46 protein-coding genes, 1 other RNA gene, 1 pseudogene and 1 riboswitch (1 of these 49 running past the window's edge) are annotated in these 57,671 nt (G+C 60.0%); of the genes and pseudogenes, 37 read left to right on the top strand and 11 right to left on the bottom strand.

Going from position 1 to position 57,671, the window contains the following annotated elements:
* The 3 genes from FQ192_RS26135 to FQ192_RS26125 form a co-directional block, all read right to left on the bottom strand.
* Positions 1-582: the 5' portion of a TMEM165/GDT1 family protein gene (locus FQ192_RS26135; RefSeq protein WP_149661115.1), read on the bottom strand. The gene continues 3 nt to the left of window position 1, outside the view; only the first 582 of its 585 coding nucleotides appear in the window; its start codon is at positions 580-582; its stop codon lies off the left edge, out of view.
* An 89-nt stretch (positions 583-671) separates the two neighbouring features.
* A riboswitch (yybP-ykoY riboswitch) is annotated at positions 672-793 on the bottom strand.
* Between the two features lie 41 nt (positions 794-834).
* Complete coding sequence (locus FQ192_RS26130; RefSeq protein WP_149661114.1) at positions 835-1,833, bottom strand: class I SAM-dependent methyltransferase; 999 nt, start codon at positions 1,831-1,833, stop codon at positions 835-837.
* A 33-nt stretch (positions 1,834-1,866) separates the two neighbouring features.
* Positions 1,867-2,832, bottom strand: a complete 966-nt coding sequence (locus tag FQ192_RS26125; RefSeq protein WP_149661113.1) for a 2-hydroxyacid dehydrogenase — start codon at positions 2,830-2,832, stop codon at positions 1,867-1,869.
* 311 nt (positions 2,833-3,143) lie between these two features.
* On the opposite strand from FQ192_RS26125, the gene FQ192_RS26120 reads away from it, so the two are divergent.
* From FQ192_RS26120 to FQ192_RS26100, 5 genes are all read left to right on the top strand, one after another.
* The gene (locus FQ192_RS26120; protein WP_149661112.1) at positions 3,144-3,773 is read left to right on the top strand and encodes a LysE family translocator; all 630 of its coding nucleotides are present in this window, start codon (positions 3,144-3,146) and stop codon (positions 3,771-3,773) included.
* Positions 3,774-3,917: 144 nt separating this feature from the next.
* Positions 3,918-5,600, top strand: a complete 1,683-nt coding sequence (locus FQ192_RS26115) for a fatty acid--CoA ligase (protein WP_149661111.1) — start codon at positions 3,918-3,920, stop codon at positions 5,598-5,600.
* A 346-nt stretch (positions 5,601-5,946) separates the two neighbouring features.
* Positions 5,947-7,836 (top strand): DUF1302 domain-containing protein, encoded by a 1,890-nt coding sequence (locus FQ192_RS26110; RefSeq protein ID WP_149661110.1) that lies wholly within the window; start codon positions 5,947-5,949, stop codon positions 7,834-7,836.
* Between the two features lie 28 nt (positions 7,837-7,864).
* A complete protein-coding gene (locus FQ192_RS26105; RefSeq protein ID WP_149661109.1) occupies positions 7,865-9,229 on the top strand; it encodes a DUF1329 domain-containing protein in 1,365 nt (454 codons plus the stop codon).
* 286 nt (positions 9,230-9,515) lie between these two features.
* Positions 9,516-12,254 (top strand): LuxR C-terminal-related transcriptional regulator, encoded by a 2,739-nt coding sequence (locus FQ192_RS26100; RefSeq protein ID WP_149661108.1) that lies wholly within the window; start codon positions 9,516-9,518, stop codon positions 12,252-12,254.
* Positions 12,255-12,334: 80 nt separating this feature from the next.
* Here the strand turns inward: FQ192_RS26100 and FQ192_RS26095 are convergent, their stop codons facing one another.
* Entirely contained in the window at positions 12,335-19,564 is a 7,230-nt protein-coding gene (locus FQ192_RS26095; protein WP_149661107.1) for a M10 family metallopeptidase, read from the bottom strand.
* 210 nt (positions 19,565-19,774) lie between these two features.
* Here FQ192_RS26095 and FQ192_RS26090 point away from each other — a divergent pair, with 210 nt between their 5' ends.
* Both FQ192_RS26090 and FQ192_RS26085 read left to right on the top strand, forming a co-directional pair.
* Entirely contained in the window at positions 19,775-20,419 is a 645-nt protein-coding gene (locus tag FQ192_RS26090) for an MBL fold metallo-hydrolase (RefSeq protein WP_149661106.1), read from the top strand.
* Between the two features lie 101 nt (positions 20,420-20,520).
* Complete coding sequence (locus FQ192_RS26085; RefSeq protein WP_149661105.1) at positions 20,521-21,246, top strand: OmpA family protein; 726 nt, start codon at positions 20,521-20,523, stop codon at positions 21,244-21,246.
* Between the two features lie 84 nt (positions 21,247-21,330).
* Here the strand turns inward: FQ192_RS26085 and FQ192_RS26080 are convergent, their stop codons facing one another.
* Positions 21,331-21,765: a YhcB family protein gene (locus FQ192_RS26080; RefSeq protein WP_149661104.1), complete on the bottom strand. Its 435-nt coding sequence runs from the start codon at positions 21,763-21,765 to the stop codon at positions 21,331-21,333.
* Between the two features lie 144 nt (positions 21,766-21,909).
* On the opposite strand from FQ192_RS26080, the gene FQ192_RS26075 reads away from it, so the two are divergent.
* The 3 genes from FQ192_RS26075 to zapE all read left to right on the top strand — a co-directional run bounded on the left by FQ192_RS26075 (position 21,910) and on the right by zapE (position 25,105).
* Positions 21,910-22,539 carry an alpha/beta hydrolase gene (locus tag FQ192_RS26075; RefSeq protein ID WP_149661103.1) on the top strand — a complete coding sequence of 210 codons (630 nt, stop codon included), beginning with the start codon at positions 21,910-21,912 and terminating at the stop codon, positions 22,537-22,539.
* A 24-nt stretch (positions 22,540-22,563) separates the two neighbouring features.
* A complete protein-coding gene (locus FQ192_RS26070; RefSeq protein ID WP_149661102.1) occupies positions 22,564-23,919 on the top strand; it encodes a tryptophan--tRNA ligase in 1,356 nt (451 codons plus the stop codon).
* 91 nt (positions 23,920-24,010) lie between these two features.
* Positions 24,011-25,105, top strand: coding sequence for a cell division protein ZapE (zapE, locus tag FQ192_RS26065; RefSeq protein WP_123410144.1), 1,095 nt, complete (start codon positions 24,011-24,013; stop codon positions 25,103-25,105).
* 103 nt (positions 25,106-25,208) lie between these two features.
* Here zapE and FQ192_RS26060 read toward each other — a convergent pair whose 3' ends face one another.
* Positions 25,209-26,129 carry a GlxA family transcriptional regulator gene (locus FQ192_RS26060; RefSeq protein WP_178129246.1) on the bottom strand — a complete coding sequence of 307 codons (921 nt, stop codon included), beginning with the start codon at positions 26,127-26,129 and terminating at the stop codon, positions 25,209-25,211.
* Positions 26,130-26,349: 220 nt separating this feature from the next.
* Between FQ192_RS26060 and FQ192_RS26055 the strand changes: the two genes are divergently transcribed.
* On the top strand, positions 26,350-27,486 hold the full coding sequence (locus tag FQ192_RS26055; protein WP_054613556.1) for an acyl-CoA dehydrogenase family protein: 1,137 nt from the start codon (positions 26,350-26,352) through the stop codon (positions 27,484-27,486).
* Positions 27,487-27,615: 129 nt separating this feature from the next.
* Here FQ192_RS26055 and FQ192_RS26050 read toward each other — a convergent pair whose 3' ends face one another.
* Entirely contained in the window at positions 27,616-28,656 is a 1,041-nt protein-coding gene (locus tag FQ192_RS26050) for an NADP(H)-dependent aldo-keto reductase (protein WP_149661101.1), read from the bottom strand.
* Positions 28,657-28,904: 248 nt separating this feature from the next.
* Here FQ192_RS26050 and rplM point away from each other — a divergent pair, with 248 nt between their 5' ends.
* The 7 genes from rplM to FQ192_RS26015 all read left to right on the top strand — a co-directional run bounded on the left by rplM (position 28,905) and on the right by FQ192_RS26015 (position 33,789).
* A complete protein-coding gene (gene rplM, locus FQ192_RS26045) occupies positions 28,905-29,333 on the top strand; it encodes a 50S ribosomal protein L13 (RefSeq protein ID WP_092278175.1) in 429 nt (142 codons plus the stop codon).
* 14 nt (positions 29,334-29,347) lie between these two features.
* Positions 29,348-29,740, top strand: a complete 393-nt coding sequence (gene rpsI / locus FQ192_RS26040) for a 30S ribosomal protein S9 (protein ID WP_003216038.1) — start codon at positions 29,348-29,350, stop codon at positions 29,738-29,740.
* Between the two features lie 267 nt (positions 29,741-30,007).
* Complete coding sequence (petA, locus tag FQ192_RS26035) at positions 30,008-30,601, top strand: ubiquinol-cytochrome c reductase iron-sulfur subunit (RefSeq protein WP_054045584.1); 594 nt, start codon at positions 30,008-30,010, stop codon at positions 30,599-30,601.
* Positions 30,601-31,812, top strand: a complete 1,212-nt coding sequence (locus tag FQ192_RS26030; protein WP_149661100.1) for a cytochrome bc complex cytochrome b subunit — start codon at positions 30,601-30,603, stop codon at positions 31,810-31,812. The genes petA and FQ192_RS26030 overlap by 1 nt, the downstream gene beginning before the upstream one ends.
* Positions 31,812-32,591, top strand: coding sequence for a cytochrome c1 (locus FQ192_RS26025; RefSeq protein ID WP_149661099.1), 780 nt, complete (start codon positions 31,812-31,814; stop codon positions 32,589-32,591). Before FQ192_RS26030 ends, FQ192_RS26025 begins: the two co-directional genes overlap by 1 nt.
* Before the next feature lie 150 nt (positions 32,592-32,741).
* Complete coding sequence (locus tag FQ192_RS26020; RefSeq protein ID WP_047303097.1) at positions 32,742-33,359, top strand: glutathione S-transferase N-terminal domain-containing protein; 618 nt, start codon at positions 32,742-32,744, stop codon at positions 33,357-33,359.
* 16 nt (positions 33,360-33,375) lie between these two features.
* Positions 33,376-33,789: a ClpXP protease specificity-enhancing factor gene (locus tag FQ192_RS26015; protein ID WP_054045578.1), complete on the top strand. Its 414-nt coding sequence runs from the start codon at positions 33,376-33,378 to the stop codon at positions 33,787-33,789.
* A 151-nt stretch (positions 33,790-33,940) separates the two neighbouring features.
* On the opposite strand, the gene FQ192_RS26010 is transcribed toward FQ192_RS26015, so the two are convergent.
* The 4 genes from FQ192_RS26010 to FQ192_RS25995 all read right to left on the bottom strand — a co-directional run bounded on the left by FQ192_RS26010 (position 33,941) and on the right by FQ192_RS25995 (position 37,405).
* Positions 33,941-34,519: a BON domain-containing protein gene (locus FQ192_RS26010; RefSeq protein WP_123410152.1), complete on the bottom strand. Its 579-nt coding sequence runs from the start codon at positions 34,517-34,519 to the stop codon at positions 33,941-33,943.
* Positions 34,516-35,106: a phosphoheptose isomerase gene (locus FQ192_RS26005; protein WP_149661098.1), complete on the bottom strand. Its 591-nt coding sequence runs from the start codon at positions 35,104-35,106 to the stop codon at positions 34,516-34,518. The genes FQ192_RS26010 and FQ192_RS26005 overlap by 4 nt, the downstream gene beginning before the upstream one ends.
* Positions 35,107-35,210: 104 nt before the next feature.
* Positions 35,211-35,573: a YraN family protein gene (locus tag FQ192_RS26000; RefSeq protein ID WP_149661097.1), complete on the bottom strand. Its 363-nt coding sequence runs from the start codon at positions 35,571-35,573 to the stop codon at positions 35,211-35,213.
* On the bottom strand, positions 35,573-37,405 hold the full coding sequence (locus FQ192_RS25995) for a penicillin-binding protein activator (protein ID WP_149661096.1): 1,833 nt from the start codon (positions 37,403-37,405) through the stop codon (positions 35,573-35,575). Before FQ192_RS25995 ends, FQ192_RS26000 begins: the two co-directional genes overlap by 1 nt.
* 175 nt (positions 37,406-37,580) lie before the next feature.
* Here FQ192_RS25995 and rsmI point away from each other — a divergent pair, with 175 nt between their 5' ends.
* The 19 genes and pseudogenes from rsmI to FQ192_RS25900 form a co-directional block, all read left to right on the top strand.
* Positions 37,581-38,486 carry a 16S rRNA (cytidine(1402)-2'-O)-methyltransferase gene (rsmI, locus tag FQ192_RS25990; protein ID WP_178129237.1) on the top strand — a complete coding sequence of 302 codons (906 nt, stop codon included), beginning with the start codon at positions 37,581-37,583 and terminating at the stop codon, positions 38,484-38,486.
* Positions 38,487-38,562: 76 nt separating this feature from the next.
* Positions 38,563-38,916, top strand: an RNA gene (gene rnpB, locus FQ192_RS25985) — RNase P RNA component class A.
* Positions 38,917-39,327: 411 nt separating this feature from the next.
* Positions 39,328-39,783 carry a division/cell wall cluster transcriptional repressor MraZ gene (gene mraZ, locus FQ192_RS25980; protein ID WP_008147486.1) on the top strand — a complete coding sequence of 152 codons (456 nt, stop codon included), beginning with the start codon at positions 39,328-39,330 and terminating at the stop codon, positions 39,781-39,783.
* A complete protein-coding gene (rsmH, locus tag FQ192_RS25975; protein ID WP_169373143.1) occupies positions 39,780-40,727 on the top strand; it encodes a 16S rRNA (cytosine(1402)-N(4))-methyltransferase RsmH in 948 nt (315 codons plus the stop codon). Before mraZ ends, rsmH begins: the two co-directional genes overlap by 4 nt.
* Positions 40,724-41,017, top strand: coding sequence for a cell division protein FtsL (ftsL, locus tag FQ192_RS25970; RefSeq protein ID WP_133840304.1), 294 nt, complete (start codon positions 40,724-40,726; stop codon positions 41,015-41,017). Before rsmH ends, ftsL begins: the two co-directional genes overlap by 4 nt.
* Positions 41,014-42,756, top strand: a complete 1,743-nt coding sequence (locus tag FQ192_RS25965; protein WP_149661094.1) for a penicillin-binding protein 2 — start codon at positions 41,014-41,016, stop codon at positions 42,754-42,756. The genes ftsL and FQ192_RS25965 overlap by 4 nt, the downstream gene beginning before the upstream one ends.
* Entirely contained in the window at positions 42,756-44,219 is a 1,464-nt protein-coding gene (locus FQ192_RS25960) for a UDP-N-acetylmuramoyl-L-alanyl-D-glutamate--2,6-diaminopimelate ligase (protein WP_149661093.1), read from the top strand. Before FQ192_RS25965 ends, FQ192_RS25960 begins: the two co-directional genes overlap by 1 nt.
* A complete protein-coding gene (gene murF, locus FQ192_RS25955) occupies positions 44,212-45,579 on the top strand; it encodes a UDP-N-acetylmuramoyl-tripeptide--D-alanyl-D-alanine ligase (RefSeq protein ID WP_149661092.1) in 1,368 nt (455 codons plus the stop codon). Before FQ192_RS25960 ends, murF begins: the two co-directional genes overlap by 8 nt.
* A complete protein-coding gene (mraY, locus tag FQ192_RS25950) occupies positions 45,579-46,661 on the top strand; it encodes a phospho-N-acetylmuramoyl-pentapeptide-transferase (protein WP_149661091.1) in 1,083 nt (360 codons plus the stop codon). The genes murF and mraY overlap by 1 nt, the downstream gene beginning before the upstream one ends.
* Before the next feature lie 5 nt (positions 46,662-46,666).
* A complete protein-coding gene (gene murD, locus FQ192_RS25945) occupies positions 46,667-48,013 on the top strand; it encodes a UDP-N-acetylmuramoyl-L-alanine--D-glutamate ligase (RefSeq protein WP_149661090.1) in 1,347 nt (448 codons plus the stop codon).
* The gene (gene ftsW, locus FQ192_RS25940) at positions 48,010-49,227 is read left to right on the top strand and encodes a putative lipid II flippase FtsW (protein ID WP_149661089.1); all 1,218 of its coding nucleotides are present in this window, start codon (positions 48,010-48,012) and stop codon (positions 49,225-49,227) included. Before murD ends, ftsW begins: the two co-directional genes overlap by 4 nt.
* Entirely contained in the window at positions 49,217-50,287 is a 1,071-nt protein-coding gene (gene murG, locus FQ192_RS25935; protein WP_149661088.1) for an undecaprenyldiphospho-muramoylpentapeptide beta-N-acetylglucosaminyltransferase, read from the top strand. The genes ftsW and murG overlap by 11 nt, the downstream gene beginning before the upstream one ends.
* Entirely contained in the window at positions 50,280-51,740 is a 1,461-nt protein-coding gene (gene murC / locus FQ192_RS25930) for a UDP-N-acetylmuramate--L-alanine ligase (RefSeq protein WP_149661087.1), read from the top strand. The genes murG and murC overlap by 8 nt, the downstream gene beginning before the upstream one ends.
* Complete coding sequence (locus FQ192_RS25925) at positions 51,737-52,693, top strand: D-alanine--D-alanine ligase (protein WP_149661086.1); 957 nt, start codon at positions 51,737-51,739, stop codon at positions 52,691-52,693. Before murC ends, FQ192_RS25925 begins: the two co-directional genes overlap by 4 nt.
* 4 nt (positions 52,694-52,697) lie before the next feature.
* Positions 52,698-53,567, top strand: coding sequence for a cell division protein FtsQ/DivIB (locus FQ192_RS25920; protein WP_054045546.1), 870 nt, complete (start codon positions 52,698-52,700; stop codon positions 53,565-53,567).
* Positions 53,568-53,582: 15 nt separating this feature from the next.
* Entirely contained in the window at positions 53,583-54,842 is a 1,260-nt protein-coding gene (ftsA, locus tag FQ192_RS25915) for a cell division protein FtsA (protein ID WP_054045544.1), read from the top strand.
* A gap of 85 nt (positions 54,843-54,927) precedes the next feature.
* Positions 54,928-56,121 carry a cell division protein FtsZ gene (gene ftsZ, locus FQ192_RS25910; RefSeq protein WP_033061342.1) on the top strand — a complete coding sequence of 398 codons (1,194 nt, stop codon included), beginning with the start codon at positions 54,928-54,930 and terminating at the stop codon, positions 56,119-56,121.
* Between the two features lie 112 nt (positions 56,122-56,233).
* Entirely contained in the window at positions 56,234-57,145 is a 912-nt protein-coding gene (lpxC, locus tag FQ192_RS25905) for a UDP-3-O-acyl-N-acetylglucosamine deacetylase (protein ID WP_054045542.1), read from the top strand.
* A gap of 109 nt (positions 57,146-57,254) precedes the next feature.
* Positions 57,255-57,671, top strand: a pseudogene (locus tag FQ192_RS25900) (IS3 family transposase); the annotation flags it as partial.

Genomic DNA, 57,671 nt, shown 5'->3' with positions numbered 1-57,671 from the left:
AACCCACCCACTGCTCTGCATCGCTTTGTACACCGCGACAATTGCCAGGACGAAGAACGCCGACGCCGCCAGTCGACGGATCAATGTCAACGGCAGTTTGTCCGCCGCAAAGTTACCGGCCAGTACCACCGGCACGTTGGCAATCAACATCCCGGCGGTGGTGCCGATGATCACCAGCCACAGTTCCGGGTATTGCGCGGCGAGCATCACCGTAGCGACCTGGGTCTTGTCGCCCATCTCTGCCAGGAAAAACGCGATCAATGTGGTCAGGAACGGGCCGAACTTGCGCGCCGTGCTGGCGTCGTCGTCGTCCATCTTGTCCGGCACCAGGGTCCACAACGCCGTCGCGGTGAAGCTGGCGGCGAGGATCCAGTGCAGCGTTGCATTCGAGAAGAAGCTGCCGAACCAGGCGCCTACCGCACCGGCTGCCGCGTGGTTGGCCAGGGTCGCGGCAACGATGCCGGCGATGATCGGCCAGGGTTTGCGAAAGCGAGCGGCGAGAATGAGCGCGAGCAGTTGCGTCTTGTCGCCGATTTCGGCCAAGGCAACGATTGCGGTGGGAACGAGAAGAGAATCCAGCATCAGGGTTTTCCTAAGGGGCGGGTCGACACGGCTATGACACGTACAGCCTTCCCGCCCCGGGTAAGGTGTTCGTGTCATAGGTCTTGTCAAACCCTGGCGACCATCTGTGTGGACGCTTGGGTCGCATACGCCATGGCCTGTTGACCAAGTATGTTGACGTATGCCGGACGAGCATGGCGCTCGTGGGAGACTACTCCCCTAGGACGGAGCGGATTCTGCCTAGGCAAAATCCGTTAGGCAAGCACTTATTTATCAGCCGCGTTTGGCCCGGTAGATTCGGAAACCCTGTCCTTCTGCCTTGATCGCACACACGCCCAGGTGCTCTTCGATCAGTGGCTGATACTTCAGGAAGCTGTTGGCGACCAAGCGCAGTTCGCCACCGTTTTTCAGATGTTTGGCTGCTTTTCGTAGCAAGTTCTCGGTTGCAAAATAATCGGTGTGCACCCCGACATGGAACGGCGGATTGCTCAAAATCGCGCTCAACCCCATCGGCGCGGCATCGATCCCGTCACCGGTAATCACCTCGGCTTCCAGACCGTTGGCGGCCAATGTCAGGCGACTGCTGGCAGCGGCGAACGCATCCACGTCCAACAAAGTGACTTGGTTGTGCGGATAACGACGCTTGACCGCCGCGCCCAGCACCCCGGCGCCACAACCGAAATCGAGCAAATGGCCGCTGGGCAACTTGTCCAGATGCTCCAGCAACAGCGCACTGCCGCGATCCAGCCGACCGTGGCTGAACACCCCCGGCAAACTGATGACTTTCAGCGGTCCTTCGGCCAAGGGCAGTTCGTATTCCTGGGCCAGGCTTTCCAGGGATTTGGCTTCTGGCGCGTTGGCCACGGTGACCAGCCACAGTTGGCAATGCCGCGCGCTGTCGAGCTTGCGCGGCTTGCCGAACGTGTTCAGTTGCTTGGCCGCGCCTTCGATGCCGCTGCGTTTTTCACCGACCAGGTACAACTCGCGCCCGGCCAGGCGTGAGGCGAGGGCGTTGAGGATGTAGTCGGTCAGGTCCTTGGACTTGGGCAGAAACACCACCGCCGTGTCGAATTCACGCTCCGGTGCGTTCACACCAAAGTGGCTGCGCTCGGCGAAGCGTGCGTCCAGCGCTGCTTGATCGCCGGCATGCCAGCACCAGCCATGGGCGTCGGGCAGGCGGCCCAGCAAGTCGTCGGCGGGCAAACCGGCCAGCAACACCGAACCCTGAAATAACTCGGCCTGACGAAGCAGTACTTCACTGCGCGGATCCATACTCTGCTCCTTGAAAAAAAGTGCGGCAGTTTATCAACTGACGACCCGCAGTGCCTTACCGCTGAAGAACGCCTGGGTGTTTTCGGTCAACTGGCCCACGATGCGCTGCCGCGCCTCGCGACTGCCCCAGGCGTTGTGCGGGGTGACGATCAGCCGGGGAATGTCAGCGGCCAGCAACGGGTTGCCATTAACCGGCGGCTCGATACTTAGCACGTCCGTGGCCGCGCCGCCCAGGTGACCGTTGCGCAACGCGTCGGCCAGCGCCTGTTCGTCGATCAAGCCACCGCGGGCGGTGTTGACCACGAAGGCACCCGGTTTCATCGAAGCCAGTTCACGGGCGCCGATAAAGTGCCGGGTGTGTTCGTTGAGCGGGCAGTGCAGGGTCAGGGCGTCGATTTGCGGCAGCAGTTCATCCAGCGGCAAGCGATCCGGGCGGGCAGGGCGGCCGGGAATCTGCCCCAGCAACACGCGCATGCCGAAGGCTTCGGCCAATCGCGCGACGGCGCCGCCCAGTTCACCGTGACCGAGCAGCCCGAGGGTTTTGCCTTCCAGTTCGACGATCGGGTAATCCAGCAGGCAGAACTGTTTGGCCTGCTGCCAGCGCCCTTCGCCGACGGCTTTCTGGTAATCGGCCAGGCGTGTTGCGAGGTTCAGCAACAGCATGATCGTGTGCTGGGCCACCGACGGCGTGCCGTAACCCTGGCAGTTGCACACGGTGATCCCGTGGGCGCGGGCGGCGGCCAGGTCGACGTTATTGGTGCCGGTGGCGGTGATCAGGATCAGCTTGAGTTCGGGGCTGGCGGCGATGGCGGCGGCGTCGATCAGGATCTTGTTGCTGATGGCCACGGTGGCGCCCTTGAGGCGCTCGATCACCTGATCCGGCGTGGTCTGGGCGAACAACTGCAAGTCGCTGAAGCAATCGCGCAATGGCGTCAGGTCGAGGTCGCCCAGGTCCAGGGACGGGTGGTCGAGGAAAACGGCGCGGCGAGTGTTCGTCATCAACTGTACCTTTTGTGCGATGAACTGAAGGCGTAATCTGCCGAGCCTACCAGATGAAACAAATGGTTACTCATCGCCCCCAAGCCACTTTGAGGGCCGGTGCGGTACCTGTGGCGAGGGAGCTTGCTCCCGCTGGGCTGCGCAGCCCCAACCCAGGCAGCCGAGTTTTATCAGGCGGACCGCGTTTTCCGGTTTTACGACTGCTTCGCAGCCGAACGGGAGCAAGCTCCCTCGCCACAGGTGTGATGCAAGCCATAGAAATTGAGTTTGCTCGCGCTATTTTTCGACCAAGTTTCCCCAAGGAGCCCCCCATGTACTGGACAGAATTCTTGACCGTCGTCCTGATTCACCTGCTGGCCGTCGCCAGTCCCGGCCCGGACTTTGCCGTGGTGGTGCGTGAGAGCGTGACCCACGGTCGCCGCGCCGGGACCTGGACCGCGCTGGGTGTGGGCACGGCGATTTTCCTGCACGTCGGTTACTCGCTGCTCGGCATCGGCCTGATCGTGTCCCAGTCGATTGTGCTGTTCAACGCCTTGAAATGGGCGGCGGCTGCCTACTTGTTGTACATCGGCTTCAAGGCGCTGCGAGCACAACCGGCCAAACCGGTGTCGGACGACCTGCACAAGGAAGTCGGCGAGCGTACCGCCCGTGGCGCGTTTACTTCGGGCTTCGTCACCAATGGCCTGAACCCCAAGGCCACGCTGTTCTTCCTGTCGCTGTTCACCGTGGTGATCAACCCGCACACGCCACTGGTCGTGCAGGCCAGCTACGGGATCTACCTCGCGTTCGCCACGGCGTTGTGGTTCTGCCTGGTGGCCAGGTTATTCAGCCAACAACGGGTACGCGCCGGTTTCGCCCGCATGGGCCACTGGTTCGACCGGACCATGGGCGCGGTGCTGATCGCCATCGGCGTGAAACTCGCGTTCACCGAGATGCACTGATCAAACGCGGATCCCAAATGCTGGCGCAAAGCTAGCATTTGTACGGTTCTGCAAATCATACCTTTGGCTGATTTGGTTGGCGTATAAGGGCTCTAGAGTGCTTATCTTCCAAGCCAAGACCGTGTAGTCAGAAAAGGGATTCTTATGTTGCAGACTCGCGTTATCCCGCCCGCCGAAGGCGCCTACCAGTATCCGTTGCTGATCAAACGACTGCTGATGTCCGGCGCTCGTTACGAGAAAACCCGCGAGATCATTTACCGCGACCAGCTGCGCTACAGCTATCCGACCCTGATCGAACGGGTCGCACGGCTGGCCAATGTGTTGACGGCGGCCGGGGTCAAGGCCGGGGACACCGTGGCGGTGATGGACTGGGACAGTCATCGGTACCTGGAATGCATGTTCGCCATCCCGATGATTGGCGCCGTGATCCACACCATCAACGTGCGCCTGTCGCCGGAACAGATCCTCTACACCATGAACCACGCCGAGGACCGCTTCGTGCTGGTCAACAGTGAGTTTGTGGGGCTGTACCAGGCCATCGCCGGGCACCTGACCACGGTTGAGAAAACCCTGCTGCTGACCGACTTGCCAGAAAAAACCGCCGATTTGCCGAACCTTGTCGGCGAATACGAGCAACTGCTGGCCGCTGCGAGCACCCAGTACGACTTCCAGGATTTCGACGAAAACTCGGTCGCGACCACCTTCTACACCACCGGCACCACCGGCAATCCCAAAGGTGTGTACTTCACCCATCGGCAACTGGTGCTGCACACCATGGGCGTGTCGACCATCATGGGCGCTATCGACAGCGTGCGGCTGCTGGGCACCAACGACGTCTATATGCCGATCACGCCGATGTTCCATGTGCACGCCTGGGGCTTGCCGTATGTGGCGACGATGCTCGGGCTGAAGCAGGTTTATCCCGGCCGCTACGACCCGGAATACCTGGTGGAGTTGTGGCGCAAAGAGAAAGTCACCTTCTCTCACTGCGTGCCGACCATCCTGCAAATGGTCCTCAACGCCAAAGGCGCCCAAGACACTGATTTCGGTGGCTGGAAAATCGTCATCGGCGGCAGCGCGCTCAACCGTACGCTGTACGAAGCCGCCAAGGCCAAGGGCATTCAATTGACCGCTGCTTATGGCATGTCGGAAACCGGGCCGCTGGTGTCCTGCGCGCACCTCAATGACGAATTGATGGCCGGCACCGAAGACGAACGCACGACCTATCGGATCAAGGCCGGCGTGCCGGGGCCATTGGTGGAAGCGGCGATCGTCGACACCGAGGGCAACTTCCTGCCCGCCGATGGCGAGACCCAGGGCGAACTGGTGCTGCGCGCGCCGTGGCTCACCGAAGGTTATTTCAACGAACCACAGAAGGGCGCCGAGCTCTGGGCCGGCGGCTGGCTGCACACCGGCGACGTGGCGACCCTGGACAGCATGGGCGTGATCGACATTCGCGACCGGATCAAGGATGTGATCAAGACCGGCGGCGAGTGGATCTCGTCCCTGGACCTCGAAGACCTGATCAGCCGTCACGTAGCGGTACGTGAAGTAGCAGTGGTGGGGATTGCCGATCCGCAGTGGGGCGAGCGGCCGTTTGCGCTGCTGGTGATCCGCGAAGGGCATGAGATCGGGGCTCGTGAACTCAAGGAGCACCTCAAGCCGTTCGTCGAGCTGGGGCATCTGAGCAAGTGGGCCATCCCGAGCCAGATTGCCCTTGTTACTGAAATTCCCAAGACCAGCGTCGGCAAGCTCGACAAGAAGCGCATCCGCCTCGACATCACCGAATGGCAGGCCAACAACAGCACCTTCCTCTCGACGCTTTGAGCGTGTTCTGACCTCCCCTGGCGTGCCCGAAAGGGCACGCCAGCCCCACCAAGCAAGCGCTTGGCTTGTGAAATCCGAATTTTCAGCCATCCTTGCCGTGCCGACATGTGTCGGACTGGCGAAAGGACTGTTCCAGAGTGGCCGGCAGCTGCAAATCACACTTTAGAGGGATCAAGCAGTACTACCTGCTGGCTATAGTCCGCTCAAGGATTTTTAAGAACGGAGCACACGCACAAACGGGGCGATGCACATTGGGATTGAATTCGGGACGCCTTGGCTCTCGGTCATCCACAACGTTTTTAAAAGTACTCACTGCCATAACAATAATGCACATGGAGTAGCGTCGATGACATCAGTAAACCAGTTCTGGCGCCGGGCGAAACTGCCCCTGGCGGTCAGTATCGCCTCTTCGCTCGCCGGGCCTGCATTCGGCGTCAGTTTCAACGTCGGTGAAATCGAAGGTCAGTTCGACTCATCCCTGTCGATCGGTGCCAGTTGGTCTACTCAGAGTCCCAACAAGAACCTTATCGGCGTCAACAACGGCGGCCATGGCCTGTCCCAGACGTCCGATGACGGTCACGCAAACTTCAAGAGCGGGGAAACCTTCTCGAAAATCTTCAAGGGCATCCACGACCTCGAATTGAAATACGGCGACACCGGGGTCTTCGTCCGCGGCAAGTACTGGTACGACTTTGAACTGAAAGACGAAAGTCGCGAGTTCAAGGACATCAGCGACAACAACCGCAAGGAAGGCGCCAAGTCCGCCGGTGGGCAGATCCTCGACGCCTTCGTCTACCACAACTACTCCATTGCCGATCAGCCGGGCTCCGTGCGTCTGGGCAAGCAGGTCGTGAGCTGGGGTGAAAGTACCTTCATCGGCGGCGGCATCAACTCGATCAACCCGATCGACGTGTCTGCGTTCCGTCGTCCGGGCGCCGAGATCAAGGAAGGCCTGATTCCGGTCAACATGTTCTACGTGTCCCAGAGCCTGACCGATAGCCTGTCGGCCGAAGCGTTCTACCAGCTCGAGTGGGACCAGACCGTCGTCGATAACTGCGGCACATTCTTCTCTCAGGCAGACATCATTGCCGACGGTTGCGACAGCAACCTGCGCGTGCTGAACAAGCGTTCGCAGATCCCAGCCGTCGCGTTGGGCCCATTGGCCGCCAATGGCGTGGACGTCAACGAAGAAGGTGTGCTGGTCAAGCGCGGTGGCGATCGTGACGCCCGTGACAGCGGCCAGTGGGGCGCGTCCCTGAAGTACATGTTCGACCCGCTGGACACCGAGTTCGGTGCCTACTTCATGAACTACCACAGCCGTGCGCCGATCTTCAGCGCCACCGGTGCCCCGCAGTCGGTCTACAACACTGCACGGGCGCTGCCAGGACCGTTCGCCGCACTCGCACCGCTGCTGGTGGCAGGCAATTCGGAATACTTCGTCGAATACCCGGAAGACATCCGCCTGTACGGTTTGAGCTTCTCCACCACCCTGCCTACCGGTACGGCGTGGAGTGGTGAACTGAGCTACCGTCCGAACGCACCGGTGCAACTGAACTCCACCGACATCCTGTTCGCCGGCGTCCGTCCTATCGGTGGCGCGTTGTCCAACGCGTCCCTGCTGACCGGCGTACCGGGTCAGGACCTGCACGGTTATCGCCGCAAGGAAATCACCCAGTTCCAGACCACCCTGACGCACTTCTTTGACCAGGTCATGGGCGCCAGCCGTCTGACCCTGGTGGGCGAAGTGGGCGTGACCCACGTCGGCGGCCTGGAAAGCACGTCCGATGTCCGCTACGGCCGTGATCCGGTCTACGGTCCGGGTGAATTGCCCGCCACCGGCGGCACCGATACCTGCGCCAACATCCTCAACGCCAGCACCATCAACGGCGCCGGCCCGGGTTCGCCACAGAACAACCGCAGCCGCAATTGCACCAACGGAGGCTTCACCACGGCCACCTCGTGGGGCTACCGCGGTCGTGCCATCTGGGAATACAACGACGTGTTTGCCGGGGTGAACCTCAAGCCGAACGTGGCCTGGTCCCATGACGTCAGCGGTTACTCGCCTGGCCCTGGCGGCAACTTCGAGGAAGGTCGCAAAGCGGTCAGCCTGGGTGTCGATGCCGAATACCAGAACACCTACACCGCAAGCCTGGCCTACACCAATTTCTTTGATGGCAAGTACACCACCGTGGATGACCGTGACTTCGTCGCGCTCAGCTTCGGCGTGAACTTCTAAGCACTGCTTTTTCAGGACGAACACACCTATGAAAATAACAAAGAGTCTGTTCCACGCCGGTGTTCTGGGGCTTTCGCTGCTGGCGACAAGTGTCATGGCCGCGGTGCCTGCCGCAGAAGCGGACAAACTGGGCAAGAGCCTGACGCCGATGGGCGCCGAAATGGCGGGTAATGCCGACGGTTCCATTCCAGCCTGGAAACCCCTGGCAAAGAATGCCGGCAGCGTTGACAGCAAGGGCTTCCTGTCCGACCCGTACGCCAGTGAAAAACCGCTGTTCACCATCACTGCGCAGAACGTCGACCAATACAAAGAGAAGCTTGCCCCGGGCCAGTACGCGATGTTCAAGCGCTACCCGGAAACCTTCAAGATGCCGGTCTACCCGTCCCATCGCGGCGCTACCGTGCCGGATGACGTGTTCGCCGCCATCAAGAAAAACGCCACCAACACCAACCTGGTGTCCGGCGGCAATGGCCTGGAAAACTTCGAAACCGCCGTGCCGTTCCCGATTCCAAAAAGCGGCGTCGAAGTCATCTGGAACCATATCACTCGCTATCGCGGCGGCAGCGTGACCCGTCTGGTGACCCAGGCCACGCCGCAACCGAACGGCTCGTTCAGCCTGGTGTACTTCCAGGATCAGTTCGTGTTCCGCGACAAGATGAAGGACTACGACCCGAAAAACCCAGGCAACATCCTGTTCTACTTCAAGCAGAAAGTGACTGCGCCGGCACGTCTGGCCGGTGGTGTGCTGCTGGTGCACGAAACCCTCGACCAGGTGAAGGAACCGCGTTCGGCGTGGGTCTACAACGCCGGTCAGCGTCGTGTGCGGCGCGCCCCGCAAGTGTCCTATGACGGGCCGGGTACCGCCGCCGATGGCCTGCGTACCTCCGACAACCTGGACATGTACAACGGTGCGCCGGATCGCTACGACTGGAAACTCGAAGGCAAGAAAGAGATGTACATCGCCTCCGACAGCTACAAGCTCGACGATCCGAAGCTGAAATACACCGACATCATCAAGGCCGGCCACATCAACCAGGACCTGGCTCGTTACGAGCTGCGCCGGGTCTGGCATGTGGTCGCGACCCTGAAGGAAGGTCAGCGCCACATCTATGCCAAACGTGACTTCTACATCGACGAAGACACCTGGCAGGCAGCGGTGATCGACCATTACGACGGTCGCAATCAGCTGTGGCGCGTGGCAGAAGCCCACGCCGAGAACTACTACGACAAGCAAGTGCCGTGGTACGCCCTGGAAACCCTGTATGACCTGCAATCGGGTCGCTACCTGGCCCTGGGCATGAAGAACGAAGAGAAGTCGGCGTATGACTTCGGCTTCACCGCCACCACCAGCGATTTCACCCCGGCTGCACTGCGTCAGGATGGTGTTCGCTAACACGCTGTAGACAGAGGCCGCATCCTCGAAAAACGCCCCGACTGGTTCGGGGCGTTTTTTTTGCCTGACCCACCACGCCCCCGTAGGAGCAAAGCTTGCTCGCGATGGCGTTCGTACCAACACCGCATGATTCCCGATACAACCGCGTCAATCCATTCGCGGGCAAGCCTCACTCCTACGGTCTTTTTGTAGCCATTTGTAGCAGCTACCTTCAATACCTCTTCGTTTACCGCTAGTCTGCGGACATCTGTAACGCCGCCAACAGCATTTCAAACAAGAGCCGGCCATGACTGATCTGTCCCCACTTCCGGGTCCTGCAAGCGTTGCCGTCGCGGCACTGGACGGGCGTTTCTTCCGACCGCCGCTGCCGGATGGCCATGTGCTGCGGCCGCGCTTGTGCGAGCGCCTGAGTGCCGGGCTCGGTGGTCGATTGTTGTTGGTCAGTGCCCCGGCCGGGTTTGGCAAGAGTTCGTTGGCGGTGGAGTTCTGTCAGGGCTTGCCGGCGCACTGGCAAAGCCTGTGGCTGGGGCTGAGCCCGCGGGACAACGATCCGGGACGTTTCCTCGAGCGCCTGCTCGAAGGCCTCCAGGATTACTTTCCGCAGTTGGGCAGCAAGGCGCTCGGGCTGCTGAAAATGCGCCAGCGCCATCAACCCTTTGCGTTCGAGGAGTGGCTGGACGGTTTGCTCGATGAGCTGGCCGTGCACCTGTCGCCGATCACGCCCCTGTTGCTGGTGCTGGATGACTATCACCTGGCCCAGGGCCCGGTACTCGATCGCTGTCTGCAATTCTTCCTCAATCACCTGCCCGATGGCCTGCTGGTCATGGTCACCAGCCGCCAGCGCCCGGACTGGCACCTGGCGCGGCTGCGCCTGTCGCGGCAATTGCTCGAACTGCATGAGCAAGACCTGCGCCTGACCCACGACGAAGCCCTGACCCTGCTCGATCGCCACAGCAGTTCGTTGCGCGGCGAAGCCCTGGAAAACCTGATCCAGCGCAGTGAAGGCTGGGTGGCGGGCCTGCGTTTCTGGTTGCTGGCGGCCTCCGAAGCGGGCAGCGATGGCGCGTTACCGCAGTCGCTGCATGGCGGGGAAGGGCTGATCCGCGATTACCTGCTGGAAGAAGTCATCGACTGTTTGCCGGCCGAGGTGCAGGCCTTCCTCTATGACACAGCGCCCCAGGAGCGTTTTTGCAGCGAGCTGTGCGACGCGGTGCGCGAGGCCCATGACAGCGCTGAAATCCTGGGTTTCCTGTTGGCCCATCAAGTGTTTCTGGTGCCGCTGGATGAGCATGGTCACTGGTATCGCTATCACCACCTGTTTTCCGACTTGCTGCGCACGCGGCCCAAGACCCAGGCTTTGGTGCCGGCCGCGAGCCTGCATTTGCGCGCCTGCCGCTGGTTCAACGCCCAGGGCTTGCTCGATGAAGCGGTGGAGCAGGCCTTGCGTGCCGGGCATCTGGATGTCGCGGCGAACCTGGTGCAAAACCTGTCGGAAGAACAACTGCTGGCCGAGCAAAACGTCGGCATGCTGTTGCGCTGGAAAATGGACTTGCCCGACAGCCTGCTGATCAGCACGCCTCGGTTGATCGTGCTCTACAGTTGGGCGCTGGGGCTGGCGTGCCAACTGGATGCCGCCGAGGAACTGGCCAATCACCTGAGTCGCTTCCTGCCAGCCCCGTCGGCCACAGCCCAGAAGTCCATGCTGGCGCAATGGCTGGCCCTGAGCGGGATCATCGCCCGGGGGCGCGGCAATCGGGAACTGACGCTGCTCTATTGCACCGAAGCCCTGGAGAGCCTGCCGGCCAAGCGCTATGGCCAGCGCCTGATGTGCCTCTCGACCTTGTCCAACCTGGCCATTGCCGATGGCGACCTGTGGCGTGCCCGGGGTTTGAATCGCGAGTCCCTGGAGTTGGCGCAACGGGTCGGCAATCCATTGTTCGAGGCCTTGGCCCATTACGACCGCGCCCGGGTGTTGCAGGCGCGCGGGGAGATCCTGCGCTCGCTGGATGAGGTCCGCCAGGGTCTGCAACGGCTGCACGGTTTGTCGCCGCAACGGCTCTATGCGGTACGCGCCCGTCTGATCTTGTACGAAGGCTTTCTGCTGGCCCTGCGCTCGCAACCTCAGGCCGCCCGACTGCGTTTGCAGGCCGGTCTGGGCGAAGCCCGGGCCTGCCGCGACATCAGCGTGTTGATCGGCCACTGTGTGATCGCCCGGCTCGAGGGCAACAGCGGCGAGTTCGCCAAGGCCTTCGCCGAACTGGCCGAAGCCGAACGGCTGATGCACATCTGGGACGTCCCGCCGATCTACTACCTGGCGATGATCACTCTGGTCAAATGCGAACTCTGGCTGGCCCAGGGCCGCACCGACCTCGCCGAAGCCTGGCTCGCCCGCCTGGGCCAGACCTACAACGGCGAACGCGCCGCTGCACCCCCGGAATTCCATCCGCAACTGCCCCTGCACATCGAATTGCAGCAAGCTTTGCTGGACGTGATCAAAGGCCAGCCGATGCTGGCGGAAGGGCGATTGAATGCGCTGCTGGAGCATGGGCAACAATCGGGTCGACAGATGCTCAGCGTGATGGCGCTGACGCAGAAAATTACGTTGCTGCTGGCGGGCGGGCGCGAGCCCGAGGCACGCAAGGCATTGGCCCAGGCACTGGAAGCCGCGGCCGGTGGTGTGCTGCAACCGTTCGACGGGTTGTTGGCCGAGCATCCGGATTGGTTGCGTGGACAGCTTCAACTCGGTGCCCCGAGCGCTGCATCGCAAAACCTTATGGAAAAACTGCCCCCCGTCTCCTCCCGTCCGGCATTGGAGTTATCCCCAGGTGCGGAAAACCTCAGCACCCGTGAGTTGGCAGTGCTGCGGCTGATTGCCCTAGGTTGTTCGAACCAGGAAATCAGTGATCAGCTGTTTATCTCGCTGCATACCGTGAAGACCCACGCCAGCCATATCAACAGCAAGCTCGGGGTGGAGCGGCGAACGCAAGCGGTCGCTCGGGCGAAGGAATTGGGATTACTGGTTTAGCGGCGCAAGTGCCTTGCTAACAAAACAAAAATGCCCCGAACCAGTCGGGGCGTTTTTGGTTGTTCAGGCGGATGAATCCGTCACGCCACCAAATCGTTGGCGCTGAAGGTGTTTACACCGACCAGCTGGATTTCGAAGTCGGCACCCGCGTTGCCGCTGACATTACCGGAAAGGATATGGTCGACGAAACGTAGCTGTCCGGCACCACTGAAGTCACCGCCGCCAATGAAGGTGAAGCCATTGAAGCCGTTGAGCTGCAGATTGGCATCGAACTGCGTCAGGTCGATCTTGTCGCCTTGCAGGGTGTTGAAGTCAGTGATGACATCACGATTGCTGCCGTTACCCATGTCAGCGACAGTGCTGAACACGAACGTGTCCGCACCAGCTCCACCTGTCAGCGAATCCGTACCGGCGCCGCCGTTCAGAGTGTTGCTGTCCGCATTGCCGGTCAGGGTGTTGCTCAGGCTGTTGCCGGTGACGCTAAACGCGCCGCTGCCCAGCAACAGAACGTCCTCGACATTCTGCAGATTGCCCAGGCCAAGATCGATGACATGGTCCTGCGCCGTGGCGCTGTAGACCACGTACACGGTGTCCTTGCCTTCGTTGGCGTTTTCCTGGATCAGGGCCATTTCACCGAGCTGATCGACGTCATAGATGTCGTTGCCCTTGCCGCCGATCATGGTGTCCAGGCCGGCGCGACCGTTGAGCTCGTTGTCGCCTTCGTTGCCGATCATCACGTTGTTCTGGGCATTGCCGATGGCATAAATGTTGTCGTTGCCCGTCAGCGTGATGTTTTCCAGGTTGGCCCCGAGTGCGTAGTTGACCGAGGCGCGCACGGTGTCGATTTCGCTGGCCAGGGTACTGGTTTCGCTGATCACGTCGCCAACGTTGTCGATGATGTAGGTATCGTTGCCTGCACCGCCCGCGAGGTAGTCACCGCCAATCCCGCCATCGAGGATGTTGTTGCCAGCATTGCCGATGATGATGTTGCTCGAGGCGTTGCCGGTGCCGTTGAGGTTGGCCGAGCCCAGCAGAGTGAGGTATTCGAGGTTGGTGCCCAGGGTGAAGTCGATCGTGCTGGCGACGGCATCGATTTCCGAAGTCGAGGTGCCATTTTCGATGATCACGTCACCGACGTTGTCGACGTAGTAGTTGTCGTTGCCGGCGCCGCCGTCCAGGGTATCCGCACCGAGGCCGCCATCCAGCGTGTTGCTGTCGGCATTGCCGATCAAGGTGTTGTTCAGGCTGTTGCCGGTGACGCTAAACGCCCCGGTGCCGAGCAATTGAACGTTCTCGACATTCTGCAGATTGCTCAGGCCCAGATTGATGGCATTGTCCTGCGCCGTGGCGTTATAGACCACGTACACGGTGTCCGTGCCTTCGTTGGCGTTCTCTCGGATCAGGGCCAATTCACCTTTCTGGTCGACGTCATAGATGTCGTTGCCCTTGCCGCCGATCATGGTGTCCAGGCCGGCGCGACCGTTGAGCTCGTTGTCGCCGTCGTTGCCGATCATCACATTGTTCTGGGCGTTGCCGATGGCATAAATGTTGTCGTTGCCCGTCAGCGTGATGTTTTCCAGGTTGGCCCCGAGTGCGTAGTTGACCGAGGCGCGCACGGTGTCGATTTCGCTGGCCAGGGTGCTGGTTTCGCTGATCACGTCGCCAACGTTGTCGATGATGTAGGTATCGTTGCCTGCACCGCCCGCCAGGTAGTCGCCGCCAATACCACCATCAAGAATGTTGTTGCCGGCATTGCCGATGATCACGTTGTTCGAGGCGTTGCCGGTGCCGTTGAGGTTGGCCGAACCCAGCAGGGTCAGGTATTCGAGGTTGGCGCCCAGGGTGTAATCAACCGTGGTGGCGACGGCATCGATTTCCGAGGCCGAAGTGCCGTTTTCGATGATCACGTCATCGGCGTTGTCGACGTAGTAACTGTCGTTGCCAGCGCCGCCGTCCATCGTATCGGCGCCGATGAAGCCGTCGAGAATGTTGTTGCCATCGTTGCCGATCAGCACGTTGTTCAGGGCGTTGCCGGTGGCGTAGAGGTTATCGCTGCCGGTGAGAGTGAGGTTTTCCAGGTTGGCGCCGAGGGTATAGCTGACCGAGGCGCGCACGGTGTCGATTTCGTTGACCAGGGTGCTGGTTTCATTAACGAAATCGCCGACGTTATCGACGATATAGGTATCGTTGCCCGCTTCGCCCGCCAGGTAATCGCCGCCAGCACCGCCATCGAGGATGTTGTTGCCGGCATTGCCGATGATGATGTTGTTTGAGGCGTTGCCGGTGCCGTTGAGGTTGGCCGAGCCCAGCAGGGTCAGGTATTCAATATTGGCGCTCAGGGTGTAGTCGACAGTCGTGCTGACAGCGTCGATTTCCGATGCCGAGGTGCCACGTTCGATGATCACGTCACCGACGTTGTCGACGAAGTAGTTGTCGTTGCCGGCGCCGCCGTCCATGGTGTCGGCGCCGATGCCGCCATCCAGCGTGTTGCTGTCGCCATTGCCGATCAAGGTGTTGTTCAGGCTATTGCCGGTAACGGAAAATTCGCCGGTGCCCAGTAATCGAACGTCCTCGACATTCTGCAGATTGCTCTGCCCCAGATTGATGGCATGGTCCTGCGTCGTGGCGTAGTAGACAACGTAGAGAGTGTCCTTGCCTTCGTTGGCGTTTTCCTGGATCAGGGCCAATTCACCGGGTTGGTCGACGTCGTAGATGTCGTTGCCCTTGCCGCCGATCATGGTGTCCAGGCCGGCGCGACCGTTGAGCTCGTTGTCGCCGTCGTTGCCGATCATCACATTGTTCTGGGCGTTGCCGATTGCATAAATGTTGTCGTTGCCCGTCAGCGTGATGTTTTCCAGGTTGGCCCCGAGTGCGTAGTTGACCGAGGCGCGCACGGTGTCGATTTCGCTGGCCAGGGTGCTGGTTTCGCTGATCACGTCGCCAACGTTGTCGATGATGTAGGTATCGTTGCCTGCACCGCCCGCCAGGTAGTCGCCGCCAATACCACCATCAAGAATGTTGTTGCCGGCATTGCCGATGATGATGTTGTTCGAGGCGTTGCCGGTGCCGTTGAGGTTGGCCGAACCCAGCAGGGTCAGGTACTCGAGGTTAGCGCCCAGGGTGAAGTCGATCGTGCTGGCGACGGCATCGATTTCCGAGGTCGAGGTGCCCCGTTCGATGACCACGTCCCCGACGTTGTCGACGTAGTAGTTGTCGTTGCCGGCACCGCCGTCCAGGGTGTCGGCGCCGAGGCCGCCATCAAGGGTGTTGCTGTCGGCATTGCCGATCAAGGTGTTGTTCAGACTGTTGCCGGTGACGCTAAACGCCCCGGTGCCCAGCAATTGAACGTTCTCGACATTCTGCAGATTGCTCAGGCCCAGATTGATGGCATTGTCCTGCGCCGTGGCGTTGTAGACCACGTACACGGTGTCCGTGCCTTCGTTGGCGTTCTCTCGGATCAGGGCCAATTCACCTTTCTGGTCGACGTCATAGATGTCGTTGCCCTTGCCGCCGATCATGGTGTCCAGGCCGGCGCGACCGTTGAGCTCGTTGTCGCCGTCGTTGCCGGTCAGCACGTTGTTCTGGGTATTGCCGATGGCGTAGAGGTTGGCGGTGCCCGTCAGCGTGAGGTTATCCAGGTTGGCACCCAGGGCGTAGTTGACCGAGGCGAGTACGCTGTCGACATCGAATCCCCCTTGCATTTCGTTGATGACATCGCTGACGTTATCGACGATGTAGGTGTCATTGCCCCAGCCGCCCTCCAAGTAGTCGGCGCCAGCGCCGCCGTCCAGAATATTGTCGAAGGAGTTGCCAATAATGCGGTTGTCCTGGGCGTTGCCTGTTCCGTTGAGGTTGCCGAAGTTTCCGAGGTTCAGGTTCTCGATATTGGCGCTCAGGGTGTAGCTGACCGTGCTGTTGACAGTATCGATTTCCGAGGCCGAAATGCCTCGTTCGATGATGACGTCACCGACGTTGTCGACGACATAGGTGTCGTTCCCGCCGCCGCCTTCCATGGTGTCGGCACCCGCACCGCCGTCAATTACGTTGTTATCGGCATTACCCGTCAGGACGTTGTTCAGGCTGTTGCCTGTCAGGTCGAACGAACCGCTGCCTAGCAGCCGAATATTTTCGACGTTCTGCAGATTGCCGCGCAGGTCAATGGAGTCGATGCGAAAGTACTTGTCGTAGACGATATTGAGCGTGTCGATCCCCTCATTGGCGTTTTCCTGGACAAGCGTCAGCTCCCCTGACTGGTCGATGTTATAGATATCGTTGCCTTTGCCGCCAATCATGGTGTCCAGGCCGGAGCGACCGTTGAGCTCATTGTCGCCGTCGTTGCCGATCATCACGTTGTTCTGGGCGTTACCGATGGCATAGATGTCGTCGGTGCCCGTCAGCGTGATGTTTTCCAGGTTGGCGCCAAGCGTGTAGTTGACCGAGGCGCGCACGGTGTCGATTTCGCTGGCCAGGGTACTGGTTTCGCTGATCACGTCGCCGACGTTATCGATGATGTAGGTGTCGTTGCCCGTGCCGCCCGCCAGGTAGTCGCCGCCAATGCCGCCATCGAGGATGTTGTTGCCGGCATTACCGATGATCACATTGTTCGAGGTGTTGCCACTGCCGTTGAGGTTGGCCGAGCCGAGCAGGGTCAGGTACTCGAGGTTGGCACCCAGGGTGTAATCAACCGTGGTGGCGACGGCATCGATTTCCGAGGCCGAAGTGCCGGTTTCGATGACCACGTCCCCGACGTTGTCGACGTAATAACTGTCGTTGCCGGCGCCGCCGTCCAGGGTGTCGGCACCCGTGCCGCCGTCGAGAACGTTGTTGCCACTGTTGCCGGTCAGCACGTTGTCCAGGGCGTTGCCGGTGGCGTAGAGGTTGCCCGCACCGGTAAGAGTGAGGTTTTCCAGGTTGGCGCCGAGGGTGTAGTTGATCGAGGCGCGCACGGTGTCGATTTCGCTGGCCAGGGTGCTGGTTTCGCTGATGACATCGCCAACGTTGTCGATGATGTAGGTATCGTTGCCCGTGCCGCCCGCCAGGTAGTCGCCGCCAATGCCGCCATCAAGGATGTTGTTGCCGGCATTACCAATGATGACGTTGTTCGAGGCGTTGCCGGTGCCGCTGAGGTTGGCGGAACCCAGCAGGGTCAGGTATTCGAGGTTGGCGCCCAGGGTGTAGTCAATCGTTGAGGCGACGGCGTCGATTTCCGAGGCCGAAGTGCCCCGTTCGATGACCACATCACCGACGTTGTCGACGTAGTAGTTGTCGTTGCCGGCGCCGCCATCCAGGGTGTCGGCGCCGATGCCGCCATCGAGGGTGTTGTTGCCCGCATTGCCGGTCAGGACGTTGTTAAGCTCATTGCCGTTGAGAGCGAGACTGGCAGTGCCCAGCAGCGAGCCGTCTTCGATATTGGCACCGAGGTTGTAGCTGACGGCTGTGCGAACCTCGTCGCGACCTTCGTTCGCCAGTTCGACGACGGTGTCGTCGAGGCCGCTGATGAAATAGATATCGTTACCGGTGCCTCCGCTCAGTGTGTCGGCACCCGCACCGCCGTCCAGCACATCATTGCCAGCGCCACCCCTAAGGTTGTTGGCGAAGACATTGCCGATCAGGATGTTGTCCTGATTGTTGCCCTGCACATCGAAGGCGCCTGCACCGTTGAGGGTGACGTTTTCGAAGTTGCCCAGCGTGCTGCCGTTCAAATCAATGAGGGTGTTGCTGGCCACGTCATAGGTGAGGACGAGTGTATCGAAGCCCTGACTGGAAATTTCCTTCACCAGATCCAGTTCACCCGCCTGGTCGATGATGTAGGAGTCGTCACCTGCGCCACCGATCAGGGTGTCCAGGCCGCCCATGCCGTTGAGAATGTTGTCGGCGTTATTACCGGTCAGGACGTTGTCCTGGCTGTTACCGGTCGCGTTGATAGTGCCGGTGCCGGTCAGCTCGAGGTTTTCCAGGTTGGCGACGAGGGTCCAGCTCAGCGACGCTCTGACCGTGTCGATCTCGGTGGTCAGGCTGCTGGTTTCGCTGATGACATCGCCCAGGTTGTCGACGACGTAAGTGTCATTGCCCGCGCCGCCAATCAGGGTGTCGGCGCCCGTATCGCCGTCGAGAATGTTGTTGCCGGCATTACCGGTGATGACGTTGTTCGAGGCGTTGCCATATGCATTGATGTTGGCATTGGTGAGCAGCGTGAGATTTTCGACGTTGGCGCTGCTGACGAGGTTGTAGGTGACGGTGGAAAAAACCGAGTCGAGTTCCGTGGCGGACGTGCCGGTTTCGACGACGACGTCATCACGATTGTCGACGTAGTAGGTGTCGTTACCTGCGCCGCCGTACATGGTATCCACGCCTTCACGACCATCCAGGACGTTATTCAGGGCATTGCCTTTCAAGACGTCGTTGAATGTCGAGCCGATGGCGTTTTCGATCTTGGTGCCATAGGCAATCGCCAGGCCGCTGTTGAACGCGTGCGTGGTGCCGCTCGTGTACTGCTCGAAAGAGACGCCGATTGAACTGAACGCGCCCTCGTTCAAGTCGAGGTTAACCGAAATCAGTTGGTTACTGGCGTCGATTGTGTCGGTACCACCTGAGTCCCAGATGGTTTCGAAAATTTTGTCGTAGGACTGCCAGCTATACACATTGTCGCCGGCGTGCCATTGCGTGTTGGCGCCATACAATTTCTGTATCGCGAGGATATCCAGCAACATGGGGGTCGTAGGTTCATACGAGTAGTTGTTGTTGTAGCTCATGACCGTGTAGCGGACATCGTCCAGCGCAGGGTCAAGAATCGTCGTGTTCAACGTGCTGGCCGAGAACGGGTGCTTGAGGCCGATGGCATGCCCGATCTCATGGATATAGGTCATGAAATCGTACGAACCGTTGATCGAGAACTCACCGGCTGGATCGCCGATCCAGACATCGCCGCCGTTGGGCCCGCTCGATGGCGTATAGGCCCAGGCAGCCGCCTGATCCTTCATGTCCGCGTAGCCACCGAAACGCAAGTCACCGACGTTCGAAATGTTGTCGGTGGTCTGTGTGAAATTGATGTTGGCGACAGCACTCCAGGTGCTCAGCGCTCTGATGATCCCGCCCTTTTGGTCCAGCGACAGGTCGTACATCGCCTTGTATTCATTTTCAGGGCTGTAGTTGAAAGCGAAATACGACGTGCTGGCCGCCATGAAGCTATAGGTCAGATTCGTCGTCCCGTTGGAACCGAGCCAATAAGTCCCGGCCAGCAGGCTGTCCAGGGTTTTAACGCCGGTCAGCGAAGAATACGAACTTGGGGTAGAACCAGTTGGAGTAGGCATGCGGAATTCCTGAGCGCGCTGCGGTCCTTCCTGGATGCGACCGCTACAAAAGTATGATTTTGCACCAGAGCGGGTACATTTGATATCAATAGGCCACTATTTTTTGATGGCTGGCGTCAAATAACTGGCCTGGCGAACTGTATCGGCGAGTGGCGTAGAATCCTGAAGCACGCTGCACCGCCTTCCGTCCACTAAAGGCCATTCATTTCCATGACTGTTCCTCGTTCCATGTTGATCCGCGAAACGTTCCCCGTCGGCCCTCTCCAGTGCAACTGCACCATCATCGGCGACCCGATCACTAAAAAAGCCATCGTCGTCGATCCCGGCGGCAATCACGAGTTGATCCTGGCCCGGCTCGACGCACTGGGCCTGAAGGTGGTCAGCATCATCCACACCCACGCGCACCTCGATCACTTCCTCGCCTCCGGTCAGTTGAAAGAGAAAACCGGCGCCACCCTGCACCTGCACAAAGAAGATCAATTCCTCTGGGACAATCTAGAGATGCAATGCCAAATGTTCGGCGTGCCTTACACGCCAGTACCAGCGCCGGATCGCTGGCTGGCCGATGACGAAGAACTGGCCTGCGGTTGCGGTGTGGCGCTTCATACGCCGGGGCATACGCCAGGTTCCATGAGCTTTTGGTTTTCAGAAGCTAAGCTGCTGATTGCCGGTGACACGCTGTTCAAGCGCGGGGTAGGGCGCACGGATTTGTGGGGTGGCGATCAGGCGACCATCGTGCGTTCGATCAAGCAACGGCTGTATACCCTCGACGAGGAAGCTATCGTTGTCACCGGGCATGGTCCGGACACGCGCCTGGGCGATGAGATGCGCGAGAACCCTTTTGTGCGTGCCTGAATTGTAACCAGTGGAATTTTTACTCGCGCCAATGATCCAACGCCCGCATAGGCCGATGCCTGGGCCCGTTGCACCACAGAATGCAAAAGTAGGAGCTCTTCATGTTCACCAAGCAGCGTTTGATTATTGTCGCAACGGCTGTGGCCCTGTTGTCCGGCTGCGCTTCACCTAATCCTTATGACAACCAGGGACAGGCCGACAGCGGCTCCCAGGGCATGAGCAAAACCGCCAAGTACGGTGGCCTCGGCGCCTTGGCTGGTGCGTTGGCCGGTGCCGCCATCGGTCACGATAACCGTGGTAAAGGCGCGTTGATTGGCGCTGCGGTCGTGGGGGCTTCCGCCGCCGGTTACGGTTACTACGCCGATCAGCAGGAGAAAAAGCTGCGGGCCAGCATGGCCAATACCGGGGTTGAGGTGCAGCGCCAGGGCGATCAGATCAAGCTGATCATGCCGGGTAACATCACCTTCGCCACTGATTCGGCGAACATCGCTTCAAGCTTCTACCAGCCGTTGAACAACCTGGCGGGCTCGCTCAAGGAATTCAGCCAGAACCAGATCGAGATCGTCGGCTACACCGACAGCACGGGGGCTCGCCAGCACAACATGGACCTGTCCCAGCGTCGCGCCCAGAGCGTGGCGACTTACCTGACCTCCCAAGGTGTGAGCGGGGCCAACCTGTCGGCACGCGGTGCCGGGCCGGATAACCCGATTGCCAGCAACGGTGACGTCAATGGCCGGGCGCAGAACCGTCGGGTCGAGGTCAACCTGAAGGCAATTCCGGGCCAGCAGTATCAGCAGCAGGGGCAGCCTGTTCAGCAGTACCAGTAATAGCCTGACTGAACCCCAGGCGTAAAAAAGCCCGCCCGATCCTCAACAGATCGGGCGGGCTTTTTTGTAGTGCGCGAAACCTGATTACTTCTTCAGGCCGTAATGCTCATCGAGCATGCCCGGCGCGTTCGGGGCTTTGGGCGCGTAGTCGCGAGGCGGCTCCTGATTGCGCGGCGGCGTCAGGCGTTCCCGTGGTGCCACGGTTGCGTCAGCGTGCAGGGCGGCCAGCAGGCGTTGGCGAGTCTGCTCGTCCAGGGCCAGGCGGTTGGCACCCTCGGCGAGATGATCCTGCACGTCCTGATAGCTGGCAGTCAGTTTCTTGACCAGCGAGGCCGTGCTGTTGAAGTGAGTAACCACCTCGTTCTGATAACTGTCGAAACGTTCCTGAATGTCATCCAGCTGACGTTGCGTGCTGCTGGGAGCGGCATTCGGCACCAGGCGAGCGATCAGGAAACCAACGGCGACACCCACAACCAGGGCAAGAGTCGGCAACAACCAAACTAAGAGCGAGTGTTCCACGAGTCCTTCCTCTATAAACGGCTTTGCTTTACGTTAACGGCTCGAACCTGCGCTGTATACCGCGATTCACTCGCAATAGATTGGCACAGACAATTTGCTAGACGAGTCGACCCGATTCGAGGTCACGGAGTTCCTTCCTTGCTTATGCGCGAAACCCCTGTAGTGATTGATGGCCCGGTCGGCCAACTGGAAGCCCTTTACCTGGAGAGCGAGCAGCCCCGCGGCCTGGCGCTGATCTGTCATCCGAACCCGGTGCAGGGCGGCACCATGCTCAACAAAGTCGTCTCGACCTTGCAGCGCACTGCGCGTGACGCCGGTTTGATTACTTTACGTTTCAACTACCGTGGCGTCGGCGCCAGCGCCGGTACCCACGATATGGGCACCGGCGAAGTCGACGACGCCCAGGCAGTGGCCGAATGGCTGCGAGTCAAACACCCCGAGTTGCCGCTGACGCTGTTCGGATTCTCCTTCGGCGGTTTTGTTGCAGCAAGTCTCGGCGGACGTCTGGAAGCCAAGGGTGAGCAGCTCAAGCACCTGTTCATGGTCGCGCCGGCGGTGATGCGTCTGGGCGATCAGGATCAACTGCCGCAGCAAGGCGAGCTGACCCTGATCCAGCCGGAAACCGATGAAGTCATCGATCCGCAGCTTGTTTACGAATGGTCCGACAAACTCGATCGCCCCCATGAGCTGCTGAAAGTGGCAGAATGCGGACACTTTTTTCATGGCAAGCTGACCGATCTCAAGGATCTGATCCTGCCGCGTCTTTCGAATTGATTGCAGTCTGACAAGCGATTACCCATGACGACTCGTACCCGTATCCTCACTGGCATCACCACCACCGGCACGCCGCACCTGGGCAATTACGCCGGCGCCATCCGCCCGGCGATCCTGGCCAGCCGTGACAGCAATGCCGATTCGTTCTATTTCCTGGCCGACTATCACGCCCTGATCAAATGCGATGACCCGCTGCGCATTCAGCGCTCGCGTCTGGAAATCGCTGCGACCTGGCTGGCCGGTGGCCTGGATGTGGACCGCGTGACCTTCTATCGCCAGTCCGACATCCCGGAAATCCCCGAGCTCACCTGGCTGCTGACCTGCGTCGCCGCCAAGGGCCTGCTCAATCGCGCCCATGCCTACAAGGCCTCGGTGGACAAGAACGTCGAGACCGGCGAAGACCCGGACGCCGGCATCACCATGGGCTTGTACAGCTACCCGGTGCTGATGGCTGCCGACATTCTGATGTTCAACGCCCACAAGGTGCCGGTCGGTCGTGACCAGATCCAGCACGTGGAAATGGCCCGTGACATCGGCCAGCGCTTCAACCATTTGTTCGGTCAGGGCAAAGAGTTCTTCACCATGCCTGAGGCGCTGATCGAAGAAAGCGTCGCCACGCTGCCAGGCCTCGACGGTCGCAAGATGTCGAAGAGCTACGACAACACCATTCCGTTGTTCAGCAGCGCCAAGGAAATGAAGGACGCGATTTCGCGGATCGTCACCGACTCCCGCGCGCCGGGCGAAGCGAAAGATCCAGACAACTCGCACCTGTTCACCTTGTTCCAGGCCTTCGCCACCCCGGCGCAGTCCGACGAGTTCCGCAGCGAGTTGTTGCAGGGCCTGGGCTGGGGCGAGGCGAAGAATCGTCTGTTCCAACTGCTGGACAGCGAACTGGGCGAGTCCCGCGAGCGCTATCACCAGTTGATCGAACGTCCGGCAGACCTCGAAGACATGCTGCAGATCGGCGCCAAGAAGGCCCGTTCGGTGGCGACGCCGTTCCTCCACGAACTGCGCGAAGCGGTCGGCCTGCGTTCTTTTGTCGCTCAGACTCAAGTTGCAGCGACCACCAAGAAAAAAGCCGCGAAAGCCGCGCGTTTCGTCAGTTTTCGTGAAGACGACGGCAGCTTCCGCTTCCGTCTGCTCGCGGCCGATGGCGAGCAATTGCTGATGTCACGCAACTTCGCCGACGGTAAAACCGCTGGTCAGGTGACCAAGCAGCTGCAAGCCGGCCAACCGCTGGACGTGCGCAGCGAAGACCTGAGCTTCAGCGTCTGGCTGGAAGGCGAGTGCGTCGGCGACAGCCCGACCTTCGCCGACAGCGCCGCTCGCGACGTTGCCATCGACGCCCTGCGCGTGGCGTTGACGCCGGTTCAGGAATAAATCAGCGGCTCGGCCCGACCAAGGGCTGATTGCCATTCTGACGGGCCGTCGCTACAGTGGCGGCCCGTTTTTGTTGCCTTGCTAACGAATTATGACGCCCCTAGAACGATATCAAGCTGATCTGAAACGCCCGGAATTCTTCCATGACGCCGCCCAGGAAACTGCGGTGCGTCATTTGCAGCGCCTGTACGACGACCTGGTCGCGGCCTCGCAGAGCAAGCCGGGCCTGTTCGGCAAACTGTTTGGCAAGAAAGACCAGGCACCGGTCAAGGGCCTGTACTTCTGGGGCGGCGTGGGTCGTGGCAAGACCTACCTGGTCGACACCTTCTTCGAAGCCCTGCCGTTCAAGGAAAAGGTCCGCACTCACTTCCACCGCTTCATGAAGCGCGTGCACGAAGAGATGAAGACCCTCGGTGGCGAGAAAAACCCGCTGACCATCATCGCCAAGCGTTTCTCCGACGAAGCCCGGGTGATCTGTTTCGATGAATTCTTCGTCTCGGACATCACCGACGCGATGATCCTCGGCACGCTGATGGAAGAGCTGTTCAAGAACGGCGTGACTCTGGTCGCGACGTCGAACATCGTGCCGGACGGCCTGTACAAGGACGGCCTGCAACGTGCGCGCTTCCTGCCGGCGATTGCACTGATCAAGCAGAACACCGACATCGTCAACGTCGACAGCGGCGTCGATTACCGTCTGCGCCACCTCGAACAAGCGGAATTGTTCCACTTCCCGCTGGACGAAGCGTCCCAGGAAAGCTTGCGCAAGAGCTTTCGAGCCTTGACGCCGGAATGCACCGCGGCCACCGAAAACGATGTGCTGATGATCGAAAACCGCGAAATCCGTGCCTTGCGCACCTGCGATGACGTGGCCTGGTTCGACTTCCGCGAACTGTGCGACGGCCCGCGCAGCCAGAACGATTACATCGAACTGGGCAAGATCTTCCACGCCGTACTGCTCAGCGGTGTCGAGCAGATGAGCGTCACCACCGACGACATCGCTCGACGCTTTATCAACATGGTCGACGAGTTCTACGACCGTAACGTGAAGCTGATCATTTCTGCAGAAGTCGAACTTAAAGACCTGTACACCGGCGGTCGCTTGAACTTTGAGTTCCAGCGCACGCTGAGTCGTCTGTTGGAGATGCAGTCCCACGAATTTCTGTCCCGGGCGCATAAGCCGTAGGACGTTTCGGATAATAAAAAAGGGCCTGCATTGCAGGCCCTTTTTTATGCGGGCCGATGCTGATCGTTCCCACGCAGAGCGTGGGAACGATCGGTCGGGACGCTTATGCGGCTTGCTGAAACTGCTGCCGATACTGGTTCGGCGACAATTCGGTGTGCTGGCGGAACAGCCGCGCAAAGAAGCTCGCATCGTCGTAGCCGACCTCATAACTGATGGTCTTGATGCTCTTGCGGCTGCCGGACAGCAGGCCCTTGGCGGTTTCGATGCGCAGGCGTTGCAGGTAATGCAGCGGCTTGTCGCCGGTGGCGGTCTGGAAGCGGCGCATGAAGTTGCGGATGCTCATGCCGTGTTCGCGGGCAACGTCTTCGAAGCGGAATTTGTCGGCGAAGTGTTCTTCGAGCCAGTGCTGGATCTGCAGGATGATCACGTCCTGATGCAACTTCTGCCCGCCGAAACCGATGCGCCCCGGCGCATAACTGCGCTGCACTTCGTAGAGAATGTCCCGGGCCACGGCCTGGGCCACGTTGGCGCCGCAGAAGCGTTCGATCAGGTAGATATAGAGGTCGCACGCCGAGGTCGTACCGCCGGCGCAATACAGGTTGTCCGCGTCGGTCAGGTGCTTGTCCTGATTGAGTTGAACCTGCGGATAGCGCTCGGCAAACGCGTTGAAAAAACGCCAGTAGGTGGTCGCTTCCTTGCCATTGAGCAGCCCGGCTTCCGCCAGCCAGAACACCCCGGTGGCTTCGCCGCACAGCACGGCGCCACGGGCGTGTTGTTCGCGCAGCCACGGCAGCACCTGAGGATAACGTTTGCACAGTGTTTCGAAATCGTCCCAGAAGGCCGGGAGGATGATGATGTCAGCGTTTTCCAGGCCGCCGTCCACCGGCATGATCACATCGCTGAAGCTGTTCACCGGTTTGCCGTCGGGGCTGACCAGGCGCGTTTCGAACGCCGGTGTCAGGCCGTGGCCCAGTTGTTTGCCGTAGCGCAGGCTGGCTAGGTGGAAGAAATCCTTGGCTTGCATAAGGGTGGAAGCGAAAACCCGGTCGATAGCCAGGATGCTGACGCGCCGCAGGGGCGTGGAGACTTGGTTAGACATAATTCAACTTTATTCTTATAGGGGAAAGTGGTCACCAGACGGCTGGATCGTCTTATTTTTTGTCTGATGTGTCCAGTGTCCTGTATCGCAAGCGCGGCTTAGGCTCTGAAGGTCAACTTCTTCCAACAATAACGACAGGTGCCCCATGATCCCCAGAACCTTGTTCAGTTCCGAGCACGAACTTTTTCGCGACAGCGTGCGAACGTTCCTCGAAAAAGAGGCCGTGCCGTTCCATGGGCAATGGGAAAAACAGGGCTACATCGACCGCCAGCTGTGGAACAAGGCGGGGGAGGCGGGGATGCTCTGTTCGCACCTGCCGGAAGAATATGGCGGGTTGGGTGCGGACTTTCTCTACAGCGCGGTGGTGATCGAAGAGGTCGGCCGCCTCGGCCTCACAGGGATCGGTTTCTCCCTGCATTCAGACATCGTCGCGCCGTACATCCTGCATTACGGCAGCGAAGCACTGAAGCACAAATACCTGCCAAAACTGGTGTCGGGCGAAATGGTCACGGCCATCGCCATGACCGAGCCGGGTGCCGGCTCCGACCTGCAAGGGGTGAAAACCACCGCCGTGCTGGACGGTGACGAATACGTGATCAACGGCTCGAAAACCTTCATCACCAACGGCTTTCTGGCGGACCTGGTGATTGTCGTCGCCAAGACCGATCCGAAAGCGGGCGCGAAGGGCACCAGTCTGTTTCTGGTGGAAGCCAATACGCCGGGCTTCGCCAAGGGCAAGCGCCTGGAAAAAGTCGGAATGAAGGCTCAGGACACGTCGGAATTGTTCTTCCAGGATGTACGCGTGCCGAAGGAAAACCTCTTGGGGCAGGCCGGGATGGGCTTCGCTTACTTGATGCAGGAATTGCCGCAAGAGCGTCTCACCGTGGCTGTCGGCGGACTCGCTTCGGCCGAGGCAGCGCTGCAATGGACACTGGACTACACCCGCGAACGCAAGGCGTTCGGCAAGGCGATTGCCGATTTTCAGAACACTCGCTTCAAACTGGCGGAGATGGCCACCGAGATTCAGATTGGCCGGGTGTTCGTCGATAAATGCCTGGAACTGCACCTGCAAGGCAAGCTGGACGTGCCGACGGCAGCGATGGCGAAATACTGGGGCACCGACCTGCAATGCAAGGTGCTCGACGAGTGCGTGCAGTTGCATGGCGGCTACGGGTTCATGTGGGAATACCCGGTGGCCCGGGCGTGGGCGGATGCGCGGGTGCAGCGGATCTATGCCGGCACCAACGAGATCATGAAGGAGATTATTGCGCGGTCGCTGTAATGCCGCGTGATCGTTCCCACGCTCTGCGTGGGAATGCCGCCGGGGACGCTCCGCGTTCAGCTGTTGAATGTGACGCAGAGCGTCACGAGATGCATTCCCACGCAGGAGCGTGGGAACGATCACTGTTGGTTACGGCGCAGGATTCGGGTGATCCTTGTGAATCGCCTCGATCCCCGCCAGCACTTCGTCGGAAAGCTTCAGCTCGAAACTGGCGATGTTGCTGTCCAACTGCTCAAGCGACGTCGCCCCGATGATGTTGCTGGTCACGAACGGCTGCTGGTTTACGAAAGCCAATGCCATTTGCGCCGGGTCCAGGCCGTGTTCACGGGCCAGGGCCACGTAACGGCTGCATGCTGCTTCCGACTGCGGGTTGAAATAGCGGCTGAAGCGGCTGTAGAGGCTCAGGCGGCCTTTTGGCGGGCGGGCGCCACCTTCGTACTTGCCTGACAGGAACCCGAACGCCAGCGGCGAATAGGCCAGCAGGCCGCACTGTTCGCGAATGGCGATTTCCGCCAGGCCGACTTCGAAGCTGCGGTTCAGCAGGTTGTACGGGTTCTGGATCGACACGGCGCGCGGCCAGCCACGGGCTTCGGCCAAGGCCAGGAAGCGCATGGTGCCCCACGGGGTTTCATTGGACAGGCCGATGTGGCGGATCCTGCCGGCCTTGACCTGTTCGTCGAGTGCTTCGAGGGTGTCTTCCAGCGGCGTCAGGTTGGCTTCGATCTTGTGCTTGTAGCCCAACTGACCGAAGAAATTGGTGCTGCGCTCCGGCCAGTGCAGTTGGTAGAGATCGATGTAGTCGGTCTGCAGGCGCTTGAGGCTGGCGTCCACGGCTTCGGTGATGTGCTGGCGGTTGTGGCGCAGGTTTTTGTCGCGGATGTAGTCGATGGTGTTGCCCGGGCCGGCGATCTTGCTGGCCAGGATCCAGTCGGCACGATCGCCGCGACTCTTGAAGTAATTGCCGATGTAGCGCTCGGTGGTGGCGTAGGTGTCGGCCTTGGGGGGCGCCGGGTACATTTCGGCGGTGTCGATGAAATTGATCCCGGCGCCTTTGGCTCGTTCGATCTGGGCGAAGGCTTCAGCCTCGCTGTTTTGCTCGCCCCAGGTCATGGTTCCGAGGCAGATTGCACTCACGTTCAGATCGGTTCGGCCTAGCTGTCGATAATCCATCGGGTGCTCCTTGGGCAAAACAATCATAAAAGCAGGTTGAATATTTTTTCGCAATCTGCATAATTGCCCACCTCTTTATGCAGTGGAAGTGATGCGCCGCCTGCGGAAGAGATCTTGCCGTTGAACGGACGCGCCGACCCGAGCCCCCGATAGCGTCTGTATCCGGCTGCCTTTGACTTGTCAAAGCACGCACTATTCAGTAAGATCCGCCGTCTAATTTACAGGGCGGCCCCTGAGGCTATTAAAGAATGACAACTTTTACTGCAAAACCAGAAACAGTTGTGCGCGACTGGTTTGTCGTCGACGCCGCTGGTCAGACCCTGGGTCGTCTGGCTACCGAAATCGCGAGCCGTCTGCGTGGCAAGCATAAAGCTGAGTACACTCCTCACGTTGACACCGGCGATTACATCGTCGTTATCAATGCCGAGCAGGTTCGTGTAACCGGTGCTAAAACCACCGACAAAATCTACTACTCCCACTCCGGTTTCCCGGGTGGCATCAAGTCGATCAGTTTCGAAAAACTGATCGCCAAGAAGCCTGAATCCCCGATCGAGATCGCGGTTAAAGGTATGCTGCCGAAGGGCCCACTGGGTCGCGACATGTATCGCAAGCTGAAAGTCTATGCGGGCGCTGCTCACCCTCATGCTGCTCAGCAGCCCCAAGAACTGAAGTTTTAACGGAATAGTTCATTATGTCGGCGACTCAAAATTACGGCACTGGCCGTCGCAAGACCGCAACCGCACGCGTTTTCCTGCGTCCGGGTACTGGTAACATCTCCATCAACAACCGCACCCTGGAAAATTTCTTCGGCCGCGAAACTGCCCGCATGGTAGTTCGTCAGCCGCTGGAACTGACTGAGACTGTCGAGAAATTCGACATCTACGTCACCGTGATCGGTGGTGGTGTAAGTGGTCAAGCTGGCGCAATCCGCCACGGTATCACTCGCGCACTGATGCAGTACGACGAAACCCTGCGTGGCGCTCTGCGCAAAGCTGGCTTCGTTACTCGCGATGCTCGCGAAGTTGAACGTAAGAAAGTTGGTCTGCGTAAAGCGCGTAAGCGTCCGCAGTACTCGAAGCGTTAATTCGCTTCCACGTTCAAAAAGAACGCCCATCTCCTCACGGAGCTGGGCGTTTTTTTGTGCGTGCGATTTCTCAAAGAATTGCGCTGTGACAACTTGCCACAGCCGTAGAGCCCCTATACTGCAAGGCTTGGCAGTGGAGCCCTTGGGTAATTACCTTGTCAGAATTGGGGCTTTTCATTACCATTCGGCAAAATTTTTATAAGTACATAGATTTAACTTAGTAGATGCCTGATTTAACAGGCCACAAAGCTGATGGGAGAGGACTAAATGAGCAATGACGGCGTGAATGCAGGCCGGCGTCGCTTCTTGGTAGCAGCCACATCCGTGGTGGGTGCTGCAGGAGCGGTGGGGGCTGCGGTCCCGTTCGTGGGGTCATGGTTTCCCAGTGCCAAGGCGAAAGCCGCAGGTGCACCGGTGAAAGTGAATGTCAGCAAAATCGAGCCAGGCCAGCAGATGATTGCTGAGTGGCGCGGCCAGCCAGTATTCATTGTCCGCCGAACCGCGGAAATCCTGGGGAATCTGAAAAAGATCGAGGGCCAGCTGTCTGACCCGACCTCCAAGAACTCGACACAACCGACCTACGTCGATCCAGAAACGCGTTCGATCAAGCCAGAGGTCCTGCTGCTGATCGGTATCTGCACACACCTGGGTTGCTCGCCGACCTTCCGTCCTGAAGTGGCACCTGCTGATCTGGGCAAGGACTGGGTAGGTGGTTATTTCTGCCCTTGCCACGGTTCCCACTACGATCTGGCTGGCCGCGTCTACAAGTCGCAACCTGCGCCTTTGAACCTGCCAGTTCCCCCGCATTCCTATGAGACCGATGAGATCATTGTCATCGGCGTCGATACGGAGAAAGCGTGATGAGCAAGTTCATGGATTGGGTTGATGCGCGCTTTCCCGCGACCAAAATGTGGGAAGACCATCTCAGCAAGTACTACGCCCCGAAGAACTTCAACTTCTTCTATTTCTTTGGTTCCCTCGCGCTGCTCGTTCTGGTCAACCAGATCGTCACCGGTGTCTGGCTGACCATGAGCTACACCCCGTCGGCGGAAGAAGCGTTTGCGTCCGTCGAATACATCATGCGCGACGTCGAGTACGGCTCGATCCTGCGTCTGCTGCACTCCACCGGCGCTTCGGCGTTCTTCATCGTGGTCTATCTGCACATGTTCCGTGGCTTGCTCTACGGTTCGTACCAGAAGCCTCGTGAGCTGGTGTGGGTCTTCGGCATGCTGATCTACCTGGCGCTGATGGCGGAAGCCTTCATGGGTTACCTGCTGCCGTGGGGTCAGATGTCCTACTGGGGTGCCCAGGTGATCATCTCGCTGTTCGGTGCGATCCCGGTCATCGGCAACGACCTGACCCAGTGGATCCGTGGTGACTACCTGATTTCCGGTATCACCCTGAACCGCTTCTTCGCCTTGCACGTTGTGGCGCTGCCGATCGTGATTCTCGGCCTGGTGGTGTTGCACGTCCTGGCGCTGCACGAAGTCGGGTCGAACAACCCGGACGGCGTGGACATCAAGAAATTCAAAGACGAAAACGGCGTACCGCTGGATGGCATTGCCTTCCATCCGTACTACACCGTGAAAGATATCGTCGGCGTGGTGGTGTTCCTGTTCATCTTCTGCTCGATCGTGTTCTTCTTCCCTGAAATGGGCGGTTACTTCCTCGAGAAGCCGAACTTTGAAGTGGCGAACGCCTTCAAGACCCCAGAGCACATCGCTCCGGTCTGGTACTTCACGCCGTTCTACGCCATCTTGCGGGCCATTCCGGACAAGCTCATGGGTGTTATCGCCATGGGTGCTTCGATTGCCATGCTGTTCGTGCTGCCTTGGCTCGACCGCAGTCCGGTCAAGTCCATGCGCTACAAGGGCTGGCTGAGCAAGATCTGGCTTTGGGTGTTCTGCATCTGTTTCGTGATTCTCGGCGTGCTGGGCGTATTGGCCCCAACCCCTGAGCGGACACTGGTGTCGCAGATTTGCACCTTCCTGTACTTCGCCTACTTCATTCTGATGCCGTTCTACACCAGGCTCGAGAAGACCAAACCGGTTCCGGAAAGGGTGACTGGCTGATGAAAAAGCTATTTGCTGTATTGATTCTTGCGGCCTTGCCGGTGTTTTCCTTCGCGGCCGAACACGGTCCTGAACTGGAAAAGGTCGATATCGACGTCTCCGATAAAGCGGCCATGCAGGACGGCGCACGTACGTTTGCCAACTATTGCATGGGTTGCCACAGTGCCAAGTTCCAGCGCTATGAGCGCGTTGCCGACGACCTGGGGATTCCTCACGATCTGATGCTGAAAAACCTGGTGTTCACCGGCGCCAAGATCGGCGACCACATGAGCATCGGCATGCAGCCGGCAGACGCCAAGACCTGGTTCGGTGCTGCACCGCCGGACCTGACCCTGGTGGCTCGCGTTCGTGGCACTGACTGGCTCTACGGTTACCTGCGTTCGTTCTATGAAGACCCTGCGCGTCCCTGGGGCGTGAACAACAAGGTGTTCCCGAACGTCGGCATGCCTAACGTCCTGGTCGGCCTGCAAGGTCGTCAGGTGGTCGGCTGCAAACAGGTTCAAATCGTCGAGGACGGCAAGAAGCAGTATGATCCGCTGACCGGTACGCCGCTGACTCATGAAGCGTGCGATCAGTTGACCATCGTGCCGAAGAGCGGTGCGCTGAATGAAGAGCAGTTCGATGAGAAGGTCAAGAATCTGGTAACCTTCCTCGCTTACTCGGCTAACCCGGTAAAGCTGCAACATCAGCGCATCGGTACCTATGTATTGCTCTACTTGGCGTTCTTCTTCGTATTCGCTTACTTGCTCAAGCGTGAATACTGGAAAGACGTCCATTGATAAAGCTGTAAGCAATTGCTGTTGATCGCGCGCGCCCAGGGGCGTCTCTGAAGGTGTAACGAGTCTGGCGAGCCAGGCGTTACGGGAGGCGTCCTCTGGGCGCGCGCGTTTTTCCGCTTCCGATAATTTCAACAAGCGAGGAGGACCGCCATGGGCGTGACCAATCGGTTGGCCTGTTACTCCGACCCCGCCGACCACTATTCCCACCGAGTACGCATCGTACTTGCAGAGAAGGGTGTCAGCGCCGAGATCATTTATGTGGAAGCTGGTCGCCAGCCGCCTAAACTGATCGAAGTGAACCCTTACGGCAGCTTGCCCACCCTGGTCGATCGTGACCTGGCGTTGTGGGAGTCGACCGTGGTGATGGAATATCTGGATGAGCGTTACCCGCACCCGCCTTTACTGCCGGTTTATCCTGTGGCGCGTGCAAACAGCCGTCTGCTGATTCATCGTATTCAGCGTGACTGGTGTGGGCTGGTGGATCTGATCCTGGATCCCAAGTCCAAGGAAGCCGCCCGCGTCGTCGCTCGTAAAGAGCTGCGCGAAAGCCTGACTGGCGTGTCGCCGTTGTTCGCCGACAAGCCGTTTTTCCTCAGCGAGGAACAAAGTCTGGTGGATTGCTGCCTATTGCCAATACTCTGGCGATTGCCGATTTTGGGTATTGAACTGCCGCGGCCTGCCAAGCCGCTGCTTGATTACATGGAGCGCTCTTTCGCGCGTGAGGCTTTCCAGGCGAGTCTGTCTGGTGTCGAACGCGATATGCGCTAAGGCTTAAGGAGCCGCTATGAACTCCAGTCGACCTTATCTGGTCCGCGCGCTCTACGAGTGGATTGTTGATAACGATTGCACCCCGCACATGCTGGTCAATTCCGAATATCCGTCGGTGCAGGTGCCTCAAGGTTTCGCCAGTGACGGTCAGATAGTCCTGAACGTATCGCCGGCAGCCGTGCGTCATTTGCACATGGACAACGAAGCGGTCAGCTTCGAGGGGCGCTTCGGTGGCGTGCCACACACCCTGTTCGTGCCTATCGCTTCGATCCTGGGCATTTACGCCCGGGAAAACGGCCAAGGCATGGTGTTCGATCTGGAATCGCCTATGGAAGACGATGAAGAGATCGAGCCGGATGATGATGTCCCGCCACCCGACAACGAGCCGCCGCGTCCCAGCGGTCGACCGAGTTTGAAGGTGGTGAAGTAATAAAAAAGGCGATCCGAAAGGATCGCCTTTTTTATTACGTGTAGGAGCAGAGCTTGCTCGCGATGGCGATCTCAAGTACGCCATCGCGAGCAAGCTTTGCTCCTACGGGCGATGGCGGTCTCACGAGCGCCATCGTCGGCAGGTGTGGGTATCAGTCGATGTACTCAAACAACTTCACAATCTTCTGCACCCCGGAAACGCTCTGCACCAGGTTGGTGGCTTGAGCAGCTTCCTGCTTGGTCAGCAGGCCGAGCAGATAGACGATGCCATTTTCGGTGACGACCTTGATGCGCGAGCCCGGGATGTTCGGGTCGGTGAGCATCTGGGTTTTGATCTTGGAGGTCAGCCAAGTGTCGTTCTGGCGGGCCAGGAAACCGGACGGCGGCAGGACTTGTAGCTCGTTATGCACCTTCTTCACGCGCTGGACCGCGGAAGCGGCCTGTTCGGCCTTGGCCTTGAGGTCGGCGGTGGGCGTTTGCCCGGCCAGCAGCACGACGCCGTTGAAGCTGGTGACGACGATGTGCGAGTCGTTATCCAGCGCCGGATCGGCCTTGGCGACGTTGACGCCGACCTTGGTGTCGATCAGGGAGTCGTCGATTTTGCTGCCGAAGGTGCGCGTGCCGCGGTCATCTTCAATCGGTGCTTCGCGGCTGGCTTTAACCACCGAGGTGCAGCCGCTGATGCCGAGGCATAGGGTCAAGGCCAGAAGGCCTAGGCGATTAGGGGTCATTCTTCACTCCCGAACAGTTGGCTGTCGATCAAGTAGCAAAGGCAGTGGATCGTCAGCAGGTGGACTTCCTGAATACGTGCGGTGACATAGGCCGGTACGCGGATCTCGACGTCTTCAGGCAAAAGCAGCGACGCCATGCCGCCGCCATCGCGACCGGTCAATGCTACGACAATCATTTCGCGATCATGTGCGGTCTGGATCGCTTGAATAATGTTCGCCGAGTTACCGCTGGTGGAAATCGCCAGCAATACATCGCCCGGTCGGCCAAGGGCATGGATCTGTTTAGAGAAGATTTCGTTGTAGCTGTAATCGTTGGCGATTGAGGTGATCGTCGAGCTGTCGGTGGTCAGTGCGATGGCGGGCAGGCTCGGGCGTTCACGTTCGAAGCGGTTGAGCAGCTCCGACGAGAAGTGCTGGGCGTCACTGGCGGAACCGCCGTTACCGCAGGAAAGTATTTTGCCATCGTACAGGGCGTTGACCATCACCTGGCTGGCTTGCTCGATGTGCGGTGCAAGTACGTCCATCGCCTGTTGCTTGGTGTCGATACTGGCCTGAAAAAGCTGGCGAATTCGGGATTGCATGTCCATCTGTGTGACCTTAATTAGCGCGGCTACTTGGCACATGAATGTGCAGCCCGCAAAGCAAAGAGCAAAAATGTTGGGTGAAAGTGTCCGGTTCGAGGTGCAAGCCATCAGCTGTCGAAGGCATTCTGCAGCCAGTTCAGCTGATTCAGGTGGCTGTCGATGGCAACCACGTCGAAGCGGCAAGGGGAATTGGCCCAACGCGACTCGCGCTGAAGAAAATACTGCGCGGCGAAAATCAGTTTCTGCCGTTTGCGCCCATCGATGCTATCGAGCGCGCCACCCCATTGAGTGTTTTTTCTGTAGCGGACTTCAACGAATACTACTGTATCGCCATCAAGCATGACCAGATCAAGCTCGCCGCGTTTGCACAACCAGTTCTGCGCCAGCAGGCGCAGACCCTGTTGTTGAAGATGCTCGAGCGCATGGCGCTCGGCATCTTTGCCGCTTTGCTGGCGTGACCGGTCAGGCATCAGCGCGGGGTGTCCGGCAGGCGTTGAACCTGGCCATTGACGAACTGTGCCCACGGCATCTGGCGAACCACGCGTTGGTTCTGGGTCATGCCCAGGCTGCCCGACTGACCTTCGATGCGGCTGTCCGGCAAGGTCTTGAGCTGTCCCAGGCGCGGTGCCAGGCGATAAGCGTCAACACCCATCGCGAACAAGCGGCCGAGGCTGGTACCGGCCTGTGGCCATTGTGCAGTCACTTGTTTGCGCAGTGGGTCATTGACGTCCAGCAACCACGGGGTTTCGCAGAAGCGAACGCCGTTCATGTCGTTGTACTCGTTTACGTCGCCGCTGGCACTGAACACATTGGAGGTCGCATAAACAGGCACATCACCGGCGTACTGGAAGTTCAGGGTCGGTTTGATCTGTTGCGCCTGTTTCGGGGAGGCCGCAAGGAAGATGAACTCGATGTCCTGACGACGGGAAGGTTGTGCGGCGACTTGCGAGCCTACGGTGCTCTGCAAGGCCTTGGCGCGGCCTTCGCTCTGACGCAGTTGGAACATGTCGGCAATCTGTTGCGCCAGTTGTACCGGCTGGTCAATGTGCTCGACGGCGACGATGCTACCGCCATTCGCCTGCCAGTCCTGACTGAACGCCTTCAATACGCGGTCGCCCCATTCACCTTTCGGCACCATGGCGGCGGCGCGATGCAGGCCGTCGGCACGAGCGCGGCGGGACACTTCGCGGGCTTCGTCTTCAGCAGCGAGGCCGAACTGGAACAGTTGGGCCGGTCCTTGTTCACCTTCGCTGTAATTCAGCGCCAGGGTGGTGATAGGCAATTGCGGGCGAAGGCTGAGCTGTTTGACCAGCGGCTTCTCCAGCGGGCCGATGACCAGTTGCACGCCGTCGGCCTGGGCCTTGCGATAGAACTCGTCCAGCGACATCCGTGGCGGCACCATGGTCATTGGCGAGCTGTCATAAAATACGATGGCTGGCGGTTTCTGCCCGGCTTGTTGCGCCTGATAGTGAGCAGCCACGATACCTTCGCGCAGTGCCTTGCTGGCCGCCGCCAGCGGGCCGTCTGTCTGAGGTAGCAGCACGGCGATTTTGCCCAGGGGCTGGCTGGCCAGTTCCTTGAGTTGGGTCAGTGGCAGTGGCAGTTGAAGCGCAGCCGGGTGCTTTGGATTCTGTGCGCGCCAGTTGTCGATCGCTGCTTGCTGCTGTTCCAGGGTGCCGGCGGTTTTCACCGCCAGGGCCAGGCTCATCCAGCCGCCGAGGTCATCGGTGGTGGTCGGCTGCAATTGATCGGTCGGCAGCGAGGCGATCAGGGTCCAGATCGCTTCGTGGTTCTTGCTGGCGGCCTCGCCTTCGAGCATCGGGGCAATAAAGATACGTTCCCGTGCAGCGGCCAGGGTCTGGCCATCAGCTTCCAGGGCGCGGGCGTGAACGGTACCGGTGCGAACCTGTTGCTCGACGGGCAGTTCGCCCAGGCGTTGCAGGCTCGGATGGCTCAAGGCCGTCAACGCCGCTTTTGGCTGATTGCGCACCATGGCCAGTTCAGCCGCCAGGGTACTGGCGAAGACCTGTTGGCCCGGCTTGAGTTGTTCCACCGGCACTTGTTGCAGGATTTGCGCGGACTGGCCGGCGTTTCCCTGGCGGTAGGCCAGGTCTGCCGCGCTCAGGCGAAACAGCGCGGCTTGTTCCGGCGTTTTGCTTTGAGCGGCCTTTTCGAGCAGTTGCTCGATACTGGCATCCGGGGTGCGTGGAAGTTCGCCAAGGCTGGATGACGATGTGCTGGCGCAAGCCGCCAGCAGGGCAGCGAGGCAGAGGGCAGTGAACAGCCGCAGGCAAGCGATCATGTAGTGTTCCTGTTACTCGATCAAATAAGCGTGGAATTGTACCCAAGCACTGGCCGGGGCGCGATGTTACTGGCATGAAACTGTCAATTAACTGCTGCAAACGTTGCGCAACTGCACAAAAGGTCGCAAAACCGAGGGTGGCTTGCGCGTATCGCAAGTGTCTCTACGCGTTACAATGGCGACTTTTACCGATCATGAGGTGTGCGCTTTGACTGCTCCAGGTGCTTTGAATTCCGCTGCTGGCTCGCTTTATGTGGTGGCGACGCCCATCGGCAACCTGGACGACATCAGCGCCCGTGCGCTGAAAATCCTGCGTGAGGTGGCATTGATTGCCGCCGAAGACACGCGTCACTCCCAGCGTTTGATGCAGCACTTCGGTATCCCGACGCCGCTGGCAGCCTGCCATGAGCATAATGAGCGCGATGAAGGTAGCCGTTTTATTACGCGCCTGCTGGCCGGCGACGATGTGGCGTTGATCTCTGATGCCGGGACGCCGCTGATTTCCGATCCGGGTTATCACCTGGTGCGTCAGGCGCGTGCGGCGGGGATCAATGTGGTGCCGGTGCCGGGCGCCTGTGCCTTGATTGCGGCGCTGTCGGCGGCGGGTCTGCCGTCGGATCGCTTTATCTTCGAAGGCTTCCTGCCGGCCAAGGCCGTGGGGCGCCGGGCGCGCCTGGAATTGGTCAAGGAGGAGCCGCGTACGCTGATTTTCTACGAAGCTCCGCACCGCATCCTTGAATGTCTGCAAGACATGGAACTGGTGTTCGGCGGCGAGCGTCCGGCGTTGCTGGCCCGGGAAATCACGAAAACCTTCGAAACGCTCAAGGGGCTGCCGCTCGCCGAGTTGCGCGAATTCGTCGAGTCCGACAGCAATCAGCAGCGCGGTGAATGCGTGGTGCTGGTGGCCGGTTGGTCGGCACCGGAGACGGAGGATGCGGTCAGCAGCGAAGCCATGCGCATCCTCAATCTGTTGCTCGAAGAAATGCCGCTCAAGCGTGCGGCAGCCTTGGCGGCGCAAATTACCGGCGAGCGCAAGAATGTGCTGTATCAAGTTGCGCTGGATCAGCAGAAGAGCGAGTAGAAACCTGACGTGCAGGAGCGGCCAAAGGCGTTTAGCGCTTGTTCTTCGGGCGCTCTGCCGTTAACCTTTGCGCCGGAGAGTCGATTGGACAGTCGCTGCCCTCTATGAAAATTAGGGGGGGGAGGAAAGTCCGGGCTCCATAGGGCGAAGTGCCAGGTAATGCCTGGGAGGCGTGAGCCTACGGAAAGTGCCACAGAAAATAACCGCCTAAGCGCTCAAGCGCCGGTAAGGGTGAAAAGGTGCGGTAAGAGCGCACCGCGCGACTGGCAACAGTTCGTGGCTAGGTAAACCCCACTTGGAGCAAGACCAAATAGGGTCCCAAGGCGTGGCCCGCGCTGGGACCGGGTAGGTTGCTAAAGATGTCCAGTGATGGCCATCGTAGACGAATGACTGTTCAAGACAGAACCCGGCTTACAGATCGACTCTCCACCTTTTTCATTCCCTGCCTGAATCATCAGGCAGGTGCTGATGGCAGGCTTTTGTGATATTCATTAGCCTGTACTGACAGCACTTTACAAATCTCCCCGCGACACCGATTTCCCTCCGTACTTAAACACCAGCAGACCCTCCGTCGTAATACCGAAAAAATCTTACTCTTAACAAACTACTTTAACTTTCGAGCGCAGCCATCCGTGCTGAATCAAGTTATTGGTCAAAAACAAACGCAAGATTCTCGTTACCCCTGCTTTTACGCTCCTAAATCTCCGTTCTGTAAGGCTTTTCCTTTAATCCGCGCCTTGACGGTGTGGTGGGCGCATTCCTATAGTGTGCGCAAGTGGCGGAAAGTGGCATGAAGTGGGTTTTTTGAGCTCAAAACGCTAAAAATTGGAGAAACGCAGACGTGTTTCGCGGAGCTAACGCAATCAGTCTCGATGCAAAGGGCCGTCTCGCTATGCCGAGCCGGTACCGTGACGAGTTGGTTTCGCGCAGTTCCGGTCAATTGATCGTGACAATCGATGCCGTTGATCCGTGTTTGTGTGTTTATCCCCTCGATGAGTGGGAAATTATTGAAACCAAACTGCGCGCACTGCCTTCGCTTCGCGAAGAGAACCGCCGCCTGCAACGTTTGCTGATTGGTAATGCCGTCGACCTCGAACTCGATGGCAGTGGTCGTTTTCTGGTTCCGCCGCGTCTGCGTGAATATGCCAAGTTGGATAAGCGCGCAATGTTGGTGGGCCAACTGAACAAGTTCCAATTATGGGACGAGGATGCCTGGGATGCGGTTTCTGCCGCTGACCTGGCTGCTATTCAACAACCGGGCGCCATGCCTGATGAACTGCGTGATTTGATCCTGTGACTATTGATAGCGGCTTTAACCACATCACCGTACTGCTCGACGAAGCCGTGGAGGCTCTCGCCGTACGTCCTGATGGCTGCTATCTGGACGGCACGTTCGGACGCGGCGGACATAGCCGGTTGATCCTCAGCCAGCTCGGCCCCGATGGCCGGGTGCTCGGATTTGACAAGGATCCTCAAGCGATTGCCACCGGGCAAACGCTAGCGGCCGAAGACGGCCGCTTTGTCGTTGTGCAGCGCAGCTTTGCCGAGCTGGGGTCGGAAGTGGCCGAACGCGGTCTGGCCGGCAAGGTCAGCGGTGTTTTGCTTGACCTCGGCGTGTCGTCGCCGCAGCTCGACGACCCTGAACGCGGCTTCAGTTTCCTCAACGATGGCCCGTTGGACATGCGCATGGACCCGTCCCGCGGGATCAGTGCGGCCGAATTCGTCAACACCGCGCCGGTGGAAGAAATCGCCCGGGTGTTCAAGGAATACGGCGAAGAACGTTTCTCCGGCCGCATGGCCCGTGCCGTGGCCGAGCGCCGCGACATCAAGCCGTTCGAGCGCACTGCCGACCTGGCAGAAGTCCTGAAAGTCGCCAATCCGGCGTGGGAAAAGGGCAAGAACCCGGCCACCCGCGCGTTCCAGGGCCTGCGTATTCACGTCAACAACGAACTGGGCGATCTGGAGGCCGGCCTCGAAGCGGCGCTGGAAAGCCTGGAAATCGGCGGTCGCCTGGTGGTCATCAGCTTCCATTCCCTGGAAGACCGCATCGTCAAACTGTTCATGCGCAAGCTGGTGAAAGGCGAAGCCGACAACCTGCCGCGCAACCTGCCGGTCCGTCACGTCGCTTTCGAACCGAAAATCAAAGTCCATGGCAAAGCGCAGTCCGCCTCCGAGGCCGAACTCAAAGCCAACCCACGTTCTCGTAGCGCCATCATGCGCGTCGCGGAGAAGCTGCGGTGAGCAAGCTTTTCGCCAAGCCACTTCCCGGCGGAAGCTTTTTCATGATGCTGCTGTTCATCGGCGTGCTCGTGTCTGCCATCGGCGTGTCCTACAGCGCCCACTGGAACCGCCAGCTGTTGAACTCGCTGTACAACGAGTTGAGCGTGCGCGACAAGGCGCAGGCCGAGTGGGGCCGGTTGATTCTCGAACAGAGCACCTGGACCGCCCATAGCCGTATCGAAGTGCTGGCCACCGAACAACTGAAAATGCGCATCCCTGGTGCCGCTGAAGTACGGATGGTGGCGCCATGATGAAAATCGAAGGTGCACTCTTCCCTTGGCGGTTCCGCGTGGTGCTGGGTTTGCTCGGCATCATGGTCGCCGCAATCTGCTGGCGCATCATCGACCTGCAAGTGGTCGACCGTGACTTCCTCAAAGGTCAGGGCGATGCGCGCAGCGTTCGTCACATTCCTATTCCGGCTCACCGTGGTCTGATCACCGACCGTAACGGCGAGCCGTTGGCCGTGAGTACCCCGGTCACCACGCTGTGGGCCAACGCCAAGGAAATGCAACTGGCCAAAGAGAAGTGGCCGGCACTCGCCGCCGCGCTGGGCCAGGACCCCAAAGCCCTGAGCGAGCGCCTCGAAGCCCAGGCCAACAAAGAATTCATCTATCTGGTGCGCGGCTTGACCCCCGAGCAGGGCCAGTCGGTACTCGACCTGAAAGTGCCCGGCGTCTACGGCATCGAAGAGTTCCGCCGTTTCTATCCTGCCGGCGAAGTCACCGCGCACATGGTCGGCTTTACCGACATCGATGATCACGGGCGCGAAGGCGTCGAGTTGGCCTACGACGAATGGCTGGCCGGGGTCGCCGGCAAGCGACAGGTCATCAAGGATCGGCGCGGCAGACTGATCAAGGATGTCCAGGTCACCAAAAACGCCAAGGCCGGCAAGCCCTTGGCGTTGTCCATTGACCTGCGCCTGCAATACCTGGCCAACCGCGAACTGCGCAACGCGATCATCGAGAACGGCGCCAAGGCCGGCAGCCTGGTGATCATGGACGTGAAGAGCGGCGAAATCCTGGCCATGGTCAACCAGCCGACCTACAACCCGAACAACCGTCGCAACCTGCAACCGGCGATGATGCGTAACCGCGCGATGATCGACGTGTTCGAACCCGGTTCGACCATGAAGGCGATCTCCATGAGTGCCGCCCTGGAAACCGGGCGCTGGAAGCCGAGCGACACCGTCGAGGTCTATCCGGGTACCTTGCAGATTGGTAAGTACACCATCAAGGACGTATCGAAGTCCGAAGGCCCGGTGCTCGACCTGACCGGCATCCTGATCAACTCCAGCAACGTCGGCATGAGTAAGGTCGCGTTCGATATCGGCGGCGAAGCCATTTTCCGCCTGGCGCAGAAAGTCGGCCTTGGCCAGGACACCGGCCTCGCCTTCCCGGGCGAACGCGTCGGCAACCTGCCGAACTACCGCGAATGGCGCAAGGCTGAAACCGCCACGCTGTCGTACGGCTACGGTATTTCGGTGACGGCGATCCAGTTGGTCCACGCCTTCTCGGCACTGGCTAACAACGGTCGCATTGCGCCGCTGACCCTGATCAAGACAGACAAGCCGCCGCAGACCACCCAGGTGATCCCGGAAAACGTCGCCAAAACCATGCAAGGCATGCTGACCCAGGTGATCGAGGCCCCACGCGGTGTATTCCGTGCGCAGGTGCCGGCGTATCACGTGGCCGGCAAGTCGGGTACTGCGCGTAAGACCTCGGTGGGCACCAAAGGCTATGCCGAGAATTCCTATCGCTCGCTGTTCGCCGGTTTCGGCCCGATGAGCGATCCGCGTTTCGCCATCGTCGTAGTCATCGATGAACCGACCAAGGCCGGTTACTTCGGTGGCCTGGTATCGGCGCCGGTGTTCAGCAAAGTGATGTCCGGGACCTTGCGCCTGATGAACATCACCCCGGACAACCTGCCGCCGACCCAACAGGCCAACGCAGCACCGGTCGTTCCGCTGAAAGCCAATGGAGGGCGCGGCTGATGTCTCTGAGTCTGAATAAAATTTTTGCCCACGCCGGTCGTGATCTGTTGATCCGCGAACTGACCCTCGACAGCCGCAATGTGCGGGCAGGGGACTTGTTCCTTGCGGTCCCGGGCGGCAAGTTCGACGGGCGCGCGCACATTGCCGATGCCTTGCAGCGCGGTGCGGCTGCCGTGGCTTATGAAGTCGAAGGCGCCACCGTGCTGCCGATTACCGATGCGCCGCTGATTCCGGTCAAAGGCCTGGCGGCGCAGTTGTCGGACATTGCCGGGCGCTTCTATGGCGACCCGAGCCGCCACCTGAACCTGGTCGGCGTGACCGGCACCAACGGCAAAACCAGCGTGACCCAATTGGTTGCGCAAGCCCTGGATCTGCTCGGCCAACATTGCGGCATCGTCGGCACCCTGGGCACCGGTTTCTACGGCGCGCTGGAAAGCGGCCTGCACACCACGCCAAACCCGATTGCCGTACAGGCGACCCTCGCCGACCTGAAAAAGGCCGGCGCCAAAGCCGTGGCCATGGAAGTGTCTTCCCACGGTCTGGATCAGGGGCGCGTGACCGCCTTGGCGTTCGATGTGGCGGTGATGACCAACCTGTCCCGGGATCATCTGGATTACCACGGCACCATGCAGGCCTATGGCGAAGCCAAGGCCAAGCTGTTTGCCTGGAACGATCTGAAGTGCCGGGTGATCAACCTCGACGACGAATTCGGCCGTGAACTCGCGGCTGATAAACGTGAGTCGCGCTTGATCACCTACAGCCTGGAAGACGCCAGCGCCTACCTGTATTGCCGCGAAGCGCAGTTCGACGACGAAGGCGTGCGCGCCACGTTGGTCACGCCCCAGGGCGAGCACCATTTGCGCAGCACCTTGCTCGGTCGTTTCAACCTGAGCAACGTCCTGGCTGCGGTCGGTGCCTTGCTCGGCTTGGACTACGCGCTGGACGAAATCCTCAAGGTCCTGCCGAAACTCGAAGGCCCGGCCGGTCGCATGCAGCGCTTGGGCGGCGGTACTCAGCCACTGGTGGTGGTCGATTACGCCCATACCCCGGATGCGCTGGAAAAAGTCTTGATGGCCCTGCGTCCACACGCCAAAGGCCGGTTGTTGTGCCTGTTCGGTTGCGGCGGTGATCGCGATCGCGGCAAGCGCCCGCTGATGGCCGAAGTGGTCGAGCGCCTGGCCGATGGCGTGCTGGTCACCGACGACAACCCGCGCACCGAAGACCCGTCCGTCATTTTCGACGACATCCGCGCCGGCTTCACGGCTGTGGATAACGTCACCTTCGTGGCTGGCCGTGGCCAGGCGATTGCCCAGTTGATCGCCAGTGCCTCGGCGGATGACGTCATTGTCCTGGCCGGCAAAGGTCACGAGGACTATCAGGAAATCAACGGCGAGCGCCATGCGTTCTCCGATCTGGTCGAGGCCGATCACGCCTTGACCGCGTGGGAGGTGGCCCATGCTTAAAGCCTTGAAACTGAGCGAGCTGACCAGCGTGCTGAAGGCGCGCCTGGTGGCTGCCGACGCCAGTTTCGACGGTGTCAGCATCGACAGCCGTGCAATCAAGCCAGGCCAGCTGTTTATTGCCCTGACCGGTCCACGCTTCGATGGTCATGACTACCTCAATGACGTAGCCGCCAAAGGCGCCGTAGCGGCGTTGGTCGAGCGTGAAGTCGCCGACAGCACGCTGCCGCAGCTCATTGTGAAAGATACGCGCCAGGCCCTCGGCCAGTTGGGCGCGCTGAACCGTGCGGCCTATAACAACCCGGTCGCGGCCGTTACCGGTTCCAGCGGCAAGACCACGGTCAAGGAAATGCTCGCGAGCATCCTGCGCACCCGCGGTCCGGTGCATGCGACCCGTGGCAACCTGAACAACGACCTCGGCGTACCGCTGACCCTGCTCGAACTGGCGCCGGAACATACCGCCGCCGTGATTGAACTCGGTGCTTCGCGCCTGGGCGAAATTGCCTACACCGTGGGCATGACCAAGCCCCACGTGGCCATTCTTAATAACGCAGGGACCGCCCACGTCGGCGAGTTCGGCGGGCCGGACAAAATCGTAGAAGCCAAGGGCGAGATTATTGAAGGGCTGGAGGCCGATGGCGTCGCCGTGCTCAATCTCGACGACAAGGCGTTCGGCATCTGGAAGACCCGTGCTGCCGGTCGCAAAGTGCTGACCTTTGCCCTGAACAACCCCAGTGCCGATTTCTACGCCAGCGATCTGGACCGCGATGCCCGCGGTTGCCCGGCGTTCAACCTGCACAGCCCCGAAGGTGTGGAGCGGGTGCAACTGAACCTGCTCGGCACCCATAACGTCGCCAACGCCATGGCCGCCGCCGCGGCTGCCCATGCCCTGGGCGTGTCGCTGTTCGGCATCGCCACCGGCCTTGGCGCGGTACAACCGGTCAAGGGCCGCACCGTTGCGCAACTGGCGACCAACGGCATGCGCGTGATTGATGACACTTACAACGCGAACCCCACCTCCATGTGCGCTGCCGTTGATATACTCGCCGGCTTTTCCGGCCGCACCGTTCTGGTGCTCGGGGATATCGGCGAGTTGGGCGACTGGGCGGAGCAGGGGCACCGCGACGTGGGCGAGTACGCCCGTGGCAAGGTTTCTGCGCTTTACGCAGTCGGGCCAATGATGGCTCACGCCGTGAACGCATTCGGCCCGCAGGCCCGGCACTTCAGCACTCAGGCTGAACTGATCGAGGCCCTGGGCGCCGAGCAAGATACAAACACCACTATTTTGATCAAGGGCTCGCGCAGCGCTGCGATGGAAAACATCGTCGCCGCTTTGTGCGGGTCCAGTCTGGAGAAACATTAATGCTGCTGCTGTTAGCGGAGTACTTGCAACAGTTCCACAAAGGCTTCGCGGTCTTTCAGTACCTGACCCTGCGCGGGATCCTCGGTGTGCTGACCGCGTTGGTTTTGTCGCTGTGCTATGGCCCGTGGATGATCCGCACGTTGCAGAACCGTCAGATCGGCCAGTCCGTTCGCAACGATGGTCCGCAATCGCACCTGTCCAAGTCGGGCACCCCGACCATGGGCGGCGCACTGATCCTGTCGTCCATCGGCGTCAGTACGCTGCTTTGGGCTGACCTGAGCAACCGCTATGTCTGGACCGTGCTGTTGGTGACCTTGCTGTTCGGCGCCATCGGTTGGGTCGACGACTACCGCAAGGTGATCGAGAAAAACTCCAAAGGCCTTCCAAGCCGCTGGAAGTATTTCTGGCAGTCGGTGTTCGGCCTGGCCGCGGCGCTCTTCCTTTATATGACCGCGACCACCCCGGTGGAAACCACCCTGATCCTGCCGATGCTCAAGGATTACAGCATTCCACTGGGCGCAGGTTTTGTGGTCCTGACCTATTTCGTGATTGTCGGTTCGAGCAACGCGGTCAACCTGACCGATGGCCTCGATGGCCTGGCGATCATGCCGACCGTGATGGTCGGTGGCGGCCTGGGGATCTTCTGCTACCTGTCCGGTAACGTGAAATTCGCTGAATACCTGCTGATCCCTTACGTACCGGGCGCGGGTGAACTGATCGTATTCTGCGGCGCCTTGATCGGGGCGGGCCTGGGCTTTCTCTGGTTCAACACCTATCCGGCGCAAGTCTTCATGGGCGACGTCGGCGCACTGGCGCTGGGCGCAGCCCTGGGCACCATCGCAGTGATCGTCCGTCAGGAAATCGTCCTGTTCATCATGGGCGGCGTGTTCGTGATGGAAACCCTGTCGGTGGTCATCCAGGTAGCTTCCTTCAAGTTGACCGGGCGCCGCGTGTTCCGCATGGCACCGATCCACCACCACTTTGAACTCAAGGGCTGGCCTGAGCCGCGCGTGATCGTCCGTTTCTGGATCATCACCGTGATTCTCGTACTGGTCGGCCTTGCCACCCTGAAGCTGAGGTAGAACGAGTGTCTCTGATCGCTTCTGACCACTTCCGCATCGTTGTCGGCCTCGGCAAGAGCGGCATGTCCCTGGTTCGCTTCCTGGCGAACCGGGGCACGTCGTTTGCCGTGGCCGATACGCGGGAAAATCCACCGGAACTGGCCACGCTCAAGCGTGACTATCCGCACGTGGAAGTGCGTTGTGGCGAGCTGGACGTCGAGTTCCTGTGCCGCGCCGACGAGCTCTACGTGAGCCCCGGCCTGGCGCTGGCGACCCCGGCCCTGCAGGCTGCCGCCGCCCGTGGCGTGAAATTGTCCGGCGACATCGAGCTGTTCGCGCGTAACGCGAAGGCGCCGATTGTCGCCATCAGCGGTTCCAACGCGAAAAGCACCGTTACCACCCTGGTTGGTGAGATGGCTGCGGCGGCAGGCAAGCGTGTGGCGGTCGGCGGTAACCTCGGTACGCCGGCGCTGGATTTGCTCAGCGACGACGTCGAGTTGTACGTGATGGAACTGTCGAGCTTCCAGCTCGAAACCACCGATCAACTCAACGCCGAAGTGGCGACTGTGCTTAACGTCAGCGAAGACCACATGGACCGCTACAGCGGCCTGCCGGCCTATCACCTGGCCAAGCACCGGATCTTCCGCGGGGCCAAACAGTTTGTAGTCAACCGTCAGGACGCCTTGAGCCGTCCGCTGATGGGCGAGGGCCAGCCATGCTGGACCTTCGGTTTGAGCAAACCCGATTTCAAGGCATTCGGTATCCGCGAAGAGGACGGCGAGAAGTACCTGGCCTTCGAATTCCAGAACCTGATGCCGGTGCGCGAGTTGAAGATTCGTGGCGCCCATAACCAGTCCAACGCCCTGGCGGCATTGGCGCTGGGTCACGCCGTCGGCCTGTCGTTCGACGCGATGCTGTCGAGCCTGCGCACCTTCGCCGGCCTGGAACATCGTTGCCAATGGGTCCGTGATCTGGATGGCGTCGGCTACTACAACGATTCCAAAGCCACCAACGTCGGCGCCGCACTGGCCGCCATCGAAGGCCTGGGCGCGGACATCGACGGCAAGGTCGTGCTGATCGCCGGTGGCGATGGCAAGGGTGCCGAGTTCAAGGATCTGCGCGATCCGGTAGCGGTCAACTGCCGCGCGGTCATTTTGATGGGCCGCGATTCCGACAAGATCGGCGAGGCCATTGGCGACGCCGTGCCGCTGATTCGCGTCGGCTCGCTGGTCGAAGCCGTCGAGCAATGCCGCGCCGCTGCGCACCCGGGCGATGTGGTGCTGCTGTCCCCGGCCTGCGCCAGTTTCGACATGTTCAAGAATTACGAAGACCGTGGTCACCAGTTCGTCCGCGCTGTGGAGGATCTGGCATGAGCCTGCGAAATATCATCAAGCCGTATCCATCGCCAATCATCACCGGGCGCGGTATCGACCTCGACTTCCCGATGCTCGTCGGTTGCCTGGCGTTGATCGGCCTGGGGCTGGTCATGATCGCCTCGGCCTCGACCGAAGTGGCGGCCGTGCAGTCGGGCAGTGCCCTGTACTACATGACTCGCCACCTGATCTACATCGTGTTGGGTCTCGCTGCCTGCATCGTCACCATGATGATTCCGATCGCCACCTGGCAACGCCTGGGCTGGCTGATGCTGATTGGTGCGTTCGGCCTGCTGGTGATGGTGATCGTCCCCGGCATCGGCCGCGAAGTGAACGGTTCGATGCGCTGGATCGGGTTCAGTTTCTTCAACGTGCAGCCATCCGAGATCGCCAAGGTGTTCGTGGTGATTTACCTCGCCGGTTACCTGGTGCGTCGGCAGAAAGAAGTGCGCGAGAGCTGGATGGGCTTCTTCAAGCCATTCATCGTGCTGCTGCCAATGGCCGGTCTGTTGCTGATGGAACCGGACTTCGGTGCCACCGTTGTAATGATGGGCGCGGCGGCGGCGATGCTGTTCCTCGGTGGGGTCGGGCTGTTCCGGTTCTCCTTGATGGTGGTGCTGGCGGTCGGGGCTGTGGTGTTGTTGATTCAGGTGCAGCCGTATCGAATGGCGCGCCTGACCAACTTCGCGGATCCGTGGGCCGACCAGTTCGGTGCCGGCTATCAGTTGTCGCAAGCCTTGATTGCGTTTGGTCGCGGTGAATGGCTGGGCGTTGGCCTGGGCAACAGCGTGCAGAAACAGTTCTACCTGCCGGAAGCGCATACCGACTTCGTGTTCTCGGTCCTGGCCGAAGAACTGGGGGCCGTGGGCTCCTTGTGCACCGTCGCGCTGTTCGTCTTCGTCTGTATTCGTGGCATGTACATCGGTTTGTGGGCTGAGAAGGCCAAGCAGTTTTTTGCGGCGTATGTGGCCTACGGCTTGTCGTTCCTGTGGATTGGTCAATTCCTGATCAACATTGGGGTGAACGTCGGCCTGCTGCCGACCAAGGGCCTGACCCTGCCGTTCCTCAGTTATGGCGGTAGCTCGTTGGTGATCTGCTGTGCCTGTCTCGGCTTGTTGCTGCGCATTGAGTGGGAGAGTCGAACCCACCTGGGCAGTGAAGAGATGGAGTTCCATGAGAGTGACTTCGCCGAGGAGCCACCCCATGGGCGCTAATGTATTGATCATGGCGGGCGGCACCGGCGGGCACGTGTTCCCGGCGCTGGCCTGTGCTCGTGAGTTCCAGGCCCGCGGTTACACCGTGCATTGGCTTGGCACCCCGCGCGGCATCGAAAACGACCTGGTCCCGGCCGCCGGTCTGGAACTGCATCGCATCAATGCCACTGGCCTGCGGGGCAAGGGCAATCTGTCGCTGCTCAAGGCACCGTTCATGTTGCTCAAGTCGATCTGGCAGGCGCGGGCGATCATTCGCAAGCTGCGGCCGGTGTGTGTGGTCGGCTTTGGCGGTTATGTGACGGGCCCTGGCGGTGTTGCGGCCAAATTGTCTGGCGTGCCGGTCATCGTTCACGAGCAGAACGCCGTCGCCGGTACCGCCAATCGGTTGCTCATGCCGTTGGCCGCCCGGGTGTGTGAAGCGTTCCCCGACACCTTTACCCTGTCGGACAGCCGTCGGACCACCGGTAACCCGGTGCGCACCGAACTGTTCCTCGACACACCGCGACCCGCTCTGGCCGGTCGCAAGGCGCGTTTGCTGATCCTGGGCGGAAGCCTGGGCGCAGAACCGTTGAACAAGTTGCTGCCTGAAGCCCTGTCGCAAGTCGCCGCCGACCTGCGCCCGGAAGTGTTTCATCAGGCCGGCAGAAACCACGATGAAGTGACTGCGCAGCGCTATCGCGAGGCTGGCGTCGAGGCGCAAGTGCAGCCTTTCATCAAAGACATGGCCCAAGCCTATGGCTGGGCCGACCTGGTGGTGTGCCGAGCCGGCGCGTTGACCATCAGTGAACTGGCCGCCGCCGGTCTGCCCTCGATGCTGGTGCCTTTGCCCCACGCAATCGACGATCACCAGACCCGCAACGCCGAATATTTGGCCCGTGAAGGCGCTGCCTTCCTGATGCCGCAAAGAACGACTGGCGCCGCAGATCTTGCCGCACGCCTGACAGAGGTCCTGATGCAACCGCAACGACTCAATGACATGGCCAACGCGGCCCGCCGCCTGGCGAAACCTGATGCAACCCGTAACGTTGTCGACACCTGCCTGGAGGTGGCCCATGGTTGAGAATCAGAAAGCCATGCCGCACCCGGAAATGCGCCGCATCCGCCGCATCCACTTCGTCGGCATCGGCGGCGTGGGCATGTGCGGTATTGCCGAAGTGTTGTTGAACCTGGGCTATGAAGTGTCCGGTTCCGACCTCAAAGCATCGCCGGTGACCGAGCGCCTGGAATCCTTTGGCGCGCACATCTATATCGGTCACCGCGCCGAGAACGCCGCGAACGCCGATGTGCTGGTTACGTCCAGTGCCGTGAACACTTCCAACCCGGAAGTCGCCACCGCCCTGGAACGCCGGATCCCGGTGGTGCCCCGTGCCGAAATGCTCGCCGAGCTGATGCGCTATCGCCACGGCATCGCCGTCGCCGGCACGCACGGCAAAACCACGACGACCAGCCTGATCGCTTCGGTGTTCGCCGCTGGTGGCCTGGACCCTACGTTCGTCATCGGTGGCCGTCTGAATGCCGCGGGCACCAATGCCCAGCTTGGCACCAGCCGTTACCTGATCGCCGAAGCCGACGAAAGCGATGCGAGCTTCCTGCACTTGCAGCCGTTGGTGGCCGTGGTCACCAACATCGACGCCGACCACATGGCGACCTACGACGGTGACTTCAACAAACTGAAGAAAACCTTCGTCGAGTTCCTGCACAACCTGCCGTTCTACGGTTTGGCGGTGGTGTGCCTGGACGATCCGGTGGTGCGCGAAATCCTGCCGCTGGTCAAACGCCCGACGGTGACCTATGGCTTCGGCGACGACTGCGACGTGCGCGCAATCAATGTGCGCCAGCAAGGCATGCAGACCTTCTTCACCGTGCTGCGTCCTGAGCGCGAGCCGCTGGATGTCTCGGTGAACATGCCGGGCAATCACAACGTATTGAACGCTTTGGCGACCATTTGCATCGCCTCCGACGAGGGTGTCAGCGATGAAGCCATCGTCCAGGGCCTGTCCGGGTTCCAGGGTGTCGGCCGACGCTTCCAGGTCTACGGTGAACTGCCGGTAGACGGCGGCAACGTGATGCTGGTCGATGACTACGGTCACCACCCGACCGAAGTCGCAGCAGTGATCAAAGCCGTACGCGGTGGCTGGCCGGAGCGTCGTCTGGTGATGGTGTACCAGCCGCACCGCTACAGCCGCACCCGCGACCTGTACGACGATTTCGTCAATGTATTGGCCGACGCCAACGTGCTGCTGCTGATGGAAGTCTATCCGGCCGGTGAAGAACCGATCCCGGGCGCCGACAGCCGCAAGCTGTGCAACAGCATCCGCCAGCGCGGTCAGCTGGACCCGATCTACATCGAGCGCGGTGTCGACCTCGCGCCAATCGTCAAGCCGCTGCTGCGTGCCGGCGACATCCTGCTGTGCCAGGGCGCCGGTGATATCGGCGGCCTTGCGCCGAAATTGTTGAACAGTCCGTTGTTCGTGGGTGCGGTTGCCGCGCCTGCGGTGGGGAAGTTGAAATGACTGCTGCTTACGCCAACCTCGTCTCCACCCTCGCGCCGAAAGACTTCGGCCGCGTCGCCGTGCTGTTCGGCGGCAAGAGTGCCGAGCGTGAGGTGTCCCTGAAGTCGGGTAACGCCGTTCTCGAAGCGCTGCAAAGCGCCGGTGTGGATGCGTTCGGCCTCGACGTCGGCGATGACCTGTTGCAGCGTTTGCTCAACGAAAAAATCGATCGCGCCTTCATCATTCTCCACGGTCGTGGCGGTGAAGACGGCAGCATGCAGGGCCTGCTCGAATGCCTGGGCATTCCCTACACCGGCAGCGGCATCCTGGCTTCGGCTTTGGCCATGGACAAGCTGCGTACCAAGCAGGTCTGGCACAGCCTCGGGATTCCGACGCCACGCCACGCCGTACTGAGTTCTGAGGCCGATTGTATTTCGGCGGCGACGGAACTGGGCTTCCCTTTGATCGTCAAACCGGCCCATGAAGGTTCAAGTATCGGTATGGCCAAAGTGAGTTCCGCGTCGGAGTTGATCGACGCCTGGAAAGCGGCCGCTACCTACGATTCGCAAGTGTTGGTCGAGCAATGGATTCAAGGTCCGGAGTTCACCATCGCCACCCTGCGTGACCAGGTGTTGCCACCGATTGCCCTGGGCACGACGCACAGCTTCTACGACTACGACGCCAAGTACGTGGCTTCCGATACCCAGTACCGGATCCCGTGTGGCCTCGACAGCCACAAAGAAAAAGAACTGATGGACCTGACGGCCAAAGCCTGTGAGGCGCTGGGTATTGCCGGTTGGGGCAGGGCAGACGTGATGCAGGACGCCGATGGGCAATTCTGGTTCCTGGAAGTCAACACCGCACCGGGCATGACCGATCACAGCCTGGTGCCGATGGCGGCCCGTGCTGCCGGTCTGGATTTCCAGCAATTGGTCCTGGCGATTTTGGCCGCAAGCATTGAGCCGCGAGGGTAAGACCATGCAAGGCGCTCAGTTGAGACATCAGCCCCCCGCACCACCCGGCCGCAAGCCGGTGCCGCGGGGTGCCAGCCGAATGGTGGCCAAAGAGCCGATGTCTGCGCGCCTGCCGAAAGCCAATTTTGGTTTTCTCAAAGCCTTGTTCTGGCCGGTGCTGTTGGTTGCGCTGGGTTTCGGCACTTACGAAGGCGCGCAGCGTTTGCTGCCCTACGCCGACCGGCCGATCACCAAGATCAATGTGCAGGGCGATTTGAGTTACATCAGCCAGCAAGCGGTGCAGCAGCGGATCGCCCCGTACGTGGCGTCGAGCTTCTTCACCATCGACCTGGAGAGCATGCGCACCGAGCTGGAAACGATGCCATGGATTGCCCACGCCGAAGTGCGTCGGGTGTGGCCGGACCAGGTGGTGATTCGCCTGGAAGAACAGCTGCCGGTGGCCCGTTGGGGCGACGAGTCGCTGTTGAACAACCAGGGCCAGGCGTTCACCCCGCGTGAGCTGGCGAACTACGAACACTTGCCACAGCTGTTCGGCCCACAACGGGCCCAGCAGCAAGTGATGCAGCAATACCAGGTGCTGAGCCAGATGCTCAGGCCATTGGGCTTCTCGATTGCACGCCTGGAATTGCGTGAACGAGGCAGCTGGTTCCTGACCACCGGTGCCGGTAGTTCTGGCCCGGGGATCGAACTGCTGCTGGGACGCGGCAACCTGGTGGAAAAGATGCGCCGCTTCATTGCCATCTACGACAAGACGCTTAAAGAACAGATTACGAACATTGCGCGCATCGATCTGCGCTACGCCAACGGCCTCGCTGTTGGCTGGCGGGAACCTGTAGCGCCCACGACAGCCCAACCCGCTGTCGCGAAGAATTAAGAAGAGGCAGGACCCATGGCAAACGTGCAAAGCGGCAAAATGATCGTCGGTCTCGATATCGGCACCTCCAAGGTGGTGGCGCTGGTCGGCGAGGTCTCGGACGACGGCACGCTCGAAATCGTCGGGATCGGCACTCATCCGTCCCGCGGCCTGAAGAAAGGCGTGGTGGTGAACATCGAGTCCACCGTGCAGTCGATCCAGCGCGCCATCGAAGAAGCGCAGCTGATGGCCGGTTGCCGGATCCACTCGGCGTTCGTCGGCGTGGCCGGCAATCACATCCGCAGCCTGAACTCCCACGGCATCGTGGCGATTCGTGATCGCGAAGTCAGCGCCGCCGACCTTGAACGCGTCCTCGATGCAGCCCAGGCCGTGGCGATCCCGGCTGACCAGCGCGTGCTGCACACCCTGCCGCAGGATTACGTGATCGATAACCAGGAAGGCGTTCGTGAGCCGCTGGGCATGTCGGGCGTACGTCTGGAAGCCAAGGTCCACGTGGTCACCTGCGCCGTCAATGCCGCACAGAACATTGAAAAATGCGTGCGCCGCTGCGGCCTGGAAATCGACGACATCATTCTCGAGCAACTGGCCTCGGCCTACTCGGTCCTGACCGACGACGAGAAAGAACTGGGCGTGTGCCTGGTGGACATCGGCGGCGGCACCACCGACATCGCGATCTTCACCGAAGGCGCGATCCGTCACACCGCCGTGATCCCGATTGCGGGCGACCAGGTGACCAACGACATCGCCATGGCGTTGCGCACCCCGACCCAGTACGCCGAAGAAATCAAGATTCGCTACGCCTGCGCCCTGGCCAAACTGGCCGGTGCCGGGGAAACCATCAAGGTCCCAAGCGTGGGCGACCGTCCACCGCGCGAGCTGTCCCGCCAGGCCCTGGCCGAAGTGGTCGAGCCGCGTTACGACGAGCTGTTCACGCTGATCCAGGCCGAACTGCGTCGCAGCGGCTACGAAGACCTGATCCCGGCCGGCATCGTGCTGACCGGCGGTACGTCGAAAATGGAAGGCGCGGTCGAACTGGCCGAAGAGATCTTCCACATGCCAGTCCGCCTGGGCGTGCCGCACGGCGTCAAGGGCCTGGATGACGTGGTCCGCAACCCGATTTATTCCACTGGCGTTGGCCTGTTGATGTACGGCCTGCAAAAGCAGTCCGACGGGATTTCGTTCTCGGGCATCAGCAGCCGCGACAGTTACAGCAATGAAGAAGCCAAACCCGCCTTGCTCGATCGCATCAAGAGCTGGGTGCAAGGCAACTTCTGACGAAGCAGTTTCAAGCGGCAAGCTACAAGCGACAAGCAGCAAAAGCAGTAGGCGAAAAAACTAGAGAATGTAAAGGAGAGGGAAAATGTTCGAACTCGTAGACAACATCCCCGCAAGCCCGGTTATTAAAGTTATCGGTGTTGGCGGAGGCGGCGGCAACGCTGTCAACCACATGGTCAAGAGCAACATTGAAGGCGTTGAATTCATCTGCGCCAACACTGATGCCCAGGCGCTGAAATCCATCGGCGCGCGGACCATCCTGCAACTGGGTACCGGTGTGACCAAAGGTCTGGGCGCCGGCGCCAACCCTGAAGTAGGTCGTCAGGCCGCTCTCGAAGACCGTGAGCGCATTGCCGAAGTCCTGCAGGGCACCAACATGGTGTTCATCACCACTGGCATGGGCGGCGGTACCGGTACCGGTGCTGCGCCGATCATTGCCGAAGTGGCCAAGGAAATGGGGATCCTCACCGTTGCGGTGGTGACCCGTCCGTTCCCGTTCGAAGGCCGCAAGCGTATGCAGATCGCCGACGAAGGTATCCGTCTGCTGTCTGAAAGCGTCGACTCGTTGATCACCATTCCCAACGAGAAGCTGCTGACCATCCTCGGTAAAGACGCAAGCCTGCTGTCGGCTTTCGCCAAGGCTGACGATGTACTGGCCGGTGCCGTTCGCGGTATCTCCGACATCATCAAGCGCCCAGGCATGATCAACGTCGACTTTGCCGACGTACGGACTGTCATGAGCGAAATGGGCATGGCGATGATGGGCACTGGCTGCGCCAGCGGTCCGAACCGTGCACGCGAGGCCACCGAAGCGGCCATTCGCAACCCGTTGCTTGAAGACGTGAACCTGCAAGGTGCACGCGGCATCCTGGTGAACATCACCGCCGGTCCTGACCTGTCCCTGGGTGAGTACTCCGACGTGGGTAGCATCATCGAAGCCTTCGCTTCCGAGCACGCGATGGTCAAGGTCGGTACCGTTATCGATCCGGACATGCGCGACGAGCTGCACGTAACCGTGGTTGCCACGGGTCTGGGCGCGAAAATCGAGAAGCCTGTCAAGGTTATCGACAACACCATGCACACGTCCGTGGCTTCGCAGCCGCAGCAACAAGCGCCTTCGCGTCAGGAAGCGCCTGCTGTGAACTACCGTGACCTGGACCGTCCGACCGTCATGCGCAACCAGGCTCAGGCTGGTGCTGCGACTGCCGCGAAGATGAATCCACAAGACGATCTGGACTACCTGGACATCCCGGCATTCCTGCGTCGTCAGGCTGATTGATGGAATGTATCAGGGCTATGAAGGTGATTGGTGTTCAGCAAAGGCATGGTCTGCTATCATCGCCAGCCTTTGTTGATACCAGTTCGCAATTTGCGCTGAAGCGGCCCAAGCCATGATTAAACAACGCACACTGAAAAATATTATCCGTGCCACAGGTGTAGGCCTGCACTCCGGGGAGAAGGTATACCTGACCCTCAAGCCTGCACCTATCGACACCGGCATCGTGTTTGTTCGTGCCGATCTGGACCCTGTGGTGCAGATTCCTGCTCGCGCGGAAAACGTTGGCGAAACCACGATGTCGACCACGCTGGTCAACGGTGACGTCAAAGTGGATACGGTGGAGCACTTGCTCTCGGCCATGGCTGGCCTGGGCATCGATAACGCCTACGTCGAGCTCTCCGCGTCCGAAGTCCCGATCATGGATGGTAGCGCTGGACCTTTCGTATTCCTGATTCAATCGGCCGGCCTGGAAGAACAGGACGCGGCCAAGAAGTTCATCCGGATCCTGCGGGAAGTGACAGTGGAAGACGGCGACAAGCGCGCCACTTTCGTCCCTTTCGAAGGTTTCAAAGTGAGCTTCGAGATCGATTTCGATCACCCGGTTTTCCGTAACCGCACACAAAGTGCAAGCGTGGATTTTTCCAGCACTTCGTTCGTAAAAGAAGTCAGCCGCGCCCGTACCTTTGGTTTCATGAGTGACATCGAGTACCTGCGCAAGCACAACCTCGCACTCGGCGGCAGCGTTGAAAACGCTATTGTGGTCGACGCGGATGGCGTACTGAACGAAGACGGCCTTCGCTATGAAGACGAATTCGTGAAGCACAAGATCCTCGATGCCATTGGTGACCTCTACCTGCTGGGCAATAGCCTGATTGGTGAGTTCAAGGGCTTCAAGTCCGGACATGCATTGAACAACCAGCTGCTGCGCAAGTTGATTGAGCAGACAGATGCTTGGGAAGTCGTGACTTTCGAAGACGCCAGCACCGCACCGATCTCTTACATGCGTCCTGTTGCGGCCGTGTAAGCAAAAAACCTCTCTAGTTTTTAAAGGCTGCCTTCGGGTGGCCTTTTTTTATGCCCTGTTCCGTCCTGAATAAGGTTTACACCTTCTGACTTCTCATCAGGAAGGTGCAATGGATACGGGCATAAAACGCAGTCAACGCGATTACACGCTGACTTTTAAATTGTCGGTTGTCGATCAGGTCGAAAAAGGCGAGTTGAGTTATAAAGAGGCTCAACGGCGCTACGGGATTCAGGGTCGGTCGACGGTGTTGGTCTGGCTACGCAAGCATGGTCGACAGGACTGGAGCCAAGGCGCTTCCATTCGCTCCCAGAGGGTCCGACCGATGGACGAGCCTACTTTGCCATTAACTCCCGAGCAGAGAATTAAGGAGCTTGAGGAGCAGTTGGCGCTGGCGAATCTGAAAGCCAAATTCTTTGAAGACGTGGTCGATGTCCTGAAGAACGACTACGGCGTATCCGTTGTAAAAAAGCGGCCCGGCAAGTCGTTGCGCAAACCCAAACCCTGAGTGTCAGCAGGGCTTGCCAGT

Origin of the sequence: Pseudomonas sp. ANT_J12, assembly GCF_008370045.1 — a bacterium.
Taxonomy (GTDB): Bacteria; Pseudomonadota; Gammaproteobacteria; order Pseudomonadales; family Pseudomonadaceae; genus Aquipseudomonas.
This window is presented reverse-complemented; position numbering and strand designations above follow the sequence as displayed.

Bases quoted from the DNA above. Each gene is read 5' to 3' on its own strand.
- FQ192_RS26120 (WP_149661112.1), top strand. From the start codon at position 3,144: ATGTACTGGACAGAATTCTTGACCGTCGTCCTGATTCACCTGCTGGCC.
- FQ192_RS26095 (WP_149661107.1), bottom strand. From the start codon at position 19,564: ATGCCTACTCCAACTGGTTCTACCCCAAGTTCGTATTCTTCGCTGACC.
- zapE (WP_123410144.1), top strand. From the start codon at position 24,011: ATGACGCCCCTAGAACGATATCAAGCTGATCTGAAACGCCCGGAATTC.
- lpxC (WP_054045542.1), top strand. From the start codon at position 56,234: ATGATTAAACAACGCACACTGAAAAATATTATCCGTGCCACAGGTGTA.
- FQ192_RS25925 (WP_149661086.1), top strand. From the start codon at position 51,737: ATGACTGCTGCTTACGCCAACCTCGTCTCCACCCTCGCGCCGAAAGAC.
- FQ192_RS26020 (WP_047303097.1), top strand. From the start codon at position 32,742: ATGGGCGTGACCAATCGGTTGGCCTGTTACTCCGACCCCGCCGACCAC.
- ftsA (WP_054045544.1), top strand. From the start codon at position 53,583: ATGGCAAACGTGCAAAGCGGCAAAATGATCGTCGGTCTCGATATCGGC.
- FQ192_RS26130 (WP_149661114.1), bottom strand. From the start codon at position 1,833: ATGGATCCGCGCAGTGAAGTACTGCTTCGTCAGGCCGAGTTATTTCAG.
- FQ192_RS25920 (WP_054045546.1), top strand. From the start codon at position 52,698: ATGCAAGGCGCTCAGTTGAGACATCAGCCCCCCGCACCACCCGGCCGC.
- FQ192_RS25995 (WP_149661096.1), bottom strand. From the start codon at position 37,405: ATGATCGCTTGCCTGCGGCTGTTCACTGCCCTCTGCCTCGCTGCCCTG.
- FQ192_RS26005 (WP_149661098.1), bottom strand. From the start codon at position 35,106: ATGGACATGCAATCCCGAATTCGCCAGCTTTTTCAGGCCAGTATCGAC.
- FQ192_RS26070 (WP_149661102.1), top strand. From the start codon at position 22,564: ATGACGACTCGTACCCGTATCCTCACTGGCATCACCACCACCGGCACG.
- FQ192_RS26030 (WP_149661100.1), top strand. From the start codon at position 30,601: ATGAGCAAGTTCATGGATTGGGTTGATGCGCGCTTTCCCGCGACCAAA.
- FQ192_RS26025 (WP_149661099.1), top strand. From the start codon at position 31,812: ATGAAAAAGCTATTTGCTGTATTGATTCTTGCGGCCTTGCCGGTGTTT.
- FQ192_RS26075 (WP_149661103.1), top strand. From the start codon at position 21,910: ATGCGCGAAACCCCTGTAGTGATTGATGGCCCGGTCGGCCAACTGGAA.
- FQ192_RS26010 (WP_123410152.1), bottom strand. From the start codon at position 34,519: ATGACCCCTAATCGCCTAGGCCTTCTGGCCTTGACCCTATGCCTCGGC.
- FQ192_RS26110 (WP_149661110.1), top strand. From the start codon at position 5,947: ATGACATCAGTAAACCAGTTCTGGCGCCGGGCGAAACTGCCCCTGGCG.
- rsmI (WP_178129237.1), top strand. From the start codon at position 37,581: ATGGCGACTTTTACCGATCATGAGGTGTGCGCTTTGACTGCTCCAGGT.
- murG (WP_149661088.1), top strand. From the start codon at position 49,217: ATGGGCGCTAATGTATTGATCATGGCGGGCGGCACCGGCGGGCACGTG.
- rplM (WP_092278175.1), top strand. From the start codon at position 28,905: ATGACAACTTTTACTGCAAAACCAGAAACAGTTGTGCGCGACTGGTTT.
- FQ192_RS26055 (WP_054613556.1), top strand. From the start codon at position 26,350: ATGATCCCCAGAACCTTGTTCAGTTCCGAGCACGAACTTTTTCGCGAC.
- FQ192_RS26085 (WP_149661105.1), top strand. From the start codon at position 20,521: ATGTTCACCAAGCAGCGTTTGATTATTGTCGCAACGGCTGTGGCCCTG.
- FQ192_RS25960 (WP_149661093.1), top strand. From the start codon at position 42,756: ATGTCTCTGAGTCTGAATAAAATTTTTGCCCACGCCGGTCGTGATCTG.
- FQ192_RS26100 (WP_149661108.1), top strand. From the start codon at position 9,516: ATGACTGATCTGTCCCCACTTCCGGGTCCTGCAAGCGTTGCCGTCGCG.
- rpsI (WP_003216038.1), top strand. From the start codon at position 29,348: ATGTCGGCGACTCAAAATTACGGCACTGGCCGTCGCAAGACCGCAACC.
- FQ192_RS26090 (WP_149661106.1), top strand. From the start codon at position 19,775: ATGACTGTTCCTCGTTCCATGTTGATCCGCGAAACGTTCCCCGTCGGC.
- murF (WP_149661092.1), top strand. From the start codon at position 44,212: ATGCTTAAAGCCTTGAAACTGAGCGAGCTGACCAGCGTGCTGAAGGCG.
- murC (WP_149661087.1), top strand. From the start codon at position 50,280: ATGGTTGAGAATCAGAAAGCCATGCCGCACCCGGAAATGCGCCGCATC.
- FQ192_RS26015 (WP_054045578.1), top strand. From the start codon at position 33,376: ATGAACTCCAGTCGACCTTATCTGGTCCGCGCGCTCTACGAGTGGATT.
- petA (WP_054045584.1), top strand. From the start codon at position 30,008: ATGAGCAATGACGGCGTGAATGCAGGCCGGCGTCGCTTCTTGGTAGCA.
- FQ192_RS26000 (WP_149661097.1), bottom strand. From the start codon at position 35,573: ATGCCTGACCGGTCACGCCAGCAAAGCGGCAAAGATGCCGAGCGCCAT.
- FQ192_RS26125 (WP_149661113.1), bottom strand. From the start codon at position 2,832: ATGACGAACACTCGCCGCGCCGTTTTCCTCGACCACCCGTCCCTGGAC.
- FQ192_RS25965 (WP_149661094.1), top strand. From the start codon at position 41,014: ATGATGAAAATCGAAGGTGCACTCTTCCCTTGGCGGTTCCGCGTGGTG.
- mraY (WP_149661091.1), top strand. From the start codon at position 45,579: ATGCTGCTGCTGTTAGCGGAGTACTTGCAACAGTTCCACAAAGGCTTC.
- FQ192_RS26105 (WP_149661109.1), top strand. From the start codon at position 7,865: ATGAAAATAACAAAGAGTCTGTTCCACGCCGGTGTTCTGGGGCTTTCG.
- FQ192_RS26050 (WP_149661101.1), bottom strand. From the start codon at position 28,656: ATGGATTATCGACAGCTAGGCCGAACCGATCTGAACGTGAGTGCAATC.
- FQ192_RS26060 (WP_178129246.1), bottom strand. From the start codon at position 26,129: ATGCAAGCCAAGGATTTCTTCCACCTAGCCAGCCTGCGCTACGGCAAA.
- ftsZ (WP_033061342.1), top strand. From the start codon at position 54,928: ATGTTCGAACTCGTAGACAACATCCCCGCAAGCCCGGTTATTAAAGTT.
- FQ192_RS26115 (WP_149661111.1), top strand. From the start codon at position 3,918: ATGTTGCAGACTCGCGTTATCCCGCCCGCCGAAGGCGCCTACCAGTAT.
- ftsW (WP_149661089.1), top strand. From the start codon at position 48,010: ATGAGCCTGCGAAATATCATCAAGCCGTATCCATCGCCAATCATCACC.